Annotated in this window: 40 protein-coding genes, 1 tRNA gene and 1 pseudogene; 15 read left to right on the top strand and 27 right to left on the bottom strand. The window is 61.3% G+C overall.

The annotated features are described in order from the left end of the window. The 3 genes from AWB69_RS37200 to AWB69_RS48245 all read right to left on the bottom strand — a co-directional run. On the bottom strand, window positions 1-567 hold a 567-nt coding region (locus tag AWB69_RS37200), incomplete at its 3' end, for a substrate-binding domain-containing protein (protein WP_156529099.1). 213 nt (window positions 568-780) lie between these two features. Further along, the gene (locus tag AWB69_RS37195) at window positions 781-1,050 is read right to left on the bottom strand and encodes a hypothetical protein (RefSeq protein WP_231937358.1); all 270 of its coding nucleotides are present in this window, start codon (window positions 1,048-1,050) and stop codon (window positions 781-783) included. Between the two features lie 369 nt (window positions 1,051-1,419). Further along, a complete protein-coding gene (locus AWB69_RS48245; protein ID WP_156529098.1) occupies window positions 1,420-1,590 on the bottom strand; it encodes a hypothetical protein in 171 nt (56 codons plus the stop codon). Between the two features lie 15 nt (window positions 1,591-1,605). Here AWB69_RS48245 and AWB69_RS37190 point away from each other — a divergent pair, with 15 nt between their 5' ends. From AWB69_RS37190 to AWB69_RS37180, 3 genes are all read left to right on the top strand, one after another. Further along, window positions 1,606-1,914: a PsiF family protein gene (locus AWB69_RS37190; RefSeq protein ID WP_062091781.1), complete on the top strand. Its 309-nt coding sequence runs from the start codon at window positions 1,606-1,608 to the stop codon at window positions 1,912-1,914. A 287-nt stretch (window positions 1,915-2,201) separates the two neighbouring features. After that, window positions 2,202-2,678, top strand: coding sequence for a hypothetical protein (locus tag AWB69_RS37185; protein WP_062091776.1), 477 nt, complete (start codon window positions 2,202-2,204; stop codon window positions 2,676-2,678). A gap of 379 nt (window positions 2,679-3,057) precedes the next feature. Further along, on the top strand, window positions 3,058-3,648 hold the full coding sequence (locus tag AWB69_RS37180; protein ID WP_062091775.1) for a BPSL1445 family SYLF domain-containing lipoprotein: 591 nt from the start codon (window positions 3,058-3,060) through the stop codon (window positions 3,646-3,648). 169 nt (window positions 3,649-3,817) lie between these two features. On the opposite strand, the gene AWB69_RS37175 is transcribed toward AWB69_RS37180, so the two are convergent. From AWB69_RS37175 to mltG, 10 genes are all read right to left on the bottom strand, one after another. Beyond that, a complete protein-coding gene (locus AWB69_RS37175; RefSeq protein WP_062091774.1) occupies window positions 3,818-4,885 on the bottom strand; it encodes a glycosyltransferase family 4 protein in 1,068 nt (355 codons plus the stop codon). A gap of 282 nt (window positions 4,886-5,167) precedes the next feature. Further along, on the bottom strand, window positions 5,168-6,622 hold the full coding sequence (gene otsA, locus AWB69_RS37170) for an alpha,alpha-trehalose-phosphate synthase (UDP-forming) (protein ID WP_062091773.1): 1,455 nt from the start codon (window positions 6,620-6,622) through the stop codon (window positions 5,168-5,170). A gap of 244 nt (window positions 6,623-6,866) precedes the next feature. Continuing rightward, the gene (locus AWB69_RS37165; RefSeq protein ID WP_062091772.1) at window positions 6,867-8,162 is read right to left on the bottom strand and encodes a mechanosensitive ion channel family protein; all 1,296 of its coding nucleotides are present in this window, start codon (window positions 8,160-8,162) and stop codon (window positions 6,867-6,869) included. Between the two features lie 239 nt (window positions 8,163-8,401). Then, complete coding sequence (locus tag AWB69_RS37160; RefSeq protein WP_031359334.1) at window positions 8,402-8,758, bottom strand: Rap1a/Tai family immunity protein; 357 nt, start codon at window positions 8,756-8,758, stop codon at window positions 8,402-8,404. A 223-nt stretch (window positions 8,759-8,981) separates the two neighbouring features. Next, window positions 8,982-9,758 carry an ankyrin repeat domain-containing protein gene (locus tag AWB69_RS37155; RefSeq protein WP_062091771.1) on the bottom strand — a complete coding sequence of 259 codons (777 nt, stop codon included), beginning with the start codon at window positions 9,756-9,758 and terminating at the stop codon, window positions 8,982-8,984. Between the two features lie 105 nt (window positions 9,759-9,863). Beyond that, a complete protein-coding gene (locus tag AWB69_RS37150; protein ID WP_062091770.1) occupies window positions 9,864-10,667 on the bottom strand; it encodes a TatD family hydrolase in 804 nt (267 codons plus the stop codon). A 63-nt stretch (window positions 10,668-10,730) separates the two neighbouring features. After that, window positions 10,731-11,228, bottom strand: a complete 498-nt coding sequence (locus tag AWB69_RS37145) for a GNAT family N-acetyltransferase (protein ID WP_062091769.1) — start codon at window positions 11,226-11,228, stop codon at window positions 10,731-10,733. Between the two features lie 34 nt (window positions 11,229-11,262). Continuing rightward, window positions 11,263-12,291, bottom strand: coding sequence for a DNA polymerase III subunit delta' (locus AWB69_RS37140; protein ID WP_062091768.1), 1,029 nt, complete (start codon window positions 12,289-12,291; stop codon window positions 11,263-11,265). A 204-nt stretch (window positions 12,292-12,495) separates the two neighbouring features. After that, window positions 12,496-13,116, bottom strand: coding sequence for a dTMP kinase (gene tmk, locus AWB69_RS37135; RefSeq protein WP_062091767.1), 621 nt, complete (start codon window positions 13,114-13,116; stop codon window positions 12,496-12,498). Continuing rightward, complete coding sequence (gene mltG / locus AWB69_RS37130; protein WP_062091780.1) at window positions 13,116-14,132, bottom strand: endolytic transglycosylase MltG; 1,017 nt, start codon at window positions 14,130-14,132, stop codon at window positions 13,116-13,118. Before mltG ends, tmk begins: the two co-directional genes overlap by 1 nt. 61 nt (window positions 14,133-14,193) lie before the next feature. Here mltG and ygfZ point away from each other — a divergent pair, with 61 nt between their 5' ends. Both ygfZ and AWB69_RS37120 read left to right on the top strand, forming a co-directional pair. Beyond that, a complete protein-coding gene (gene ygfZ / locus AWB69_RS37125) occupies window positions 14,194-15,180 on the top strand; it encodes a CAF17-like 4Fe-4S cluster assembly/insertion protein YgfZ (protein WP_062091766.1) in 987 nt (328 codons plus the stop codon). Between the two features lie 21 nt (window positions 15,181-15,201). Continuing rightward, window positions 15,202-16,032: an NRDE family protein gene (locus AWB69_RS37120; protein WP_062091765.1), complete on the top strand. Its 831-nt coding sequence runs from the start codon at window positions 15,202-15,204 to the stop codon at window positions 16,030-16,032. 64 nt (window positions 16,033-16,096) lie between these two features. Here the strand turns inward: AWB69_RS37120 and AWB69_RS37115 are convergent, their stop codons facing one another. The 9 genes from AWB69_RS37115 to AWB69_RS37075 all read right to left on the bottom strand — a co-directional run bounded on the left by AWB69_RS37115 (window position 16,097) and on the right by AWB69_RS37075 (window position 26,043). Continuing rightward, window positions 16,097-17,062 carry an alpha/beta hydrolase gene (locus tag AWB69_RS37115; protein ID WP_062091764.1) on the bottom strand — a complete coding sequence of 322 codons (966 nt, stop codon included), beginning with the start codon at window positions 17,060-17,062 and terminating at the stop codon, window positions 16,097-16,099. An 85-nt stretch (window positions 17,063-17,147) separates the two neighbouring features. Next, on the bottom strand, window positions 17,148-18,017 hold the full coding sequence (locus tag AWB69_RS37110; protein ID WP_062091763.1) for an SDR family oxidoreductase: 870 nt from the start codon (window positions 18,015-18,017) through the stop codon (window positions 17,148-17,150). Between the two features lie 33 nt (window positions 18,018-18,050). Then, a complete protein-coding gene (locus AWB69_RS37105; RefSeq protein ID WP_062091762.1) occupies window positions 18,051-19,058 on the bottom strand; it encodes an NADP-dependent oxidoreductase in 1,008 nt (335 codons plus the stop codon). Between the two features lie 61 nt (window positions 19,059-19,119). After that, window positions 19,120-19,584 (bottom strand): PaaI family thioesterase, encoded by a 465-nt coding sequence (locus AWB69_RS37100; RefSeq protein ID WP_062091761.1) that lies wholly within the window; start codon window positions 19,582-19,584, stop codon window positions 19,120-19,122. A 4-nt stretch (window positions 19,585-19,588) separates the two neighbouring features. Beyond that, window positions 19,589-19,891, bottom strand: coding sequence for a Dabb family protein (locus tag AWB69_RS37095; protein WP_062091760.1), 303 nt, complete (start codon window positions 19,889-19,891; stop codon window positions 19,589-19,591). Between the two features lie 76 nt (window positions 19,892-19,967). Further along, complete coding sequence (locus AWB69_RS37090; RefSeq protein ID WP_062091759.1) at window positions 19,968-21,146, bottom strand: acetyl-CoA C-acyltransferase; 1,179 nt, start codon at window positions 21,144-21,146, stop codon at window positions 19,968-19,970. Between the two features lie 93 nt (window positions 21,147-21,239). After that, a complete protein-coding gene (pncA, locus tag AWB69_RS37085; RefSeq protein WP_062091758.1) occupies window positions 21,240-21,866 on the bottom strand; it encodes a bifunctional nicotinamidase/pyrazinamidase in 627 nt (208 codons plus the stop codon). Between the two features lie 48 nt (window positions 21,867-21,914). Next, window positions 21,915-23,999, bottom strand: a complete 2,085-nt coding sequence (locus AWB69_RS37080; RefSeq protein WP_062091757.1) for a 3-hydroxyacyl-CoA dehydrogenase NAD-binding domain-containing protein — start codon at window positions 23,997-23,999, stop codon at window positions 21,915-21,917. A 385-nt stretch (window positions 24,000-24,384) separates the two neighbouring features. After that, window positions 24,385-26,043: a 3-(methylthio)propionyl-CoA ligase gene (locus AWB69_RS37075; protein ID WP_062091779.1), complete on the bottom strand. Its 1,659-nt coding sequence runs from the start codon at window positions 26,041-26,043 to the stop codon at window positions 24,385-24,387. A 165-nt stretch (window positions 26,044-26,208) separates the two neighbouring features. Between AWB69_RS37075 and AWB69_RS37070 the strand changes: the two genes are divergently transcribed. The 5 genes from AWB69_RS37070 (at window position 26,209) to AWB69_RS37050 (ending at window position 30,273) form a co-directional block, all read left to right on the top strand. Next, entirely contained in the window at window positions 26,209-27,795 is a 1,587-nt protein-coding gene (locus AWB69_RS37070; RefSeq protein ID WP_062091756.1) for a protein adenylyltransferase SelO, read from the top strand. Window positions 27,796-27,879: 84 nt separating this feature from the next. Beyond that, window positions 27,880-28,302, top strand: coding sequence for a peptide-methionine (R)-S-oxide reductase MsrB (gene msrB, locus AWB69_RS37065; RefSeq protein ID WP_062091755.1), 423 nt, complete (start codon window positions 27,880-27,882; stop codon window positions 28,300-28,302). Window positions 28,303-28,549: 247 nt separating this feature from the next. Beyond that, the gene (locus tag AWB69_RS37060; protein WP_062091754.1) at window positions 28,550-29,089 is read left to right on the top strand and encodes a septation protein A; all 540 of its coding nucleotides are present in this window, start codon (window positions 28,550-28,552) and stop codon (window positions 29,087-29,089) included. Between the two features lie 14 nt (window positions 29,090-29,103). Then, a complete protein-coding gene (locus AWB69_RS37055) occupies window positions 29,104-29,409 on the top strand; it encodes a BolA family protein (RefSeq protein WP_062091778.1) in 306 nt (101 codons plus the stop codon). An 81-nt stretch (window positions 29,410-29,490) separates the two neighbouring features. Then, window positions 29,491-30,273 (top strand): peptidylprolyl isomerase, encoded by a 783-nt coding sequence (locus AWB69_RS37050; RefSeq protein WP_062091753.1) that lies wholly within the window; start codon window positions 29,491-29,493, stop codon window positions 30,271-30,273. Between the two features lie 119 nt (window positions 30,274-30,392). Here the strand turns inward: AWB69_RS37050 and purL are convergent, their stop codons facing one another. After that, window positions 30,393-34,451, bottom strand: a complete 4,059-nt coding sequence (gene purL, locus AWB69_RS37045; protein WP_062091752.1) for a phosphoribosylformylglycinamidine synthase — start codon at window positions 34,449-34,451, stop codon at window positions 30,393-30,395. 471 nt (window positions 34,452-34,922) lie between these two features. Here purL and AWB69_RS37040 point away from each other — a divergent pair, with 471 nt between their 5' ends. From AWB69_RS37040 to pgi, 3 genes are all read left to right on the top strand, one after another. Beyond that, window positions 34,923-36,227 carry an FAD-dependent oxidoreductase gene (locus AWB69_RS37040; RefSeq protein ID WP_062091751.1) on the top strand — a complete coding sequence of 435 codons (1,305 nt, stop codon included), beginning with the start codon at window positions 34,923-34,925 and terminating at the stop codon, window positions 36,225-36,227. 156 nt (window positions 36,228-36,383) lie between these two features. After that, the gene (locus AWB69_RS37035; RefSeq protein ID WP_062091750.1) at window positions 36,384-37,964 is read left to right on the top strand and encodes an NAD(P)H-hydrate dehydratase; all 1,581 of its coding nucleotides are present in this window, start codon (window positions 36,384-36,386) and stop codon (window positions 37,962-37,964) included. Window positions 37,965-38,218: 254 nt separating this feature from the next. Next, window positions 38,219-39,844 carry a glucose-6-phosphate isomerase gene (pgi, locus tag AWB69_RS37030; protein ID WP_062091749.1) on the top strand — a complete coding sequence of 542 codons (1,626 nt, stop codon included), beginning with the start codon at window positions 38,219-38,221 and terminating at the stop codon, window positions 39,842-39,844. Window positions 39,845-39,904: 60 nt separating this feature from the next. On the opposite strand, the gene AWB69_RS37025 is transcribed toward pgi, so the two are convergent. Beyond that, window positions 39,905-40,606: an ABC transporter ATP-binding protein gene (locus AWB69_RS37025; RefSeq protein ID WP_062091748.1), complete on the bottom strand. Its 702-nt coding sequence runs from the start codon at window positions 40,604-40,606 to the stop codon at window positions 39,905-39,907. Here AWB69_RS37025 and AWB69_RS37020 point away from each other — a divergent pair. Then, window positions 40,605-41,306, top strand: coding sequence for an arylesterase (locus tag AWB69_RS37020; protein WP_062091747.1), 702 nt, complete (start codon window positions 40,605-40,607; stop codon window positions 41,304-41,306). The genes AWB69_RS37025 and AWB69_RS37020 overlap by 2 nt on opposite strands. Window positions 41,307-41,484: 178 nt before the next feature. Further along, complete coding sequence (locus AWB69_RS37015) at window positions 41,485-41,826, top strand: hypothetical protein (RefSeq protein ID WP_062091746.1); 342 nt, start codon at window positions 41,485-41,487, stop codon at window positions 41,824-41,826. Between the two features lie 104 nt (window positions 41,827-41,930). Here AWB69_RS37015 and AWB69_RS37010 read toward each other — a convergent pair whose 3' ends face one another. The 3 genes and pseudogenes from AWB69_RS37010 to AWB69_RS37000 all read right to left on the bottom strand — a co-directional run. Continuing rightward, on the bottom strand, window positions 41,931-43,859 hold the full coding sequence (locus tag AWB69_RS37010; RefSeq protein WP_062091745.1) for a SurA N-terminal domain-containing protein: 1,929 nt from the start codon (window positions 43,857-43,859) through the stop codon (window positions 41,931-41,933). A gap of 90 nt (window positions 43,860-43,949) precedes the next feature. Continuing rightward, window positions 43,950-44,026 (bottom strand) — tRNA-Asp (locus tag AWB69_RS37005). Window positions 44,027-44,404: 378 nt separating this feature from the next. Continuing rightward, window positions 44,405-44,799, bottom strand: a pseudogene (locus AWB69_RS37000) (hypothetical protein); the annotation flags it as partial.

The following is a 44,799-nucleotide window of genomic DNA, read 5'->3' as shown; positions in this document are numbered from 1 at the left end:
CGTGGTCGACACGCCTTCGATAATGCCGACTTCATCGCCGGCCTTGAGTCGCTTGGCCAGATAATCGCCGACCAGCCGTGCGCCCTTTGCGTTGTCCGGGCCGACGAACGGCACGTTCAGGTCCTTCGACTTGAGCACGTCCGGGTCAAGCCGGTTGTCGATATTCACCACAATGATCCCGGCATCCACAGCCTTCTTGACAACGGGGACGAGCGCTTTCGAATCAGCGGGGGCGATCACGAGGGCATCAACCTTCGAGACGATCATCTGCTCGACAATGCGAATCTGGTTGGCGGTATCGGTTTCGTCCTTGATGCCGTTGGTGATCAGGTCGAACTGGTCCGCGTTGTGTTTCTGATAATCCTTGGCGCCAGTTTCCATTGTCAGGAAAAACTCGTTCGCCAGCGATTTCATCACGAGAGCGACTCTCGGCTTGTGTGGGGTTTGCGCGGCGGCACCAAGGGAATACAACGACAGCGGCAGCGAGGCGCACGCACTCAGTGACAGCGCGACAGAGATAAAGCGGCGGCGCAGCGCGGGTTTGGGCGTTTTACGATGTGAGTTCATGCAGCAAATCTCCTGGTTTTGTTTTGAGTTGCCGGATGTTCGGTTCTTGGAGGAAGCAGGAAGGGGGGCGGATTGCCGGTTCCGGCAGGTTTTCTCCCGGGCAGACCGGGTTGATTTCGTGATGCAGCGTAACCACGCCGCCGAGGCAGCTATTCACTCGGCGTCTGCGTCATGTCATTGAATGTTGCCTGCCCGCATGAGGCCGGCAAGCTTTCACAGCTCATCGACGGATTCGCCCTCCACCTTCTTGTCGATGATCGCTCGCGCGTACTCAATACCTGCTCGAGTCGCGTCGATGGGACTGTCGAACGGTTCCTGCTCCGGCACGCCGAACATTTCCGATTTGCCGCTCTCGCCGCTGGCGCTGCGCGAAATGTTGACGATGATATCGAAATGGCGCGGGCCGTCGTCCGGTTCGTCGCGCTCTTTCCCTCGGCGCAATGCCTGGACGGATATTTCAAAACCTTTGTAGTGGTCGGACATGGGGCGGGACATACGCGACTCCTTTGAGCGGTAGAACGACAGGATCGCACGGCTTTGCAACGCTGCGCATGAAGAGTGTGTGGAGAGACTGTGCGAAGGCGCCTTGTCGGCGTGATGACATTTGCTCACGCGAATGTGGCGACGCTACAACGGAGCATTCTCGCCGTTATAGCAGGCCACGAAGTCGTTGGCCGCCATCGACTGCCCTCAACTGTTCCAGCACGCGGGCGAAATTGAAATTGTAAGCCTGTTGCGCAAAACCATTGCCGTCCGCGAGAGAAAGCTTACAAAGCGTGCATCAAAAGGCGCCGTGCCCCCTTGATCTGACTCATGCCGGCATCTTTCGAATGCTGCGAACGCCGCGCGCTTTTACATTTCATCGGTTCGAAACCGTACGGCATTTGTATGGCTTTTTGCCATAATGGCTTGCCTGATAAGCCACCTGACGATGGCGATGACGGCAAAAGCAACGGCAAACGCCGCAGCGGTATGGATATGTGCCTGACCTTGCATCACCTCACCTCGTTTCACGTCATTCATTTAAGGGAGAATCGCATGAAGATCCGGGCAACCATGGCAACGCTCGCACTGGGCGTCGCGTTAAGCGTGAGCTTCGCTGCAACACCGGCGTTTGCCGACAACAGCCAGCAATCGAAGATGACCACCTGCAACGCGCAGGCTGCGGGCAAGAAAGGCGATGACCGCAAGGCTTTCATGAAGGATTGCCTCTCGTCGGCGCCTGCCGCCGCCGCGGCTCCAATGACCCAGCAACAGAAAATGACGGCGTGCAACAAGTCGGCTACGGGCAAGAAAGGCGATGATCGCAAGGCCTTCATGAAGGACTGTCTCAGCAACAAGGGCTGAACCGGAACGAGGTGACGTTCGATTGTTGGCGATTGTTCGCTGAAGCCGCGGGTCTCTGGACCCGCGGCTTTTTTCATGGTTTTTTTGCGAATAAATCGTGCGTAGGTGAAGTCCCGAACACGGGAAAACCCCGCCCCGTCTTATTGCAGTGCAGCTACGGTCGTGCTACGCGGCGCGCGTTTTATCTCATAAGATGACGCGAAGGCGGCCCACCAGAACAACTAATGCGCCATCGGTCCGCCACAGTCTAGCCGGCTTGCAGCACTGCAACGGACGGAGGCCCGAGGATGGTTTGGCGATATAAAAACCGCTGGTTCAGGCGGTGGCTGGTCTTGATCATTTTTTGGGCGGTTCCCGTCATGATCGTGGCGGCCAACGAGATTCGCGAGCAACTCGCGTACGACGCCCAGGATCTCGCGCACTCCCTGTCCAGCTGGACATTCACCGACGCGCAACGCGCCTCTCCCGCGATTTCGCGCTGCTATGGTTCCCTCGACGAAGCTCGCGCAGCCGGTTGCCCGCCGGATGTGCTCGCCGCCAATGCGGCGAAGAACCAGGACGCGATGGCGGAGTATTCGACTCGTCGCAGCGTGCTGTTCGGCTATCTATGGCACGCGTTTGTCGGCTACTGGGTCGTGCCGGCGGTCACGCTGTTTCTACTGGGCGCGGTCATCGGCGTGATTCGACGCTCCCTCCGGCGCCCGCCCACAAAAAGCGACAAAGCGAAGCAAGCCAATGAATCAACTCGGATTGCAAAGCCGTAAAAACGTCGTGTTGCGCTGCGGAGACGCACGATCAGCCGTTTCTTTGCACTATTTAACACGGTTTTCAACTTTATTTTGCCGGGTAACTTTGACCGGAATTCGGGCTATCGGGACGGGCTGGCCCGCTGCTTGCGTCTTTGGAATTTGTCTGTCGTGAGAGACGAATGTGTCACGCAAACAAGCGTTTTCTCAGGCAGGCAGCCTCTCGGCCGGGCAGGTCAAAGTTACCTCATTGCATTTGCCTGACACGGCAAAAACCAAGCGGGGTAAGGCTCCGCGCGATTTCATGACATGTTGCGGGAGTACGTGCCGTGTTATAAAACGCCATGCTGTAACACCCGTAGATGGGGTTTCCCAAAAAACCACGATGGAGAAAACGATGCAAAGACGAAACTTCATGATCAAATCGACCGCGGCGCTTGCACTGGGTGGCCTCGCGCTGGCCGGCTGCACGACGACGTCGAATCAAGGTGCACAACAGACCGCTGGCGACGCGGACGCCCGCCGTTCGATCAATGCGGATATCGACGCGACCATGCAACGCCTGTACGTGACGGCCAGGGGTTCCCGTGAACTGGTCGGCAAGGCGCGTGGCGTGCTCGTGTTCCCGTCGGTGATCCAGGCAGGCTTTATCGTCGGGGCGCAGTACGGCAAGGGCGCGCTGCGGGTGGGCGGCAGCTCGGTCGGCTACTACAGCACGACCTCCGGGTCGATCGGCCTGCAAGCCGGCGCGCAATCGAAATCGATTGTCTTCCTGTTCATGACGCAGGACGCGCTCGACCAATTCCGCAATGCCGACGGCTGGTCGGTCGGCGGCGATGCGTCGGTTGCGCTGGTCAAGATGGGCGCTAACGGCAATATCGATTCGACCACCGCAACCGCGCCGGTCGAAGTGTTCGTGCTGACGAACGCTGGCCTGATGGCCAACCTTTCGCTGGAAGGCACGAAGGTATCGCGTCTGAAGATCTGATGATCTGATAAAGGTATTCGGCCAGCGAGAGTTGGCCTGAATCCTTAATCATGTGCACCGAAACGTGCGCTAAAGTCAAAACCGCCGCGCAGTACGACCAGACGGTCGTCCTGCGCGGCGGTTTTCTTTTTGGCCTTGAATCGGGCGAGGCGCTTGCCAGACAGGCCTTTTAGCTGGTCGCGCTGTCGATGAGCTTGAAGCGCGAACGCTTCTGCGCGCGCATGACTGCCTGATAAGCATCAACGTATTGCTGCGCCATGCGATGCGACGTGAAGCGTTCTTCAAAGCGCTTGCGCACGCCCTCGCGCGATACCGTATGCAGCCGGTTCACGGCGGCCACTGCGCCAATCTCGTCCTCGACGATGAACCCCGTCACGCCCTCGTCCAGCACTTCCGGCACGGAGCCGCGATTGAACGCGATCACCGGCGTGCCGCATGCCATTGACTCGATCATGACCAGCCCGAAGGGTTCCGGCCAGTCGATCGGGAACAGCAGCGCGTGGGCGCCGGAGAGAAAGTCGGCCTTCTGGTCATCGGCGATCTCGCCGATGAATTCCACATACGGCAGCTCCATCAGCGGTGCGATTTCGCGTTCGTAGTACTCACGGTCCGCTGCGTCCACCTTCGCCGCGATCTTGATCTTCATGCCGCACCGGCCGGCGATACGGATGGCGGTATCGACCCGTTTTTCCGGCGATATACGCCCGAGGAACGCCAGGTACGTCTGTTCAACCGGCTGCGGCATGTAGCGCGTTTCCGGCAGCCCGTGATACACGGTGGTCAGCCACTTGGCCTGCGGCAACGGATGGCGTTGCGCGTCCGAAATAGAGATAACCGGCGCGGTGTTGAACGTGTTGAAGACGGGCTGCTGCTCCGGCAAGTCGAGACGGCCGTGCAGCGTGGTGACGAACGGCGTGTCCTGGCGCTTGAACAGCGAGAACGAGTAGTAATCCATGTGGAAATGCAGAACGTCGAAATCATCGGCACGGCGCCGCACCATTTCCATCAGGAGCATGTGCGGGGCGATCCGGTCACGGATAGCCGGGTCCAGGCGCAACGCGCGCGGCCAGACGGCTTCCAGCTTCGCCTTGGTTTGCGAGTCGCCTGAAGCGAACAGGGTCACATCGTGGCCGAGTTCAACGAGCGCCTCGGTGATATACGAGACGACCCGCTCAGTGCCCCCGTACAGCTTGGGCGGCACCGATTCGGTCAAGGGGGCTATTTGTGCAATTCTCATTGTTCGCGTCTCCATCGGTCTTACGTCGCCGTGATGTTTAGTCGGTGATAGTGATCAACAGTGATCGGCACGGTCGCCGGCCGCACTCGTACGCGGCGTTGATATGCAACGCGCGCGAGCGCAACATCGTATTATTGGCCGCGGAAGCCCGGATGTTGGCAAAACTTTCACTTTCACGACCCTGTTACAGTCGCGAAACACTCGAATAACAACGGTTTTAGCTGGTTTTTGGTCAGAAATCCGAGTGGCAAGCGCCGCTTTTCATAGGCGCTTCATGTGTTGTTACGTGCGACCTGCCGGGCGTTTGTCCTGCGGCTTGGACAACGGATTAGCCAGCGGGTCGGCCAAGGGCTTAGCCAGTTTCACGCCGCGCAAGTCGGCGAGAAACGAGTCGCGCCAGACGCCCAGGTCATATTTGCGAAGCATCACCATGTTGGTTTCGTAGCGCTCGCGGCGTTCGGCGAGCGGCATGGAAAGCGCCCGGCCAATAGCTTCGCTCATGCCGACCATGTCGTGCGGATTCACCATCAGCGCACCCTTCATTTCGTCTGCGGCGCCCGCGAACTGCGACAACACGAGCACGCCGGGATCATCGGGATTTTGCGCCGCGACATATTCCTTGGCGACCAGGTTCATGCCGTCGCGCAATGGCGTGACCAGCCCGATCTGCGACTCGCGAAACAGCGACATCAGTTTCCACCGGTCGTAACGCTGGTTCATATATCGGATCGGCGTGTAGTCGAGGCCCGAGTATCTGCCGTTGATACGTCCTGCTTCATATTCGAGGTTATGGCGAATCTGCTGGTAGGTATCGACATCCGAGCGCGTGGGCGGCGCGATCTGCACCAGCGTGACATTGCCCCGCCATTCAGGCGATTTTTCGAGGAAATACTCGAACGCCTTGAAGCGCTCCACCAGGCCTTTTGAGTAGTCGAGGCGGTCGACGCTCATGATCAGCTTGCGGCCTTCCAGGCTTTGCTTCAGGTCCATCACGTCCTGGCGCGCTTCGCCGCGGGTGGCCTGTTCGGCGATTTCATCGGGGAAGATGCCGATGCGGTACACGCCGGTTTTCAGCTTGCGGCCGAACGCTTCCACAACACCCTCCGCGGTGGCTGTTCCATGCGCGTGGCGCACGATGTAATCGTGGAAAGCGGCCTGGTCGCCCGGTGTCTGGAACCCCACCACGTCATAGCAGCACAGCGACTTGACCAGTTCTTCGTGAGGCGGAATGTTGAGCAGGATCTGCGGCGAGGGAAACGGGATATGCAGGAAAAACCCCATCCGGTTGGTCACGCCTTCCGAGCGCAGCGCTTCGCCGAACGGGATCAGGTGATAGTCGTGGACCCAGATCACGTCGTCGGGTTGCAGCAGCTTGATTGCGCGATGCGCGAGCCATGAATTGACCCGTCTGTATCCCGCGTATTCGTCCCGGTCGTAGACGGCCAGGTCGTTGCGATAGTGGAAGACAGGCCACAAGGTCGCGTTCGAAAAACCGCGGTAATACTGGTCGTAATCCTTCTTCGGCAAACCGACCGTCGCGAACGTGACCGCGCCGTCCTGTTCGAGCTTTGGGCCCTGGTTCGCCACGCTGTCGCTCACGACGTCGCCGCTCCAGCCGAACCAGACGCCGCCGCTATCCTTCAGCGCGCCAAAGACGCCCACGGCGAGACCGCCGGCCGAGCCTTTGGTTTCTGTTGGAGAGGCAACGCGGTTCGATACAACAACTAGGCGGGTCATTACTGGCTTCCTTTTTGCAATTCTGGATTCTGTTCAGGGTGTGTGTATTTTTTTCCTGGCCGCGTACATATGAGGTCGCGGCCTTTGGGTGACGGTGCTTTTCTCCGTTGTGCGCAGATGATGTTCGTTCGGCCCCGCCCAGCGGCGTCAGTTCAATTCCTGTGCCGCATTCTCCGATGCCGGGCGTTGTCCGCAATTCGAGCCTCGCGTGAATGTGCCCGCAATCTCGATGCCACCGGCCGGTTCAGCGCCGTTCAACCGGTTCAACCGCAGCGCCGCCGGGCGTGCCCGGGGCGGTGGTCGCCGCGGAATGCGCGGATGCGTCCGGCCCGTTCCGCTCTCCCCGGCTCGCGACCGGATCGGCCTCCGTGTTGGCCGTCCTGCTGGACACTGGCGACCTGATCGTTCCGGCCGTGCCGGTCATGCCGTCAGCGAGGCTATGCTCGGGCGGCTGGACAAAATCTCCATGCTCCCCCTCCGGCGATATATCCGCTCGCGTCCGCGGCAGAAACTGTGGATAGGTCGATTGCGCGAAGTTCAGCAGGCCCTCGCGGACGCGGCATCGAAGATCGAAGTTCAAACCGGAATCGAACGAGCTGACGAGCACGCGAAGCTGCATGGATTTTTCGGTGGCGTCGGTGACTTGCAGGACCTGCACGCGTTTGTCCCACTCCGGCGCATTTTGCAGAATGCGCTCGAGCTCCTCCCGCATTGGCGCGATCGGCATGCGGTAATCCACGTAGAAAAACACGGTGCCAATGATCTGCGAACTGTTGCGTGTCCAGTTGGCGAACGGGTTCTCGATAAACCACTGCAGCGGCACGATCAGCCGCCGCTGGTCCCAGATCCGGATTGACACATAGGTGCCCGTGATCTCCTCCACGCGCCCCCATTCGCCCTGGATCACCACCACATCGTCAAGACGGATAGGTTGCGACAACGCGATCTGCAATCCTGCGATCAGGTTGCCCAGCACCGGCCGCGCGGCTATACCCGCGACCAGCCCCGCCACGCCCGCCGACGCCAGCAAGCTCGCGCCGACCTGCCGCACGGCGGGAAACGTCATCAACGCGCCGCCGAAACCGATGATCACGATCACCACCATCACCGAGCGCGCCAGCACGCGAGCCTGCGTGTGAATCCGGCGTGCTTGCAGGTTGTCCTGGCTGTCCAGCGGATGGGCCTGCACGAGCGCTTCGGCCACCGCGCCCACGGAGCGCACTGCAAGCCACGTCAGCGCGACGATCAGCGTCACGGTCAGCAGGTCACGCAGCGCAGCGGCGAACGGAAGCGCATCGGGGGTTTCCACCAGCACGAAACCCAGGCCGAGGATGATCAGCAGGGCGAGCGCGGGTTTATCGATGAAACGCAGCATCACGCTCATCAGCGGATACGGCCGCGCGATACGCACCAGGATACGGGCGCCCACGCGATGCACGCCGATGGCGAACAGCACGCCCAGCGCCGCGACGACAAGCGTGCCGGGCCAGGTACTAAGGGGAGCGGAAGCGATTCGCTCGAAGGAGTCGAAAGAGATCATCGTCGTCGTGGGATCAGCCTTGGAAGGTGATATCGGGGATACGACGGAATATTGCGCGAAACCCGGATTGCGCTTTGTTGCGGCCTGCCTTTGGATGCAGCAGAGCGGCACCGGCGGCCGGCCGGTCTAGCGCGCCAGCAGCGTGATCAGATGACTATTCTATTGCATTGCAGCAAGCGCCGCGCCAGCCGGTGAACGAACGGGCGGCAGCGGCGAACCTCGCCGCCTTGGAGAGGGGCTTACTTTTCAGCCTTGCAAGGGAAAGCCTTGCCAAGCCCGAGCGACACCATGGTCGTCGCGTTGAAGTTGCCGCGCGTGGGGTTGTCGGCGATGAACTTGCGTACTGCGTCCGTCAGTTCCTGCGGCTTGACGTCGACCGGGAGGCAAAAATACTGGCCGATCTGCGGTCCCGATGTACCGCCAATGGCTTCAATGGTGTTGTAGATGCCGTCAGCAGCACCTTCTATATAAGCCGCGCATGCGCTGCGTGAGGCCGTATCCGTCTTGGTACAAAGCATGTTCAGATCGTTGCCTGTGAACGCGGCCGCGCTGAGCGGAAACGCGAGCACACTGGCCATGACAAAAACCCGCTGCATGATGGTCCTTTCTTATGTTGGCGATTGCGGGCCAGCCTGGATGCGCAGGTGAAAACATCCTGTCTTGTTGGCCAAACCCGTCATATCCAGCGAACGAACCCGGACGCGCCATCCTTGGCTCATCATTCCCGGATCACACCCGCTGTTCCTCGTATTTTCGTCGTCTTGCACGGTCGGGACCTGTGGTCGGTCAAACCCGAGTCAGGTCCGCGCCGTGCGAGCGTCATTTTGCACTGTTTGCACCACTTTGCGATGCTCCGGACGCGCCCGCCGCGCCCTGGTTTTGCATCGCTGCCAGGCGCGCCGCCAGCCCTTGCGCCACATCTTTCTCGTGATACTGATTCGCGAAGTCCACCGCCGTCAGGCCAATCTGGTTCTTGACCCGCAAATCGGCGCCTTCATCGAGCAGCAGCTTGACCGTCGACAGATGGCCGCCGCGCGCCGCCATCATCAGCGGGGTCGTGCCGTTGGGCGAACCGGCATCGATGTAGGCCGAATGATCGAGCAGCACCTTGACCACGTCGTCATGACCGTTGGTGGCGGCGTAGTGCAGCGGCGTCCAGCCCTTCTTGTTCACCTCCGCGTCCTTCGCGATCAGCATGTTCACGAAGTTGAGGTCGTCGTTGAGCGCGGCCAGCATCATCGCGTTTTCACCGGCGGGATCGAGCTTTTCAAGGTCGATGTTCGGGTTGTCGGCGAGCAGCTTGCCTACCTTGTCCGACTTTTCCCTCGCAGCGATCACGAGCAGCGGCGTGCCGGTGTTATCGACCAGATTCGGGTCCACGCCCTGTGACAACAGCTTTTTAACGGCAGATACGTCGTCGAACTTTACCGCCTTGATCATGGAGTCAGCGGGCGCCGCGAAGGCGGGTTGCGCGATGGAAGCCGCCGTCAGCACCAGGCCCGTCACAAGGGTTCGCCACGTTTTACGCGTCAATGCGGATTGGCGGGCGGAGGACGTTGAAAGGGTCGAAGAGGAAACTGTCGAAAATGTAAGCATGTGTTCCTTGGGGATTACTTGACGTTCTGATAACAAAATTACGATCTGTCGGGCGGGCGATCAGACGCGCAGCGGTGAAGAGCCGTACCGGGGCCGTAGCGAGCTTCAGTGCCCGACTGGCTGCGGCTGTGGCTGCGGGATCTTGAACAGCGTGAAAAAATTACGGGTGGTAGCTGCCGCCAGCGCTTCTTCCGGCATCTCGCGCAATTGCGCGATGAAGCGTCCGACATAACTTACGTACGCAGGTTCATTCGATTTCCCGCGATACGGCACCGGCGCCAGATACGGCGAGTCGGTTTCAATCAGCAAACGCTCGAGCGGCACCCGTCCCGCGACGTCCTGCACGTCTTTCGCGCTCTTGAACGTCACAATGCCCGATAGCGAAATGTAAAAATCCTGGGCGAGCGCCGCTTGGGCGACGTGCCACGGCTCCGTGAAGCAATGCATCACCCCGCCCGGCACGCTCGCGCGTTCCTCGGCCATGATCCGCAGCGTGTCTTCCCACGACGAGCGTGTATGGATGATCAGCGGCTTTGCGGTGGCGTGCGCGGCCCGGATATGCGTGCGGAAGCGCTCGCGCTGCCATTCCATATCGGCAATGCTGCGTCCTTCCAGACGGTAATAGTCCAGTCCCGTCTCGCCAATGGCGACTACTTTCGGATGCCTCGCCAGTTCCACGAGATCCGCCACGCTCGGTTCGCGTGCGTCCTCGTGATCCGGATGCACGCCGACCGATGCGTAGATATGCTCGTTTTCCTCGGCGATCTTCAGCACGGAAGGCAGCGTTTCCAGATCGACCGAGACGCACAGCGCATGCGTCACCTTCAGCTCGCGCATCTTGTCGAGCACTTCGGGCAGACGGTCGGCCAGGCCTTCGAAATTGATGTGGCAATGCGAATCGACGAACATGGGAATTCCGTTAAAGCGGGATGGGTCTGGCTTTCAAGCTATAAGTCATATCGGTCGTATCGGTCAGCCGAGCCGGCGACCGAGAATCACGAGGTCTCGTTCAATGCCGTCCAGCACTGCGACGCGCGGCAGCGTGCCCCATGTCTGGAATTCGAAGCGCTGGAACAGACGCAGGCTCGGTTCGTTGTGGCCGAAGATGAAACCCAGAAGCGTGTCGATACCCAGCGCCGGAGCACGTTCCAGCGCCACTTGCAGCAACTGCTTCCCGAGCCCTTTCCCACGTGCACTTTCGGCGAGATAAATGCTGACTTCGGCGGTGCGCAGATAGGCCGGACGGCCGTAGAAATCCGAGAAACTCAGCCACGCGACGACCTCGCCATTTTCTTCAACCACCCACAGCGGCCGCGCCTTCGGGCCATGTGCATGAAACCACGCGAGCCGGCTTTCGACCGTCACGGGCTCCAGGTCGGCGGTAACAAGGCGCGACGGCACCGTGGAATTGTAGATGGCCACAATGCCGGGAAGATCGTCGAGCGTGGCGTCGCGGAAGTTGAGGTTCATAGTGCGGTCGTGTGCAAAAAGAGTGAATCGATAGTCATGCAGCAGTGAACACGTCGCGATAGCCGAGGAACAGTTCTTCGAACACCAGCCGCGCGTTCAGCGGATGGTTTTCCACCGCGCGTTGCCGCGTCACGGTCTTTTGGAAGTGGGCGAAACGCTCGGTATCGATCTGCGCAGCGCAGCGTTCGAGCGCCTTCGATGCCCCCGGGAAGTAGCGCGGACGCCCCGCCGTTTTCTGCGCGAGCAGGTCGTAAAGCCAGCGCTGCAGCCAGCCGAGCACCATGGGAACGGGCAGCTTTTGCAGGCTTTCACCGCATGCAAACGCATCGCACGCGGGACCGGCGGCCAGTTGCGCCAGCGCGAAATCACGCAGCGCGCGGTTTTCGTCCGAGGCGAGCGCCAATGCGGTCAGCGGCGCGCCGCCCGCCTCCGCCAGTACCGCCGCGGGGCGCTCCACGCCCTGCTGCGCCAGCCATGCAACGGCGGGCTCGGTGGCCGGGAGGGTCATCGGCCATTGGCGGCAGCGGCTGATGATGGTCGGCAGCAAGCGGTCTATACGCGCCGTGACCAGGATGAACACCACACCCGCCGGCGGTTCTTCCAGCGTCTTGAGCAATGCGTTGGCGGCGAACACGTTGATCGATTCCGCCGGGTATATCAATACGACGCGCAAACCGCCCCGGTGCGACCCGAGGCTGAAGAAATTCATCAGTCCGAGCACCTGATCGATCTTGATCTCCTTGCTCGGCACCTTCGTTTTCTTGCTGTCGTCCGTATCGGCCTTGTCTGCCTTGTCGTCGCTGATCAATTCACCGGCGAGCGCTTCGGGCAGCACCGCGCGGTAGTCGGGATGGTTGCCCTGGCTGAACCACAGGCAAGCCACGCAATGTCCGCACGGTTCGCGCGTGTCGGTCGGGGTTTCGCAAAGCAGGCTTTGAGCAAGATGCTGCGCAAACTGCAATTTGCCGATACCCGCGCGACCGTGCAGGAGCAACGCATGCGGCCAGCTTGCACGCAGTTGCTCGAGACGGGACCAGTCATCGGTTTGCCACGGATAGATCATGAAAAGTCTTTTGGATCAGGTGTTTGCAATGCATTCTTGCGAGTCTGAATTTACTTTAACTCGCAGGTGAAATTCAATCGATTCAATTGCTTGTTGCCAATAATTGAAGCTTTTTCTCGATTGAGCTCGAGGCTATGTCAATGACCAGAAGGCCCCGGCTGCGAAACTTGAAGTAATTTATAGTTTATGAAAATTCTTTAAGGATCAAATACTTGTGATCACTGCTTCAAGCTGTTTCTGGATATCGATAATCGACTGGGTAGCGTCGATTATCACAAACCGCTCGGGCGATTCCGCCGCCCGCCGCAAATACTCGGCCCGCGTGCGGCCGAAAAACGAATCCGATTCGCTCTCGAACTTGTCCGGAGAGCGGACCGCGCCGCGCCGTTCGCTGGCCACGTTCGTGGGTACGTCGAAGAGCACCGTCAGGTCCGGCTGGAAACCGCCCTGCACCCAGCGCTCGAGCGCTTCCAGCTTGTCACGCGGTAAACCGCGGCCGCCGCCCTGGTAGGCAAAGGTGGCGTCCGAGAAGCGATCCGAGAGCACCCAGTCGCCGCGGGCCAGCGCTGGTTCAATGATCTGCGCCAGATGTTCCCGGCGGGCCGCGAACATCAGCAACGCCTCGGTTTCGAGATCCATCGGCTGGTTGAGCAACAAGTCCCGGAGGCTTTCTCCCAGCTTCGTGCCGCCGGGTTCCCGCGTAATCACGACCGAACGGCCCGTGGCTGCGATTTTGTCGTCCAGGCGCTGACGAAACCATGCGAGGTGCGTCGTCTTGCCCGCTCCGTCAATGCCTTCAAACGTGATGAATCTGCCGCGCACCATCATTGTCCCCGGATGTACTTGTCGACGGCCCGATTGTGGTCGCCGAGATTGTCTGAAAAGAAGCTGCTGCCGTCGCCGCGCGACACGAAATACAGTGCCGGGCTGGACGCAGGATTGACCGTTGCCGCGAGCGCCGCGACGCCCGGCAGCGCGATCGGACCGGGCGGAAGGCCCATGCGCGTGTAGGTATTGTACGGAGTGTCGGTTTGCAGGTCTTTTTTCCGCAGGCGGCCGCCGTAGGCTGAACCCAGGCCGTAGATCACCGAAGGGTCGGTTTGCAGCGGCATGCCAATGCGCAGCCGGTTGGCGAACACGGCTGCAACCAGCGGCCGGTCGGCAGCACGCCCGGTTTCCTTCTCGACGATCGACGCCATGATCAGCGCCTCATAAGGCGTCTTGTACGGCAAGTTCTGCGCGCGGGTATCCCAGGCTTCGGCGAGGCGCTGCTGCATCAGCGTGTATGCGCGTTTGTAGACGGTGATGTCGCTCGTGCCTTTGTCGAAGAGGTAGGTGTCGGGGAAAAACAGGCCTTCCGCGCTCGCGCGTGCAATCACGTCATCCGGCGCACCGATTGCCTTCAGCAAGTCGGTGTCGGTCATGCCGGCCGTGTCGTGCTGCAGCGCCGGATTGCTGTCCAGTTCGTTGCGCATTTTCTGGAACGTCCACCCTTCAATGACGGTCGCCACGTACTCATTGACGTCGCCACGGGCGATTTTCTGCAGCATCTCGTAGGGCGTGATGCCCGTCTTGAACTCGTAGTTACCGGACTTGAGTTGCGACGACAGGCCGAGCGCGCGCGTCATCAGCACGAACAACTGCTGTTGGACGTGCGCGCCCCCGTGATCCAGCTGGAGGGCCACGCTGCGCAGCGTGCTGTGGGACTTGATGGTGATGTCGAGTTCGGGTGAGGCCAGATCGACCGGGCTATTCGCCCATTTGAACATGCCCGCAACGAGCGCACCGGCAACCACGACCGCGACGACCGCCGCGATCAAACATTTCTTCAAAAGGGACATGCGAAACACGCTCGAAGTAAGACCCATATAATACTTGTTCGCCTCCGCCAAAGTCAGGTCCATGAATTCCTCGACCCTCTCACCGCTTTCATCCCCCTTCGACGCCGTCCTCCACGCAGGTGTGTTTGTGCCGCTGACGCAGTTCGGCATCATCGACACCACCGGCGACGACGCCGCCGCTTTTCTTCACACGCAACTGACGAGCGACGTCCAGCATCTGGACGCATCGAGCGCGCGCCTGGCCGGTTATTGCTCGCCGAAGGGCCGCTTGCTGGCATCGTTCCTGATGTGGCGATGCGGTGAAGCCGTGCGCCTGATGCTGGCCGCCGACATACAGGCATCGGTGCAAAAACGCTTGTCGATGTTCGTGATGCGCGCGAAAGCGAAGCTCGTCGACGCCACGCCGTCGCTCGCCGCCGTGGGATTTGCCGGCGATGTCCGCAAGACGCTGTCCCGTCTCTTCGAAGCCATGCCCGACGGTGTGCATGTGAAAGTGGACGGTCCGCTCGGCTCGCTGATCCGCGTCCCCGACGCAGCAGGCCGGCCGCGTTTCCTGTGGGTCGGCCCTAAGGCCGAAGTCGAAGCGCGCCTCGCCGATATCGAAAAGCAGCTCACGCGCGCGCCGGCCGAGCTATGGGACTGGCTCGACATTCACGCGGGCGAACCGCGCATCACGCAGCCGACTTCCGAGCAATTCGTCCCGCAGATGGTCAACTTCGACGTGCTCGGCGGCGTCAACTTCAAGAAGGGGTGTTATCCCGGGCAGGAAGTGGTCGCGCGCAGCCAGTATCGCGGCACGATCAAGCGCCGCACCGCGCTGGCCCATGCCGAAACCGCGAAAGCCGGCGACGAACTGTTCCATTCCGACGACCCCGGCCAGCCGTGCGGCCTCGTGGTCAATGTAGCGCCCGCGTCCGGCGGCGGCGTGGATGCGCTGGTGGAAATCAAGCTGGCGGCGCTCGACCAGGGTTCGGTACACGTTGGAACGGTGGAGGGTCCCGCGCTGAAGTTCTCGCCGCTGCCTTACGCGCTGCCGACCGAAGTCTGATTTATTGCGGATGGTTCGCTCATGTGCCTGATTGTTTTCGACTGGCAACCTGACGCCGCGGCGTCTGATGCCGAGCGCCCGGTGCTCACGCTTGCGGCCAATCGCGACGAGTTTTTTCATCGCGAAACCGAGCCGCTGCACTGGTGGGAGGACGCGCCGGATGTCCTCGCTGGACGTGACCTGACGGGGGGCGGCACATGGCTCGGCGTGACGCGCGATGGTCGTTTCGCTGCGTTGACGAATTATCGGGCGCCTGCGGAAATGCGGCCCAACGCGCCGACGCGCGGTACCTTGGTCAGCGATTTCTTGTCCGGTGCACCGGTCGCGCCGATGGCCTATCTGGAAGCCGTAGCCCATGACGGGCATCGATACAACGGGTTCAATCTGGTCGTTGGCGACTTCACGAGGCGCGAACTGGCCTGGTACGGCAATCGTGCCGATGCACCGCCCTCGCTGCTTGACCCCGGCATTCACGGGTTGTCGAATAGCCTGCTCGATACTCCGTGGCCCAAGCTCGTCGCGCAACGCGAGGCGTTGCGGGATCTGCTTCACGTCGATGAACGGCCGTCGCTGGACAGCCTGATCGAGACCATGCGCAATCCCCAGCTCGCCGATGACCATCTGCTGCCGTCCACCGGTCTTTCGCTCGAGCGCGAGCGCGTGTTGTCGGCGGCGTTCATTGAGTCGGAGGGTTATGGCACGCGCAGTACCACGGCGCTGCGGGTCGTGGTTGTAGACGGTAAGTTTGCGCTGCAAATCAAGGAACTCAGCGACGACGATGGTTCGCACAACATCAAACGTCCCGGCGCGTTCGAACGAAACGATGCGTTCACGATCGTGCGGGCAGCTTAGGAAGACTTAGGACGGTTGAAATCAGAACGGTACTTTGTGCGCGTAAAGTTCCAGGCGTTGGTTCTTAGCTTTCCGCGACGTTCATGTATCGACGCAATGCATCTGCCGCGTCCGCATGCGCTTTTGCCACTTCCGGCACAAAACCACCCATCTTGAAGAACTCGTGCGTCATGCCTTCGTAGCGGACCAGTTCGACGGGGACATGTGCCCTTTCGAACTTGTCCGCATAGGCTACGTCTTCGTCGAAGAGCGGGTCATGATCGGCCGCTGCGATCCATGCGGGGGCAACGCCGATGAAATCCGGCATGGGGCCACGCGCGTCCAGCGGGGCGAAACGCCAGTCGTCGCGGTCCTTGTCGTTGCGTAGATACTGCGCAAAAAACCACTGGATAGTTTTCGCCGACAGCACGAAACCCTCGGCAAATTGCGCGTGCGATTGCGTATCCTGCCGCGCGCTTACGCCCGGATAAATCAGCAACTGGAGACATAGCGGGATGCCGGCATCGCGGGCGAGCAATGCGCTGACCGTCGCGAGCGTGCCGCCCGCGCTGTCTCCGCCGACCGCGAAGCGCGTGCTGTCGAGCCCCAGCGACGCCGCTTGCGCGTGAAACCATGTGAGGGCGTCGAAGGCATCGTGCACGGCGGTCGGAAACTGATGCTCGGGCGCGAGCCGATAGTCGACCGAGGCCACTGCGCAACCTGAATCGGCCGCTAGGCGCCGGCAGAGCGAGTCATGGGTATCGATACTGCCGACTACAAAACCCCCGCCATGAAAGTAGACCAGCGTAGGCGTAGGGGCGGCCCAGTTGGGCTCGACCGGGTGGTAAAGGCGCGCACGGATGGAGGCGCGATCGCGCGTGGGAATCATGAGTTCCTGAACGTCGAACATCGCGGCTGGCGGGGTGTCGAGGATCAGCGCGCTGCGCTCATAGGACGCGCGCGCGGCAGTGGGTTCAAGCGTGTGGAACGGCGGCCGCTTGGCCCTCGCGATGAGTTCGATAACCTGTGCAACGGCAGGATTCAGCGGCATGGGAGCGGGGAATTGGCGAGCGTTGGAAGCTCGCGATGATGACATAGGCGGCAAATTTGCGCGTTAGCTCGCGAATGTCCATGCCCTACCCCTGTCCCTTCACCTCCGGCTTCAACGACAACGGATCAGTCGGATTGCGCCGTTGCGTGACGTCATCGAAACGCAGTTGCACCGACGCCAGAATCCGCGGATGCGTCAGCACATAAAAGCGCCGTTCGCGCACGGCGTCGAAGGTCAATTCCGCCACCTGTTTCGCGCTCAGCTTACCGCTCTCAACCGCCTTAGTGAGCTGCTTGCCCGCTATGCGCTGCGATGCCGTGATAGGTTCATCGTTGCGCAAGCCATCGGGCCGCGCCCGCTCGGCGTTCGCAATGCCAGTTGGCACGAATGCCGGACAGAGCAACGAACAATCCACGGCCCCGCCGACAATTTTCAAATCGTGATACAGCGTCTCCGTCAAAGCAACGACCGCGTGCTTCGACGCGTTATAAACGCCCATCCCCGGAGCCGACAGCAAGCCCGCCACCGATGCCGTATTGACAATGTGCGCCGGCTCTTGGTGCGCGAGCATCAATGGCGTGAACGCGCGCACGCCATTTGCCACGCCCATGACGTTGACGCCGAACACCCACGCCCAGTCGTTCGCGCTGCTTTCCCAGACGAACCCGCCCGTGCCGACGCCCGCGTTGTTGAAGAGCAGATGCACGGCGCCGTAGGTATCGATAGTCGTGCGCGCAAGTGCATCGACCTGTGCGGCATTAGAGACGTCCGTGGGCACGCCGAGCGCTTCAGCACCCAGACCGCGCGCCATGTCGACCGTCTCCGCGAGGCCTTTCACATCGACATCGGCGAGTACGAGCTTCATGCCCAGCGCCGCGCCCTTCAATGCGAACTCGCGGCCAAAGCCGCTGCCGGCGCCCGTGATCACGGTCACTTTGCCGTCGAACTGGTCCACTCTGTCTCCTTTTGACCTTATGAGCTCGAACGTTCAGATCAGCTTGACGAGCTGCTTGCCGAAGTTCTTGCCTTTGAGCAATCCGAGAAAAGCCTCCGGGGCATTTTCCAGTCCCTGCGCAATGGTCTCGCGATATTGCAGCTTTTTCTGTGCAACCAGCCCACCGAGTTGCGTGAGCGCTTCAGGCCACACTTCCGGCGATTCGCTGACGATAAACCCCTGTACCTTCAAGCGCTGCGTGAGTAGCAACGCGGGTTTTTTAAGCGGCATGGGCGAACCGTCGTAACTCGCGATCATCCCGCACAGCGCAATACGGCCGAACGCGTTCATGCGCGACAACACGGCGTCCAGTATTTCGCCGCCGACGTTTTCGAAGTAACCGTCGGCCCCGTTGGGCAACGCGGCCTTGAGGTCGTCATGGAGGTTGCCCGCCTTGTAGTCGACGCAAGCGTCGAAACCAAGCGTCTCGGTGACATAGCGGCATTTATCCGCCCCGCCCGCGATGCCCACCGCGCGGCAGCCTGCTGCCTTCGCCAACTGGCCGACCACGCTTCCCACCGCCCCGCTCGCCGCGCTGACGACGACCGTCTCGCCCGCTTTCGGCTCGATGATCTTGTTGAGCCCCAGCCATGCGGTCACGCCCGGCATGCCGACCGGGCCGAGATACGCTGAAAGCGGGATATGGGTGTCGTCGACTTTACGCAGACCCTTGCCGTCCGACGTACCGAATTCCTGCCAGCCGTACATCCCGACCACCTTGTCGCCGATCGCAAACTTCGGATTCTTCGATTCCACCACTTCACCCACGGTCCCGCCGATCATCACCTCATTGAGCGGCTGCGAGGCCGCGTACGACTTCGAGTCGTCCATGCGGCCGCGCATGTACGGATCGAGCGAGAGGAAGTGATTGCGCACGCGTACCTCGCCGTCGGCCAGCGGCTCGAGCGGGGTGTGGACGAGCTTGAAGTTATCAACGCTTGCCGCGCCTTGCGGGCGCGAAACGAGGAGGATCTGGCGATTGATTGAATGGTGTTCTGACATCGTGATACTCCTGTGCGGTCCCGGGAGAAGCCAGGACGCGAGGCGCGCCCTGGTAGCGGCGTCAGGCGTCGCTGGGACCGGGTGTGGCGGACGGATCTGAACGCAGGCGTTGCTGTGCGATATCTCGGCCGACGGCGAGCTTGCGCATGTATTTGAAGGTGCCGAGCGCTTTGGCGACGAAGTGGCCTTCGCTGTCGCGGATCTCGCCTTCGCAATACGCCATGGTGGTGGAGCGGTGCAGCACGCGGGCAAACGCACGGAGTTCGCCGCGGCCCGGCTGCATGAAGTTGACTTTCATTTCGACGGTGACCACGCCGATGCCGTCGTCAGCGAGACTGCGCGCGGCCATTGCCAGGGCAACGTCGGCCAGCGTCATGGTCACGCCGCCGTGTGCGATGCCCCAGGTATTCATATGCGTGGCGGTCAGCGGCAGCACCACTTCGCTTGCGCCGTCTTCGGCGGTGACAAGCTGTACGCCGAGCGAATCGACGAACGGGCTTTCAGGGAGCGTGGAGAAATCGGTCATGGTCTCAGACTTCGTAATCGATGCATTGACGCGATTCACGTACCGCTGCAACGAAGTCCTTGATCGCCAGGTGCTTGGGGTGGACCTGATAGGCCTGGAGGGCTTCCGGATTGTCGAAGTCGGAGACGAGGACCACGTCATACGTAGCTTCGAAGCCGGGTTGCGCCACGCCCACTTCGAAGTGGCCCTGACCTGAAACAATGCTGCGGCAGGTTTCGAGTTTGGCTTTCAGCTTGACGATATTTTCAGCGCGGGTGCCGCCCTCGGCGCTTTCCTTCAGTTTCCACATGACGATGTGACGTAACAAGACGGGCTCCTGGTTGTAGCAAATGATTTATGCCGATCGCCCAAGCGTATCAAAAACGCCGGGCGACCGTACAAAATCACACTACTTCAAACAGCCCGGCCGCACCCTGCCCGCCACCAATGCACATGGTCACCACGACAAACTTCGCGCCGCGCCGCTTGCCTTCGATCAACGCGTGCCCCGTGAGCCGCGCGCCCGAGACGCCATACGGATGCCCCACCGCAATCGCGCCGCCGTTCACGTTCAGGCGATCAGCCGGGATACCCAAGGTATCGCGGCAATAGAGCACTTGCACGGCGAACGCTTCGTTCAGTTCCCACAAGTCGATATCGCTGACCTTGAGGCCCGCTTTCTTCAACAGCTTGGGCACCGCGAACACGGGGCCAATGCCCATTTCATCCGGCTCGCAACCTGCGACCGCAAAGCCCCGGAAAATCCCCAGTGGCTTGAGCCCTTCTTTTTCCGCCAGCGTGGCGTTCATCACCACACAGGCCGACGCGCCATCGGAAAACTGGCTCGCATTGCCCGCCGTGACCACTCCGCCGGGCATCGCGGTGCGAATCTTCGATACCCCTTCGAGCGTGGTGTCCGCGCGAATGCCTTCATCGGCGGCCAGCGTGACTTCCTTCGTGAACATGCGGCCCGTGGCTTTATCGGCGACACCGGCGAGCACCGTGATAGGCACGATTTCGTCGTTGAACTTGCCTGCCGCTTGCGCCGCTGCTGCACGCAACTGCGACTGCACGCCGTACTCGTCCTGCCGTTCCTTCGATATCTCGTAGCGCTTGGCGACGTTTTCGGCCGTCTGCAGCATCGACCAGTAGATACCGGGCTTGTTTTGCTTGAGCCAGCCATCGAACAGCATGTGCTGGTTCATCTCGTTCTGCACGCACGAGATGGACTCCACGCCGCCGGCCACATAGACGTCGCCCTCGCCGGCGATCACGCGTTGCGCCGCGAGCGCGATCGCCTGCAGGCCAGACGAGCAGAAGCGGTTCACGGTCATGCCCGGCACGCTGACCGGCAGGCCCGCGCGCAACGCAATCTGCCGCGCGATATTCATGCCGGTCGCGCCTTCCGGGTTCGCGCAACCCATGGTCACGTCTTCCACGCGCGCGGGGTCAATGCCCGCGCGCGCCACCGCCGCTTGGGTGGCGTGGCCGCCGAGCGTCGCGCCGTGGGTCATGTTGAATGCGCCACGCCAGGATTTGGCGAGGCCCGTGCGTGCCGTCGATACGATTACCGCGTCAGTCATGCTTGTCTCCACTTCGAATACGAATGTTGGTTCATTTGGCTGAACCCGCGGGTTCAAACCCACGGGTTCAAACCCACTGATTCAACCCACCGTTCAGCGCAGCAAGTCCGTCGATCCAATCCGGGATATGCCCACCGCCGTCATCTGCGCCCACGCACGCGCAAGCGAGCCGTCGAGATCGATCGCGCGACAGGCATCGTCGATAACGACCGCTTCGAAACCCGCGCTGCGCGCGTCCAGCGCCGACCACGCGACGCAATAATCCGTCGCCAGCCCGCAGCAATAGACCCGCTTCACGCCGACCTCGCGGAGATATCCCGTGAGGCCTGTCGGCGTGGTGCGATCCGCTTCCATGAAGGCCGAATAACTATCGACATCCACGTGATGACCCTTGCGGATCACCAGCCGCGCGTGCGGCACGCTCAGGTCGCGATGCAGCGCCGCGCCGTCCGTGTTCTGGACGCAATGCGCCGGCCATAAAACCTGCTCGCCGTAGCTCAGCGTGGTCATGTCGAAAGGCGCGCGTCCCGCGTGATTGTCGGCGAAGGAAATATGCTTCGCCGGGTGCCAGTCCTGCGTCAGCACGACATGCGAAAACGCACTCGCCAGCCGATTGATCACGGGCACGACTTCGTCGCCGTGAGCAACCGGCAACGCGCCGCGCGGCATGAAATCATTCTGGACATCGATCACAAGCAGGACTTCGTCAGCGCCTTTCATCGCGAATCTCACTTGGTTATAGCCAGATCTCGAATCTGGTTCTCGAATCTAGCTGTTGAAGCCACGGCCCTCTGCGGCCAGAGTGGTCACGCGCGCCGCGGGCTTCCATGCTTCGCCGTTGGCCTGGGCGCCATACTTGCGCATCGCGCGCTCGACGTTGTACAAACCGACCGTATCCGCGTACAGCATCGGTCCGCCGCGATACAGCGGGAAACCGTAGCCGGTCAGGTAGACCATGTCGACGTCCGACGCCTTCGATGCAATCCCTTCCTCCAGGATCAACGCCCCTTCGTTGACGAGCGCGAACACCAGCCGTTCGACAATCTCTTCATCGGAGATCTTGCGGCGCGTGATGCCTTGCTCCTTCGAATACGCAACGATCATCTCGTCGACGATCTTCGACGGATGCGCCGTGCGGTCCCCGGCCTTGTAGTCGTACCAGCCCGCGCCGGTCTTTTGCCCGAAGCGCCCGGTCTCGCACAAGCGGTCCGCGATCTTCGAATACTTCAGATCCGGCTTCTCCTGATAACGGCGCTTGCGGATCGCCCAGCCAATGTCGTTGCCTGCGAGGTCGCTCATGCGGAACGGTCCCATTGCGAAGCCGAATTTTTCGATCGCGCGATCCACTTGCGCCGGCAACGCGCCTTCTTCAAGCATGAAAAGCGCCTGGCGCAGATACTGCTCGATCATCCGGTTGCCGATAAAACCATCGCAGACGCCCGACACCACGGCCGTTTTCTTGATCTTCTTCGCGAGCTGCATGACGGTGGCGAGCACGTCCTTCGACGTCTTCGCGCCGCGCACGACTTCCAGCAGCTTCATCACGTTGGCCGGGCTGAAGAAGTGCATGCCGACCACGTCTTCGGGACGCTTGGTGAACGCTGCAATCTTGTCGACATCGAGCGTAGACGTATTCGATGCCAGAATCGCACCCTTCTTCGCGACCTGATCGAGTTTCGAAAACACCTGCTCTTTCACGCTGAGTTCTTCGAACACGGCTTCGATGATCAGGTCGGCGTCACCCAGTGCATCGTAGGAAAGCGTAGGCGTGATCAGCGCCATGCGTTCTTCCAGTTTATCCGCCGTAAGACGGCCCTTTTTCACGGCACTTTCGTAGTTCTTGCGGATAGTCGCAAGGCCACGATCCAGCGCTTCCTGCTTCGTTTCCAGCAGCGTCACCGGCAGGCCCGCGTTGACGAAATTCATGGCGATGCCGCCGCCCATCGTCCCTGCGCCTATCACGCCGACGCGTTCGATCTTGCGCACCGGAGTGCTCGAAGGTACGTCCGGGATCTTGCTCGCCGCCCGTTCGCCGAAAAACGCGTGCCGCAGCGCGCGGCTTTCGGGCGTCTGCACCAGCGCCACGAAACATTCGCGTTCGACGGCCATGCCTTTATCGAAACCGAGCTTCACGCCGGCTTCCACGGCATCGATACATTTGAGCGGCGCCGGGAAGTTCTTCGCGAGCGGCGTGACTCCGTTGCGAGCAAACTGGATAAACCCCTCGGCGTTCGGATGTTCGATCTTGCGATCGCGGACCTTGGGATGCGGGCCGCTTTGTGCGCCCACTTTTTGCGCAAACTTGATTGCTGTATCGAGCAGATCACCGTCCGCCATCTGATCGAACAAACCTGTGCCGGCCAGCTTCTCCGACAACACCGGCGCACCCGACACAATCATGTTCAGCGCGGTTTCCAGACCGACCGCGCGCGGCAAGCGTTGCGTGCCGCCGGCACCCGGCAGGAGGCCGAGCTTGACTTCGGGCAACGCGATCTGCGCTCCCGCCGACGCCACCCGATAATGCGCGCCCAGCGCCAGTTCGAGCCCGCCGCCCATTGCCACGCCGTGGATTGCCGCCACGACAGGCTTTGTGCTGTTTTCCACGACCTTGATGACCGTGTGCAGCGTGGGTTCCTGCGTTGCCTTGGGGGTGTTGAATTCGGTGATGTCGGCGCCGCCGGAAAACGCCTTGCCCGCGCCGGTGATCACGATCGCACTGACGGACGCGTCCGCCTGCGCGCGCTCGACACCCTCGACAATGCCAAGCCGGGTGGAATACCCGAGGCCGTTCACGGGCGGATTGTTCAGCGTAATAACGGCGATGCCGTCGCGAGTCGTGTAGTCCACTGCCATTTGTCTACCTCCATTCGATGCCTGCGAAAAGCAGATTCTCCGGGAAACTCCCGGCAAGCGCTGATTACCGTGTCGCTGAGATTGTGAGTTACGCGATAAGGATACACAAAAAAGAACGCTCGTTCAATTTCGTTATTTTGAGATGGGGTGAGCCGGAAGTGTCGGGAAGATGGGGCGGCGAATCACAGGTTACATGCCCAAGCACAATCGAGCGTCCAGCCTTGGGTTAAATGGCTGGGCGCCCGCCCGCGACAATGTACAAATCTTGCACATTGCTTTCCTCTATAACTTCATTTTTGCGCGACAGAAAGATATGTGCTGGGGACAAAAACCGGGCCGCACGCGTGCGACCCGGTTTGAACAGGAAAACAGGAGAGCCTGAAACTCACACCACTTTTTCATCCACCGTCGGCAGCACATGCTCGCGATACAGCTCTCTTAGCCGAAGTTTCTGCAGCTTGCCCGTAGCCGTATGCGGGAGCTCATCGGCGAAAACAACGTCGTCGGGCTTCCACCATTTCGCCACCTTGCCGTCGTAGAACGCGAGCAGTTCCTCCCGCGTCACGGTCGCGCCCGGACGCAGCACGACCACCACCAGCGGCCGCTCCGTCCACTTTGGATGTGAGCACGCAATGCACGCCGCTTCCGCCACTTGCGGATGCGACATCATCACGTTCTCCAGCTCGATCGAACTGATCCATTCGCCGCCCGACTTGATCACGTCCTTGCTGCGATCGGTGATCTGCATGAACCCATCGGCGTCGATGGTCGCTACATCGCCCGTCGGAAACCAGCCGTCGATCAGCGGCGAATCGTCCTTGCGGAAATATCGGCTGATCACCCACGGCCCACGCACGTGCAGATCGCCGAACGACTTGCCGTCCCAGGGGAGTTCACGGCCGTCATCGCCGACGACTTTCATGTCCACGCCGAATATCACGTGGCCCTGCTTCTCGCGAAGATGCCGCTGCTCTTCCGGCGAGCGTTGCTGCTGGCTCCAGGTGAGCTTGGCGAGCGTGCCGAGCGGCGACATCTCCGTCATGCCCCACGCGTGAATCACCTCCACGCCGTAGTCGTCCTCGAAGCTGCGCAGCATGGCCGGCGGACAGGCCGAACCGCCAATCACCGTGCGCTTGAGCGTATTGAAACGCACGTCCGCCTGCTTCATGTAGTTCAGCAGACCAAGCCAGACCGTCGGCACGCCGGCCGAAAACGTCACGCCTTCATCTTCCATGAGTTCGTAGAGCGCTTTGCCATCGAGGCAATTGCCGGGCAGCACAAGCTTCGCACCGACCAGCGCCGCGGCGTGCGGAATACCCCACGCGTTGACGTGGAACATGGGCACGACGGGCAGGATTGCATCGCGGGCGGAACAGCCCATGGCGTCCGGGAGCGATGCACCGAATGCATGCAGCACGGTTGATCGATGTGTATAGAGCGCGCCCTTCGGATTGCCGGTCGTACCCGACGTGTAGCAAAGAAACGATGCCGAGTGTTCGTCAAAAACCGGCCACGTGTAGTCGCCGTCGTATTTCGCGAGCAGCGTTTCGTAGCTGAGCACGGGCGTGGCCATATCGGCGAGATGGGTGCTGATGCAACTCTCGTCGCCCAGCGCAATCCAGCCCTTCACGTTCGGGCACTGCGGCGCAATGATGTCGACGAGCGTGGCGAACGTCATGTCGAACGCGACGTATTCGTCGTCGGCGTGATTGACGATAAACGCAACCTGGTCGGGAAAAAGCCGCGGATTGATCGTGTGGCAGACGGCGCCCATGCCGCTCACGCCGTAATAACACTCCAGATGACGATATCCATTCCACGCCAACGTGGCAACACGTTCGCCCCGCTGCACTCCCAACGCGATCAGCGCCTGCGACAGTTGTTTGGCGCGTTGTTCGCAATCGCGCCAGGTGTAGCGATGAATGTCGCCTTCAATACGGCGCGAGACAATTTCGGTATCGCCGAAATGGCGTGCAGCGTGCGATATCAACGATGAAGCGAGCAGCGGTACATCCATCATCTGGCCGAAAAGCGGCGACGTCATGGGCGAGTTCCTCACAAGTCCGGATGCACGGGTTTTGATGCCTGATCTTAATACCTTGTTCGATCCTGATTTGCCGGCCCAGCCAATGCGCAAGCCGCTCGGCGCGGGCTTGTGCAGCGGCGCGAGCGCGGATTTACAATATCGGTTAATCATGAGGTGCTCAATATGTCGTTTTCCCCAAGCAGCACCGCCGCGCAAGCCGAACTGGCAAGCCCTGCGCCCGTGGATTCGCTGCTGGCATCGATCGAAACCGATCGGCCCGATGCGTTCGTTTCACTCGGCTCCGCCTTTCTCACCCGCCTGCCCGCCGCCCCGTTGCCGGAGCCTTATCTGGTAGGCATTTCCGCCGATACCGCCGCGCAACTGGGTTTCAACGCCGCCGACGCGCAAGCTCTCGCGTTTGCCGAGCCATTTGCGGAGCTCTTCGCGGGCAATCCCACGCGTGAATGGCCGGCGGAGAAGTTGCCGTATGCGTCGGTGTATTCGGGGCATCAGTTCGGCGTGTGGGCCGGCCAGCTCGGTGATGGCCGCGCGATCGGGCTGGGCGAGATTGAACACGAGGGGACGCGTCTTGAGTTGCAGTTGAAAGGCGCGGGACGCACGCCCTATTCACGCATGGGCGATGGGCGCGCCGTACTACGGTCATCCATACGCGAATATTTGTGCTCCGAAGCCATGCACCATCTCGGCATTCCGACTACGCGGGCGTTGTGCGTCATCGGATCGGACCAGCCCGTGCGCCGCGAAACAATGGAAACGGCCGCCGTCGTGACGCGCGTCGCGCCGAGTTTCGTGCGCTTTGGCCACTTCGAGCACTTCTATGCGAACGACCGGCTCGACGAGTTGAAGAAGCTCGCCGACCACGTGATCGACCGTTTCTACCCGCAGTGCCGCGAAGCCGACGATCCTTATCTCGCGCTTCTCAATGAAGTCACCCTTCGCACCGCCGACCTGATGGCGGATTGGCAGGCCGTCGGGTTTTGCCATGGCGTGATGAACACGGACAACATGTCGATTCTCGGGCTGACGATCGACTACGGCCCGTTTGGGTTTATCGATGGATTCAATGCGATTCACATCTGCAATCACTCGGATTCGCAGGGCCGGTACGCTTATAAAATGCAGCCGCAGATTGGCTACTGGAATCTGTTTTGCCTCGCGCAAGCGCTGGTGCCGCTGTTCGGTCCGCAATACGACAGCGATACGCGCAACGACAAGGTGATCGAAGACGCGCAGCGGGTGCTGGAAGGATTCAAGGACCGTTTTGCGCCCGCGCTCGAGCGCCGCATGCGTGCAAAGCTTGGTCTGGTCGAGATTCGCGAAGGCGACGACAAACTCGCGAACCGTCTGTTCGAAGTAATGAACGCGAACCGCGCCGATTTCACGCTGACGTTCCGAAACCTGGCCAAAATGCGCAAGGCTGACGCTTCCGGCGACGCGCCGGTGCGTGACCTGTTCCTCGATCGCGCCGCTTTCGATGTCTGGGCGAACGACTACCGGCTTCGGTTGTCGGAAGAAACACAGGGCGACGAAGCGCGGGCAAGCGCGATGAACGCCGTGAATCCAAAATATGTCCTACGCAATCATCTGGCCGAAAATGCCATCCGGCTGGCAAATGAGAAGGATTTTTCCGAAGTCGAACGGCTGGCGCAGGTGCTGCGCCATCCCTTCGATGAACAACCCGAATTTGAAGCGTATGCCGACCTGCCGCCCGACTGGGCGAGCGACCTGGAAGTCAGTTGCTCTTCCTGAAATAGCCCCCAAATAATTGAGCCCGAACGAGCCGCCTGATCCGGGCTCCATCAGGCTCCGCTAAAGATCTGGAGATAGCACACCATGAACCGAGACGACCTCACGAAAGACCCCGTTGCCCCGCTGCAAAAGGACGACGCCGCGTATCGAAAGGAATTGACCGATATCCAGTACCAGGTGACACGCCACGCCGCCACCGAACGGCCGTTCACCGGCGAGTACTGGGATCACACGGAGCGCGGTGTGTATGACTGCGTGTGCTGCGGCACACCGCTGTTCGAGTCGGATACGAAATTCGATGCCGGTTGCGGCTGGCCGAGCTACTTCAAGCCGATCAACGGTGAAGTCATCAGGGAAAAGACGGATCGTGCGCACGGGATGCTGCGCATCGAGGTGCAGTGCAAGAACTGCGGTGCGCATCTGGGCCACGTTTTCGAAGACGGTCCCGCGCCGACCGGTCTGCGCTACTGCATCAACTCGGCTGCGCTACAATTCGAACCCAAGTAAGCACGTCGGGCGACGCCGGTCAGTGGAACCATGCGCCAGTAAGCCGGCGTTGGCGCGGCGAACCGCCTCGCCGCGCGCTGTCAAATGCTTGCAAACGCGGCTGACTTGCGGGCAAATCTGGCCAAAACCGGCGAAATGCGGCTGACCGCGGCTATTCACTCGCCATGCGTCGCGCTGTGCCGGTAGCGAACCGGCGACACGCGGCGCGTGCGCGCTTTCATATTGATGCCCTCCTCGTCCCTACGACATGAAATTTCTGTTCGATCTATTCCCGATCCTCCTCTTCTTCGTCGCATTCAAGATCTGGGGCATCTACACCGCCACCGCCGTCGCCATTGTCGCCACGCTTGTGCAGATTGCCTGGGTTGCGTTCCGGCATCGCAAGGTCGACCCCATGCTGTGGGTGAGCCTGGGTGTGGTGGTCGTATTCGGTGGCGCGACGCTCGTGTTGCACAACGATACGTTCATCAAGTGGAAGCCCACCGCGCTTTACTGGCTTTTTGCCGGCGCGCTGATCGTGTCGCAGGTCGGTTTCGGCAAGAACCTCATTGAAGCGATGATGGGCAAGCAGATTGTGTTGCCGCACCGCGTGTGGGGCCAATTGAACCTTGCCTGGGCCGTGTTTTTCGCGATTCTCGGCGTGGTCAATCTGTTCGTGGCGTTCAACTACACCACCGACCAATGGGTCAACTTCAAGCTGTTCGGCGCGACCGGGTGTTTGCTGGTGTTTATCGTCGCGCAGAGTTTGTGGCTCGCGAAGTATATGAAAGAGGACGAAGGGAAATGAGCGATCCCGGTTTTATGGAGAACTTCGTCAACGCGTCGGCCGAGGGCAAGATTGCTTATCTCGAAGCGCGGCTCAACGCGGCGCTGGACGCGTCATCGGTGCATATAGACGATGACAGCGCGGCGCATGCGGGTCACGCCGGGGCCTCGGCGGGAAGTCATTACACGGTGACCATCGTGGCGGCCCGATTCGCCGGGAAGCCACGCGTGGCGCGGCACCGGCTGGTGTATGATGCGCTGGCCGAGGAGCTGCGGCAGGGTATTCATGCGCTTGCCATCAAGGCTTTTACACCCGAAGAGTTTGCAGACCAGTTCGAGTGACCCCTAGTAACTTAACTGTCCTCCGGTTCAGTTTTGCTTTCAGCCAAGATTCCCAGCCCTCGTTCTGATCAGGAACTATTGATGATTTTGAAAAATCCCCGTATTTGGGTGTTGCTGGCCGCGTTCGCGGCGGCGCCCGTATTTGCTCAGAACATTGCCGTGGTGAACGGCACGCCGATTCCGAAATCCCGTGTCGATGCGCTTGTGGCGCAACTCGTTCAACAGGGTCAGCAGGACACGCCGCAATTGCAGGCGGCCGTGCGTCAAGAGCTGGTGAATCGCGAGATCCTGATGCAGGAAGCCATGCGGCGCGGTATTGCCACCCGTCCCGACGTAAAGGCGCAAATTGCCGTTGCCCAGCAGACGGTGGTGCTGCGTGCGTTGATTGAAGATTTCGTGAAGAACAATGCGCCGACCGATGCCGAGATCAAGGCGCGTTACGACGACATGGTGAAGCAGATTGGCGGCGGCAAGGAATATCACCTGCACCATATTCTCGTGGACAACGAAGCCCAGGCTAAGGACCTGATTGCGAAGATCAAGGCTGGCGCAAGTTTTGAAGATCTGGCGAAGCAGTATTCGAAGGATCCGGGATCGGGCAAGAATGGTGGCGATCTGGACTGGTCAAGCCCGCAGGCGTATGTGCCGGAGTTTGGCGCAGCGGCTGAGAAGTTGAAGAAGGGTGAGATGACCGACGAACCGGTGAAGACGCAATTCGGCTGGCACATCATCCGCTTGGACGATATCCGTGATGTCGCCCCGCCACCGCTCGAGCAAGTGAAGGATCAGATTGCGAAGCAGATTGAACAGGAAAAACTGCAGGCTTTTGAAGAAGGTTTGCAGAAGAAGGCTGTTATCAAGTAACTGCCGATTTCCGCCGATGTGAAAATACCCCGCTGGTTTGCGCCAGCGGGGTATTTTTATTGGGCTTTTGACTCGCGTTGCGATGCCCTCTTCCTAATGAAAAGGGCACCGTGAGACTTTTACCCCACCCAGCGCCGTGCGTTCTGGAACACGCGCAACCACGGACTTGCATCCGTAGTCCAGTCGGCAGGCGTCCAGCTCATCTGCACGTTCCTGTGCACCCGCTCCATATGCGGCATCAGTACCGTGAAGCGCCCGTCAGGCGTCGTCACCGACGTAATCCCCTCCGGCGAGCCATTCGGATTCAACGGATAACGCTCGGTCGCAGCGCCCTGGTTATCGACGAAACGCATGGCCACCAAAGCGTTCGCCACGTCGCCCTGCTGCGAGAAATCCGCGAAGCCTTCACCGTGAGCAACGGCCACCGGAATCCGCGAACCTTCCATCCCGGCGAAGAATATCGACGGTGAGCTTTGTACCTCGACCGACGCAAACCGTGCCTCGAATTGCTCCGACTTGTTGCGCGTAAACTTCGGCCATGCGTCCGCGCCGGGAATCATTGAAGCGAGGTTGCTCATCATCTGGCAACCATTGCAAATGCCCAGCGCAAAGGTGTCCGTGCGGCCGAAAAACTCCGCGAACATATCGGCCAGACGCGGATTGAAACGAATGGTCTTCGCCCAGCCCTCGCCCGCGCCAAGCACATCGCCGTAAGAGAACCCGCCGCAAGCCACCGCACCCGCAAAATCCGCCAGCGTAACGCGTCCTTCCAGCAAATCGCTCATGTGAACGTCGTGGGTGTCGAAGCCCGAACGATCGAACGCGTAAGCCGTTTCCAGATGCGAATTGACGCCCTGCTCGCGCAGGATAGCGACACGCGGACGCGCACCCGTTCCGACGAACGGAGCCGACACATCCTGCGCCGGATCGAAAGTCAGCACCGGCGAAATACCCGGATCAGCGGGATCGAGCAACGCATCGTATTCGGCATCGGCGCAGGCGGGGTTATCGCGTAACCGCGCGATGCGCCAGCTCACTTCGCTCCACGCACGCTGCAACTCATGGCGCGGCGCTTCGAAGATCTTCTTCGCGTCGCGATAAATTTCGATTGCGTCACGCTCGTTCGGCTTGCCGACCACTTCGCTGCAAGCAGACAGCCCATGCTCACGCAACACAGCCAGCACGGCATCGCGATCCGCCAGAGGCACCTGGATCACGCCGCCCAGCTCCTCGGCGAACAACGCGCGAATGGTCCGGTCTTCACGACGGCCGCTGGTCTGCGTCGCCCAGTCCTTGGCGTCACCGTAATCGGATTCGTGGTTGGGATCGAGGATCAGCATGTCGACGTTCAGCGACACCCCCACGTGCCCCGCAAACGCCATTTCACAGACAGTGGCCCAAAGGCCGCCATCGGAGCGATCGTGGTACGCGAGCAGCTTGCCTGCAGCATTCAGCGCCTGGATCGCGTTGAAGAAATGCTTCAGGTCCTCGGCGTCGTCGACGTCGGGAACCGTATCGCCGATCTGCTGCGTCACCTGCGCCAGAATGCTGCCGCCAAGACGATTCTTGCCGCGGCCCAGGTCGATCGAGATCAGCACCGTGTCCGTGCCGCGCTGCAACTGCGGCGTGAGCTGACGGCGTACATCTTCAACCGGTGCAAACGCCGAAATGATCAGCGACACCGGCGACACCACTTCTTTCGCCGCGCCCGTGGCGTCCTGCCACTTGGTGCGCATCGACAGCGAATCCTTGCCCACAGGAATGCTGATGCCCAGCGCCGGGCACAACTCCATGCCGATAGCCTTGACGGTGTCAAACAGCGCTGCGTCTTCGCCAGGACTGCCGCACGCGGCCATCCAGTTAGCGGACAGCTTCAGCTTGCTCAACGATTCGATAGGCGCCGAAGCAATGTTCGTCACCGCTTCGCCCACCGCCATGCGGCCGGATGCGGGCGCGTTGATAACAGCCAAAGGCGTGCGCTCGGCAATGGTCATTGCTTCGCCGCGGTAGCCCGCGTAGTCCATGGTGGTGATCGCACAGTCGGCGACCGGAACTTGCCACGGGCCGACCATCTGGTCGCGCGCCGTCGTGCCGCCCACCGAACGGTCGCCAATCGTAATCAGGAACGATTTGCTGGCGACCGTCGGGTGCTTGAGCACGCTCACCGCGATCTCGGACAACACCATTCCGGTCACATCGACAGGCTCGAACGTCAGGATCTCGCGCTTCACGTCGCGATGCATCTTCGGCGTCTTGCCCAGCAGGACTTCCATGGGCATATCGACGGGTTCGAGCTTTTGATCCGCCCTCTTCGAGTCGTCGATCAACTGCAACTGGCGTTCTTCGGTCGCCACGCCCACGACGGCCACCGGGCAGCGTTCGCGCGCGCAGATGGCTTCGAAGGCCGGGAGGCTTTCCGGCGCAATTGCCAGGACGTAACGCTCCTGCGCTTCGTTCGACCAGATTTCCCGCGGCGACAAACCGGATTCCTCAAGCTGCACGCGACGCAATTCGAAACGCGCGCCCTTGTCCGCGCCATCGACCAGCTCAGGAAACGCATTCGACAACCCGCCCGCGCCCACGTCGTGGATGCTCAGGATCGGGTTCTCGGCGCCCAACTGCCAGCAAGCGTTAATCACTTCCTGCGCGCGCCGCTGGATTTCCGGGTTGCCGCGCTGGACGGAATCGAAGTCGAGTTGCGCGGTATTCGCGCCGGTTGCCATCGAACTTGCCGCACCGCCGCCCATGCCGATCCGCATGCCCGGACCGCCGATCTGGATCAGCAACGACCCCGCCGGCAAATCCATCTTGTGGGTGTGCTGGTCCGAGATATTGCCGATCCCGCCCGCAATCATGATCGGCTTGTGATAACCCCGTACGCGCCCCGCGGCGTTCTGCTCATACGCGCGGAAATAGCCGCCCAGATTGGGCCGGCCGAATTCGTTGTTGAACGCAGCCGCGCCAATCGGGCCATCGATCATGATCTGCAGCGACGACGCAATGCGCTCCGGCTTGCCGTACGGTTCATGCGCGTCCGATGGATTGCGCTGCGGCACCGGCACGGCGCTGTCGCGGGCGTTTTCCCACGGCTGGCGTGCATCGGGCAAGTCCAGGTTCGATACCGTAAAACCAGCCAGGCCCGCCTTCGGTCGCGCGCCGCGGCCCGTCGCGCCTTCGTCGCGGATCTCGCCGCCCGAGCCTGTTGCAGCGCCTGCAAACGGCGAAATGGCGGTCGGGTGGTTATGCGTCTCGACCTTCATCAACGTGTGCGTCAACTCGGTGTGACGGCCGTAATGCTCATTTGAACCACGCGGGAACCAGCGCTCGGCCGTGCCGCCTTCCATGATCGCCGAGTTGTCCGAGTACGCGACGATCGTACCGGCGTGATTCAGCTTCTCGGTGTTGCGGATCATGTTGAAAAGCGAGATGTCCTGCGGCTCGCCGTCAATGGTCCACTGGCCGTTGAAAATCTTGTGGCGGCAATGTTCGCTGTTGGCCTGCGCGAACATCATCAGTTCGACGTCGGTCGGATTGCGCTCCAGCTGCTTGAACGAATCGACGAGGTAGTCGATTTCATCTTCGGCCAGCGCGAGGCCGAGTTCCGCGTTCGCCGTTTCCAGCGCGCCGCGGCCATGGCCGAGGATATCGACGGCTTGCAGCGGCTGCGCCGGCAGTTCGTCGAAGAGATGCAGCGCGTGATCCCGCGACAGCGCCACGCTCTCGGTCATCCGGTCGTGCAGCGCGGCGGCAACCGCCGCGCGTTCCTGCTCGCCCAACGCCTTCTTGCCGCCAATGCCGCTGCCGAGCAGGCCGCCTTTCAGGATCACCGTATATTCGATACCCCGCTCGATCCGCCGGACCTGCGTGAGGCCGCAGTGATGCGCAATATCTGTCGCCTTGCTCGCCCACGGCGAAACGGTGCCGAAACGCGGCACGACCATGAAGGTTTCGTGTGCGCCGCGCTCGGTGCTCGCCTCGAACGGCGTGCCGTAGTGCATCAGCGCGTGGATGCGGTTGCTGTCTTCATCGGAGAGCGGATCGACCGAGTTCACGAAATGCAGATACTGGCCGCGCACGCCGACAATTGCCGGGTCGATGCGCGTCAATGTTTCGAGCAGGCGGGTTTGACGGAAATCGGAGAGGGCCGAAGCGCCGGGGAAACACGAGAAGTGGGCCATTGTCGCGGTGCTTAAAAGACGTCGAATACGTCAAGGCAGACGTCGAGACGAAAGACGTCGGAGCCGTTTGCGGCAGTGCCGCAATTGGCGGTGGGAAGACCCGGATTATAACCCGGAAGTGTCTCGAAAACGGACCCCGGGCCACGCCGTGAAACGGCCCGGCGGCGGCGCTGCAATCTCTGAAATACCCCCGGAGTGTTCTTGCAAAGGTCCGGCGGCGCATTTCAGGAGCCTTACCGGACACGGGTTTCCGGCCACCGGGCCGGTCGCCGGCGCCGCTCTGCCGCGCCTCTTGGCGTCCCGTCGATTCCCGTTTGGCGCTATCATGGCGCGCTTTCCCTGACCGGCGTTTGCTCTTCAAACGCCGGTTCGCCTCTCTCACGAGAATCCCGGCGAATCCCGGGCGCCCTGACACATCGGGCGCCGGCTCGTGAACCAGTCTGGTCTTGCGCCTTCGGGCGAGAACGAATCATGGATGTCATCGTCATCGGCGGCGGAATCGCCGGCATCGCCACCGCGTATCAATTGCGTGCAAACGGGCACCGCGTCTGCGTGGTCGAGCGCCATGCCACTGTTGCGCAAGGCGCAACCTATGGTCACGGCGGCTCCGTGCTGCCCTCGCCGCTCGACGTGTGGTTCGGCCCGACGTTCATGCAGACACGGCGTGCCGCAAAAACCGGCATCCTGTTCAAGCCCGGCTTCAATTCCGACACCCGCGAGTTTGCCAAGCAATTGGCGCAGCTCCAGGATCCCGAGCGCTTCACCGGGCAATACGCCGCCCTGCGGCCGCTGGTGGAGAGTTCTCGCGACGTGCTGACCGACATCGACTCCCGGTACGCACTCGATTACGAACAGCGCACCGGCGTGCTGCACGTGTTCCGCCATGAACGCGATCTCGAGCTGGCACAGTCGGCAATCGCGTTGCTGCAGCGCTATGAGACGCCGCACCGCATGCTGACGCCTGAGGAATGCGTGGCTGCGGAGCCCTCCATTCCCGACGATCCGCCGCTCGCCGGCGGGGTCTTGCTCGGCGACGCCCGCACCGCCAATTGCCCGCTGTTCACCAAGCTGCTCAAGCAATTGCTGGAAGACGGCGGCGTGCAGTTCCAGCTCGGCCGCGAAGTAACGGCTATTCGCGCCGACACCCAGCGTGCCGCCGTGGAGCTCGGTCCGCGCGCGGGCGAAGTCGACGGCAAAGGCCGGAAGTCTCGCGACGTGGAACTGATTGGCGCTGACGCCATCGTGGTGGCAGCCGGTACCGGCACGCCGGCGTTGCTGGCCACGCTCGGAATCAGGTTGCCGCTGCATCCGCTGCGCCTGCACACGTTGACCGCGCCGATTGCTTACGAAGAGCGTGCGCCGCACATTACGGTGGTCGATTCGGTGAAACGCATCACCATGACGCGGATCAACCAGCGCATGCGCGTAACCGGCGGCGCGGTGCTGGAGAGCGTGGCCAAGGCGCACAAGCCGATGACCGAAAGCATGACGCGGCGCGCCCTGGCGCTGCTGGGACAAGCGACCCACGACTGGATTCCGGGTGCAGCGAAGGTATCCGCGGCGCGGGCGTGGGACGGTATCAGGCTGGTGTCGCCCGATGGGTTGCCGGTCGTGAGCCCGACGGCGCATGCGCGTTTGTTCATCAACGCGGCTCACGGGCCGGCGGGCTGGGGCATTGCTTGCGGGGCAGCCAAGGTGGTTGCCGCGATGGTCTCCGGAATCACGCCCGAGGTCCCCGCTGAAACGCTGAGCGCGCTGCGGATGGACCGGTTCTAGGCGGGCGAAAGAAGCATCGAAGTGGACAAGCGAGGTGGACAAGCGAAGCGCCTTTAGCGAAAGTAAGGCGCTTTGTGAATCCCTTGTGACCGGCGCTTGCGGCCATCTGGGCGCAATAATTGCGATGCGTTCACGCACTCCTCCCACGCTGCCGCCATGACCGACCCTGCCCTTCACGCCCTCACTCCGCCCTACGTCGAGCCACGCGATCACGCGCTGGCGCTCCTGACACTCGGCGAACTCCGCACGCTTGAAAGCCGCGCAGCGGCGTCCCTTCCCGCGAATACCCTGATGGCGCGCGCCGGAGCTGCGGCGGCGAGATTTATCATCGATCAGAAGCGGCATGCGCCGCTTCTCGCCGCGCTGCCGGTCTGGATCGTGGCCGGGCCGGGCAACAATGGCGGCGATGCGCTGGTGATGGCGGCCCGCCTACGGCAAGCCGGCATCGATGTCGAAGTCTGCATGCCGGTGGAAGTCAAACCCGACGACGCTCGCTGGGCGCTGGCCGAAGCCGCTCAAGCGGGCGTGAAAATCACGACAGAAGCCCCTGCGTCCTTCGATAACTTCGGCTGGCTCGTCGACGGCATGTTCGGCATCGGCCTGGGACGGCCGCTGGAAGGCGTGTTCGCTGATCTTGCCTCGCGCCTGTCGCGGCGCTCGAAGGCGAACGGTGGCGTGCTTGCGCTGGATATCGCGAGCGGGCTTTCAAGCGACACGGGCGAGCCGGTCAGCCGCAGCGCCGACGGCCGCGCGCAGGCGGTTCGCGCCACGCATACCATCACGTTTATTGGCGCGAAGCCGGGCCATTTCACCGGCGATGGCCGCGACCTGACGGGCAAGCTTTATATCGCCGACCTGGGCGTCAAGGCGCCCCTCGAACCCTCTGTCGTGCTGAACGCGCCATCGCTGTTCGGCGCGCACTTGCCACCCCGCGACCACGCGACCAACAAGGGCACGTTCGGCACGCTCGCCGTGCTCGGCGGCGACACCGGCATGTGCGGCGCACCGATCCTGGCCGCGCGCATGGCGCTGTACGCAGGCGCGGGCAAGGTCAACGTGGCGTTCATCGGCACCGATTCACCGCCCTACGACCCGCCGCACCCCGAGCTGATGCTGCATCACGTCGACCAGCTTTCCCTCGACAAGATGAACGCGCTCGCGCTCGGCTGCGGCATGGGCCACAGCGAGCGCGCAAAGCAAGTGCTCGTCGATGTCCTCGCGCTCGATGTCCCCAAGCTCCTCGATGCCGACGCGCTCAACCTGATTTCATCGGATGAAAAGCTGGCCGCCAAGGTCGCTGAACGGGGAAGCCGCGGAGATCCTTGCGTACTGACGCCGCATCCGCTGGAGGCAGCCCGCTTGCTCGGGTCGGATCTCAAGAAGGTCCAAGCGGATCGTATTGCTGGCGCGCGGCAGTTGGCGGCGCGTTTCTCTTCGGTGGCTGTGCTGAAAGGCGCGGGCACGATCGTCGCGTCGCCGGACGGGCGTGTTTCAGTGAACCCCACCGGCAATGCGGCGCTCGCCACAGGCGGGACCGGCGACGTGCTGGGCGGGTTGATCGGCGCGTTTCTCGCGCAAGGCGTGCCGGCTTATGAAGCCGCGCTTGCCGGGGTTTATCTGCACGGGCGTGCCGCTGAAGCGTTGACCGATGAAGGCGAAGGACCCGCAGGACTGACCGCGGGCGAGCTGGCACCGAAAGTGCGCAGTTTGCTCAACCGGCTCTTTTACGCCGCGTGAAATCTACGCCGCGTGAAACGCGCCCTCGAGGTCACCGTTGGTCAGCAACGTTTACCGATGATGAACGAAACACGAATGCGTCACCCACGCGGCTTAACCTTCATGCAAGCCATCATTCATCCATCGTGGCTATACTTGTTGACTCGCGCGTAAGCTGGTCAATAAGCTGGCTGATAAGCCGGTCGAGATGGATCCTCATCAGACTTTCGCGCGATGATCAGTACCTCCCGTCACCCTCTGATAAACGGACCGTTATGACGCTCAATTCGCTCCCTGCCTGGCCGGCGCTCCAGACGCATTACGATGCCATCCGTGACGAGCGCCTGCGCGATTGGTTCGCGCCGCAAAACGACACCACTCCGTCCCGCGCCGAGCGCCTGACTTTTGACGGCGGCGGCATCTCCATCGACTTCTCGAAGAACCGCATTACCGAAGCCACGCTCAAGCTGCTCGTCGAACTCGCGCAGCAGGCCAAGGTCGCTGAAAAACGCGACGCCGTGTTTGCCGGCGATATTGTCAATGTCACGGAACATCGCGCGGTGCTGCACACGGCCTTGCGTTCCACCGACGACCACTCTCCGTTCCAGAAAGAAATCCGCGCTGAAAAAGCCAAGATGGCCGCGTTCGCGAACAAGGTCCGCGACGGCTCGTGGACCGGCTACACCGGCAAGCGGATTCGCCATGTGGTGAACATCGGCATTGGCGGCTCGGATCTCGGGCCGAAGATGGTCGTGCATGCGTTGCAGCACCTGGCGCAACCGGGTCTGGACACGCATTTTGTCTCCAACGTCGATGGCGCCGATATCTACAACGTGCTCAAGGGCATTGACGCTGAAGAGACGCTGGCCATTGTTGTGTCGAAGACCTTCACCACGCTCGAAACCATGACCAACGCGCGCTCCATGCGCGAGTGGTTCCTGAAGAGCGGCTGCCCGGAAGACGCGCTGTCGAAGCACTTCGTGGGGGTATCGGCGAATCCTGAGGAAGTGGTCAAGTTCGGCATTGCGAAGGAAAACGTCTTCGAGATGTGGGACTGGGTCGGCGGCCGTTATTCGCTATGGTCTACCGTCGGCCTGTCGATCGTGATCTCGGTCGGTCCGGAGAACTTCGAAAAACTGCTCGCCGGTGCTCATGCCATGGACGAGCATTTCCGCACCGCGCCGTTCGAACGCAACCTGCCCGTGCTGATGGGCATGATCGGCATCTGGTATCGCGACTTCTTCGAGTCGCAAAGCGTGATGGTCGCGCCGTACTCGCAAGCCATGCGCTATTTGTCGTCCTACCTTCAGCAACTCGAGATGGAGAGCAACGGCAAGTCGGCACGTCTCGACGGCACCATGGTCGACTACCCGACCGCCGCCGTGATCTGGGGCGAGCCCGGCACGAACGGCCAGCACGCGTTCTACCAGATGCTGCATCAGGGTCCGACCATGATCCCGATTGACTTCATCGCCGTGCTGACGCCGGAACATCCGCTTGTCGATCATCACGCCAAGCTGCTCGCGAATTGCTTCGCGCAAAGCGAAGCGCTGATGCTCGGGCGCACGCTGGAAGAAGCGAAGAAGGTCGCAGGGCCGGGCAAGGAAGCACTCGCTACTCACCTGAGCTTCCCCGGTAATCGCCCGACGACAACGATTATTCTCGACGCCCTCACGCCCGAGACACTGGGCGGGGTTATCGCGCTTTACGAGCACAAGGTGCTGGTGCAAGGCGCGGTGTGGGACATCAACTCGTTCGATCAGTGGGGCGTGGAGCTGGGCAAGATCCTCGGCAAGGTAGTGGAAGCCGATATCACCAGCGACAAGGCTGATCCCACGAAGCATGACTCGTCGACGTCGGCGTTGATCGCGCGTGCGCAGGCTGCGTTGAAGAGGCTTTGATTTGAAGGGCGTCTCGCGTTGTCCATGAATCACGACGCTAGACGCCTTGCGCCAACTCAACTACACGCTCAGGCCATTCACAAGACGCCCTGCTTCTATTGTCACCGTCGCGTCGCATCGCCCGGCGAGTTCGGTATCGTGCGTGACGAGGATCAACGTGGCGCCGTTGCGGCGGTTCATCTCGAACATCAGGTCGATGATCGCGTAACCCGTTGCTGCATCAAGACTGCCGGTGGGTTCATCGGCGAACAGCACGGCCGGATGCGTGACAAACGCGCGCGCAAGCGCCACGCGTTGTTGCTCGCCACCGGATAACAGCTTGGGATAATGCGCGGTTCGCTGGCCGAGGCCGACCTGTTCGAGCAGGTCCCGTGCACGGGTCGCGATCTCCTTGTGCGGCACGTCGCCGCGCAATTCCAGAGGCAACATCACGTTCTCGAGCGCGGTCAGATGCGGCATCAGCTGGAACGACTGGAATACGAATCCCACCGAGCCGCTGCGCAAGGCCGCACGCTCGTCTTCGTTCAGCGTGCCCAGGTCGCGCCCGAGCAGACGAACCGAGCCGGCTGTCGCGCTGTCCAATCCGGCAAGCAGACCGAGCAAGGTGGACTTGCCCGATCCCGATGCGCCGACTATGGCCACGCTGCTGCCCTTTTCGATCGACAGGTCGATCTGATCGAGGATGATCAGTTCGCCCGTCGCGTCCTTCACCCGCTTGCTTAAACCCCGTACTTCAATGACTGGTTCGATATTGTTTTGCATGGAGAGACTTAAGGTGAACTGGACAACGCGCGCCACGCTGGCACCGCTGGCATGGGTTGCATGGGTTGCATGCATGGGCGCTGCGCCGGCGCAAGCGGCGCAAGACGCCGCCACGGTCGCGGCTGCGGCCACCGCCGCCAAACCGTCGATCGTGGTCCTCGGCGACAGCCTTTCCGCGGAATACGGCCTGCCGCGCGATACAGGCTGGGTTGCCTTGCTGCGCTCGAAGCTTCCGCAAGAGCACTTTGATTATAGCGTCGCCAATTCAAGCATCAGCGGCGACACCACCAGCGGCGGCCTTGCCCGCCTGCCCGCTGCGCTCAACCGCCTCAAGCCCAGCATAGTCATTGTGGAACTGGGCGCCAACGACGCGCTGCGCGGCGTGCCGCTCGCGACCACCGAGGCGAACTTGCGGACCATTATCGAAAAATCGCAGGCAGCCAACGCGAAAGTCTTACTCGTCGGGATGTATGTTCCGCCTAACTATGGCCCCGACTATTCGCAAAAGTTTCACGGCGTCTACGAACAATTGTCCAAAGAAAAGCATGTGCCGCTAGTCCCGTTCTTGATGGCCGGTATTGAAAACAAGCCCGACATGTTCCAGGCGGACCAGATGCATCCGACCCCTCAGGCCCAGCCCTTGCTATTGAACAACGTCTGGCCAGTTTTAAGACCTTTGCTGGGCGCGCCATCGAAATGACCGGAGGGATATGACTTATCGAAGCAATTCATCGATATAACCCCGCTTGAATCCTGTCAGCGCGTCGCCCGGTTGGCTTTTAGCCATGCGCGGAATGCGGCCACGATTCAGTAATCAAGATTTTCGCGTAACCCTGAAAAACCCCGGCTCCGCTGTGAGCGCATTGAAAGGAGGTAACGTGAAATATTTACCAATTCTCGCTATGACCGTCGCGATCTCGGCTTGCGCCGCTCCCATGTCCCCAGGCGTCAGCCAGGTCGGCACGAGCCAGCAACCGCCGAAGGCCGTCGCACAATGTATTGCGCAGAAATGGGCCGATAAATCACAGCAACAAGTGATCTCGCAGGACACGCTCGCGAACGACATGGCAGCGAATGTCTACGTTCCGGGTCAGCAACCGCCGGACGGCGCAGCCGCGCTCGTACGCCCCAACTATTCGGGCCCGGGAACATGGGTCGGTTTCCGCGCTGCGGGCTCGGCCGGCAGCGACGCCACCGGCGACATCCAGGCATGCCTCTGACCTCAATGCAGGTCTAGCCGAGTGGGCATAAAAAAGCCCCGCTGGTTTTCGCCAGCGGGGTTTTTTATCGTGCGGATCAAATCCGGAGAATCAGACCGCGGAGATCATTGCGACTGATCGGACGTGGCGGGCACGTTCGTGATCTTCACCTTCGAGCGCGCCTTCAATGAATCGAGGTACGACTCCATCTCCGCTTGCGCGTAGACCTGCGCGACTTGCTGCTGCGCGCCGGCCAGACGATCCGGGGTCACCGGATCAGGCTTCTCGACACCATCCACGCGATAGATAGCGTAACCGTCCGCGCCAAGATCGACGCCAACATAAGACGGCAGCTTCGACGAATCCGCCTTGAAGATTGCAGCGAGCGCGGCGGGCGGCAAGCCCTGCGCGTCGTTACGCGAGACCTTCGATACCGACGAGAAACCTGTAGTCGAGTTCGACTTCTGCAACTCGGCCAGCTTGGCCTCGCCATCCTTGCGCGCTGCCTGGGCCGCTTCTACCGCCACGACCTTCGTGCGCACTGCGTCCTTGATGGTGTCGAGTGCGGGGATTGCCGCCGCTTTGTAGTCCGTCACACGGCCTGCAATCAGCGTGCTGTTGCCGATATCGATAGCCTGCGTGTTGTTGTGCTGCTTCACGGAGTCCGGCGCGAATACGGCTGCGAGGAACTTCGGATTGTTCAGCGGGCTATCAGGCGGCAGCTTCGGATCCGGCTTCGATCCAACTGTCGCGGTCTGGATTTGCAGCTTGTATTTGTCGGCAGCGGGTTGCAGCGACTTCGACTGCTCGTACACCGTCGAGGTGAAACCTTCGGCGTCGTCAGCCAGGTTCTTCGCCGCTTGCTGCGCGACGACTTCCTTCGTGATCGCGTCCTTCACTTCGTCGAACGGCTGCGTGACGGACGGCTTCACGTCAGTCGCTTCGAGAATGTGATAACCGAAATCCGTCTGCACGATCCCGCTGATTTCGCCCTTCTTCAGGCTGAACGCGGCGTCGTCGAATGCCTGGCCGCCTGCAATCATGCCGCGGCTGAAATAACCCAGGTCACCGCCCTTTGCCGCCGATCCCGGGTCCTGCGAATTCTTTTCTGCAATCTGCGCGAACTGGTCCGGATGCGCCTTGACCTGGGCGAGCAATGCGTCGGCCTGTTGTTTGGCCTTCGCTTTGTCCGCAGCGCTTGCGTCTTTCGGCGCCGTGATCAGGATGTGACTCACGCGCACTTGCGCCTGTGTCTTGAAGCGCGCGATGTTGTCGTCGTAGTACTTTTTCAGATCCGCGTCGGACGGCTTGACCGCTGCCGACAACGTGGCCGGCGACATCACCAGGTACTGGATGGTCGCGGACTCGGGCGTGGCGAACTCAGCACTGTGCGCGTCGTAATACGACTTCAATTGCGCGTCGGCAGGCTGGATCTTCGCGGTGTAATCGACGGTGCGGAACGCAAGACCTTGAACGTCGCGGCGCTGCTCGGCGATCTCGGTCAGCGTTTGCGCCAGGGTCTTCGACGTGAACGCCGTGGACTGGATGCTCGACGGAATCTGGTCGGAAGCCAGGCTATAACGCACGCGCTCGTCGTACTGTTCAGGCGTCATGCCCTGCATGGCGAGCAATTGCTTGTACTGGTCCACGTCGATGGAACCGTCCGGCTTGCGCAGCGAAGCGATGGTCGGGTCGGCCAGCAAGGCACGGCGCACGGCTTCGTCGGAAGCGGTCAGGTGCAGGCGCTGGGTTTCGTCGGCGAGCACGCGCTGCTGCACGAGGCTGTCGATCAGCGACGCGCGCATTGCCGGCGATTCGAACATCTTCGGGTCGAACTGGGCGCCGAGCATCTGCCGCGCGCGATCGATTTGCTGGCGCATCGCGCCGTCGTACTCGACACGCGTGATCTTGTGGCCGTTGACGCTGGCGACGTTGGCGTTTTCGTCGAAGAAACTGCTGAAGCCCTGGATACCCACAATTCCCAATCCCGGCACGACGATCAGGATCAACAGGGCCATCATCAGGCGTTGGTGATTACGGAAAAAGTCGAGCATGCGTGACGATTCTGCCTAATACGAAACGCCCGATGTTACAGCAGCGGGCAATAAAAAAGGCGAACCGGAGTTCGCCTTTCTCGTGAATGCTGGCGGAGTGGACGGGACTCGAACCCGCGACCCCCGGCGTGACAGGCCGGTATTCTAACCAACTGAACTACCACTCCTTTTTTACATCTTTTGCAACGATTCAGACGCGAACAGCGCAGCCGATTGTTGCAGTTACTTGCTTCAATTACTTGCGGTAACCAAACGCCAACCATCGGCCGGCCGAACCGGAAAGCGGTGCGCCGGAAGGTTTGATCAACACCCTGCCAGCCTTGCTCCACAACCGTTTGCTCAATCGGGGACGAAGTATACAACGAAAAATCGGACGGTGCGAAATTTTCTCGTATGACGTAGCAAAGACCGCTTGGGCGCAGATCGCTCCGGCGCGATTCCTCCGGGCTGCGAAGCTAATCGCCGTCGCCGCCCGGTGAGGCGGCAGCGACGGCGAAGACCGAAGCTTCCAGTTGGCTTGCCGCGGGCTTCAAGTCGCATTGACGCTAACGTCCCCCCACTCCCTGCGATGCAGCCACGTCGAGCGGCTCGGCACCCGGAATCCGCAGCGGCTCGATCTTGCCTACGATCACGAGATAACTGAACGCGCCGAGGAAACAGAAACCGCCCGCGACGACCAGCGGAATGGTGAACGACCCTTTGGTGAGCGCAAGCATGAGGCCGGTGAACGTGGTGATCACGATGCCCGCGAGGTTCGACGTAAAGTTCTGGATACCGCCGATCGAAGCCACGTAATCCGGCGTCGGCGCCACGTCGCCGGGAAGTGACCAGATGCTTGCCGCGGCGAATGCGAGGCTGCCATAAAAGGCCAGTTCAAAAAGAGCTCGGAAGGGCTGTTTACTTTTCCACGAAACGGTTAACCTTGGATACCTGAACAACG

The organism is Caballeronia udeis, from assembly GCF_001544555.2.
GTDB classification, from domain to species: Bacteria; Pseudomonadota; Gammaproteobacteria; order Burkholderiales; family Burkholderiaceae; genus Caballeronia; species Caballeronia udeis.
The sequence above is the reverse complement of the archived record's forward strand: the minus strand, read 5'-3'. Positions and strand labels throughout refer to the sequence as shown.

Bases quoted from the DNA above. Each gene is read 5' to 3' on its own strand.
- AWB69_RS37035 (WP_062091750.1), top strand. From the start codon at position 36,384: ATGACCGACCCTGCCCTTCACGCCCTCACTCCGCCCTACGTCGAGCCA.
- AWB69_RS37115 (WP_062091764.1), bottom strand. From the start codon at position 17,062: ATGCCGCTGAATCCTGCCGTTGCACAGGTTATCGAACTCATCGCGAGG.
- AWB69_RS37105 (WP_062091762.1), bottom strand. From the start codon at position 19,058: ATGTCAGAACACCATTCAATCAATCGCCAGATCCTCCTCGTTTCGCGC.
- purL (WP_062091752.1), bottom strand. From the start codon at position 34,451: ATGGCCCACTTCTCGTGTTTCCCCGGCGCTTCGGCCCTCTCCGATTTC.
- pgi (WP_062091749.1), top strand. From the start codon at position 38,219: ATGACGCTCAATTCGCTCCCTGCCTGGCCGGCGCTCCAGACGCATTAC.
- otsA (WP_062091773.1), bottom strand. From the start codon at position 6,622: ATGACCCGCCTAGTTGTTGTATCGAACCGCGTTGCCTCTCCAACAGAA.
- AWB69_RS48245 (WP_156529098.1), bottom strand. From the start codon at position 1,590: ATGAATGACGTGAAACGAGGTGAGGTGATGCAAGGTCAGGCACATATC.
- AWB69_RS37185 (WP_062091776.1), top strand. From the start codon at position 2,202: ATGGTTTGGCGATATAAAAACCGCTGGTTCAGGCGGTGGCTGGTCTTG.
- mltG (WP_062091780.1), bottom strand. From the start codon at position 14,132: ATGTCCCTTTTGAAGAAATGTTTGATCGCGGCGGTCGTCGCGGTCGTG.
- AWB69_RS37060 (WP_062091754.1), top strand. From the start codon at position 28,550: ATGAAATTTCTGTTCGATCTATTCCCGATCCTCCTCTTCTTCGTCGCA.
- AWB69_RS37075 (WP_062091779.1), bottom strand. From the start codon at position 26,043: ATGACGTCGCCGCTTTTCGGCCAGATGATGGATGTACCGCTGCTCGCT.
- AWB69_RS37010 (WP_062091745.1), bottom strand. From the start codon at position 43,859: ATGCTCGACTTTTTCCGTAATCACCAACGCCTGATGATGGCCCTGTTG.
- AWB69_RS37090 (WP_062091759.1), bottom strand. From the start codon at position 21,146: ATGACTGACGCGGTAATCGTATCGACGGCACGCACGGGCCTCGCCAAA.
- AWB69_RS37145 (WP_062091769.1), bottom strand. From the start codon at position 11,228: ATGAACCTCAACTTCCGCGACGCCACGCTCGACGATCTTCCCGGCATT.
- AWB69_RS37175 (WP_062091774.1), bottom strand. From the start codon at position 4,885: ATGAGAATTGCACAAATAGCCCCCTTGACCGAATCGGTGCCGCCCAAG.
- pncA (WP_062091758.1), bottom strand. From the start codon at position 21,866: ATGAAAGGCGCTGACGAAGTCCTGCTTGTGATCGATGTCCAGAATGAT.
- AWB69_RS37025 (WP_062091748.1), bottom strand. From the start codon at position 40,606: ATGCAAAACAATATCGAACCAGTCATTGAAGTACGGGGTTTAAGCAAG.
- msrB (WP_062091755.1), top strand. From the start codon at position 27,880: ATGAACCGAGACGACCTCACGAAAGACCCCGTTGCCCCGCTGCAAAAG.
- AWB69_RS37020 (WP_062091747.1), top strand. From the start codon at position 40,605: ATGGAGAGACTTAAGGTGAACTGGACAACGCGCGCCACGCTGGCACCG.
- AWB69_RS37050 (WP_062091753.1), top strand. From the start codon at position 29,491: ATGATTTTGAAAAATCCCCGTATTTGGGTGTTGCTGGCCGCGTTCGCG.
- AWB69_RS37150 (WP_062091770.1), bottom strand. From the start codon at position 10,667: ATGTTCGTCGATTCGCATTGCCACATCAATTTCGAAGGCCTGGCCGAC.
- AWB69_RS37070 (WP_062091756.1), top strand. From the start codon at position 26,209: ATGTCGTTTTCCCCAAGCAGCACCGCCGCGCAAGCCGAACTGGCAAGC.
- AWB69_RS37080 (WP_062091757.1), bottom strand. From the start codon at position 23,999: ATGGCAGTGGACTACACGACTCGCGACGGCATCGCCGTTATTACGCTG.
- AWB69_RS37190 (WP_062091781.1), top strand. From the start codon at position 1,606: ATGAAGATCCGGGCAACCATGGCAACGCTCGCACTGGGCGTCGCGTTA.
- AWB69_RS37195 (WP_231937358.1), bottom strand. From the start codon at position 1,050: ATGTCCGACCACTACAAAGGTTTTGAAATATCCGTCCAGGCATTGCGC.
- AWB69_RS37040 (WP_062091751.1), top strand. From the start codon at position 34,923: ATGGATGTCATCGTCATCGGCGGCGGAATCGCCGGCATCGCCACCGCG.
- ygfZ (WP_062091766.1), top strand. From the start codon at position 14,194: ATGAATTCCTCGACCCTCTCACCGCTTTCATCCCCCTTCGACGCCGTC.
- AWB69_RS37155 (WP_062091771.1), bottom strand. From the start codon at position 9,758: ATGCTTACATTTTCGACAGTTTCCTCTTCGACCCTTTCAACGTCCTCC.
- AWB69_RS37160 (WP_031359334.1), bottom strand. From the start codon at position 8,758: ATGCAGCGGGTTTTTGTCATGGCCAGTGTGCTCGCGTTTCCGCTCAGC.
- AWB69_RS37180 (WP_062091775.1), top strand. From the start codon at position 3,058: ATGCAAAGACGAAACTTCATGATCAAATCGACCGCGGCGCTTGCACTG.
- AWB69_RS37120 (WP_062091765.1), top strand. From the start codon at position 15,202: ATGTGCCTGATTGTTTTCGACTGGCAACCTGACGCCGCGGCGTCTGAT.
- AWB69_RS37165 (WP_062091772.1), bottom strand. From the start codon at position 8,162: ATGATCTCTTTCGACTCCTTCGAGCGAATCGCTTCCGCTCCCCTTAGT.
- AWB69_RS37055 (WP_062091778.1), top strand. From the start codon at position 29,104: ATGGAGAACTTCGTCAACGCGTCGGCCGAGGGCAAGATTGCTTATCTC.
- tmk (WP_062091767.1), bottom strand. From the start codon at position 13,116: ATGGTGCGCGGCAGATTCATCACGTTTGAAGGCATTGACGGAGCGGGC.
- AWB69_RS37140 (WP_062091768.1), bottom strand. From the start codon at position 12,291: ATGATCTATCCGTGGCAAACCGATGACTGGTCCCGTCTCGAGCAACTG.
- AWB69_RS37100 (WP_062091761.1), bottom strand. From the start codon at position 19,584: ATGACCGATTTCTCCACGCTCCCTGAAAGCCCGTTCGTCGATTCGCTC.